Origin of the sequence: Robinsoniella peoriensis (genome assembly GCF_000797495.1) — a bacterium.
In the GTDB taxonomy this organism is placed as follows: domain Bacteria; phylum Bacillota; class Clostridia; order Lachnospirales; family Lachnospiraceae; genus Robinsoniella; species Robinsoniella peoriensis.
In genome coordinates this window covers 173015-230685 of record NZ_JTGN01000006.1, presented here as the reverse complement: position 1 = coordinate 230685, position 57671 = coordinate 173015, and the positions used below count along the sequence as shown (strand labels likewise).

The window sequence follows — 57671 nt, the reverse complement described above, 5'->3', positions numbered from 1 at the left end:
GCAAAATCAGATATTGCACTTGGTATTTCATTTGGGCAGAACGTACATCCATTTTTTAAGGCAATGCAAAAAGGTGCGGAAGATGCGGCAAAAGAATTGGGTGTGGAACTAGTTGTACAGTCAGCAGACAGCAGTGTAGAAAAACAGACAACACAGATAGAAAACCTGGTACAAAGCGGTGTAAAAGCAATTTTATTAAACCCATATGATTCTGCAGCAGTGGCACCAGCTTGTCAGGCTGCACTGGATAAAAACATAGGCATATTTACGATGGACATCACAGTAGACGGGGCGGAAGCAACTTCCTTTATTGCTTCTGATAATGTGAAAATCGGTGAAATGCTGGCTCAGTATATAGATGAACAACTGGGTGGTAAGGGAAAAATTGCATTGTTAGTTGACCCTTCTGTTTCTTCATTAAAAGACCGTGAAAAAGGATTTACCGACTATATTAAGGCAAAAACCCAGATTGAAATGGTAGCAACCCAGAACGGTGCTATTGAGCGAACAAAATCTTTGGAATCAGCAGAAACTATTCTCCAGGCACATCCCGATATACAGGCATTTCCGGGAATAAATGAGAACTCCGCATTGGGAATAGCAAGCGCTGTTAAGGCTTCCGGATTAAAGGATATTATCCTTACCGGAGTTGATGCTACGGAAGATGTTATGAATGGAATCAAAGACGAAACGCTGGCGATTGGCGTTGCCCAGGATCCATATCAGATGGGATATGAATCCGTAAAAAATGCAGTAAAGTGGATCAACGGCGAAACAGTAGATAAAGAAATTAAACTGGAATGTGAATACATGACAAAAGACAATATCCAGGAATACATAGACAGAGAAGCTCAGTATCTAAAATAATCGCAAAAATTATGAGGTGAAGCTGTGGGAAAAACAATAGTAAAGATGGAAAATATAACAAAATCATTTGCAGGTATCAAGGCACTTAATAATGTACAGCTGGATCTCAGAGAAGGCGAAGTACATGCTCTGATGGGGGAAAACGGGGCAGGAAAGTCAACCCTGATGAAGATTCTTACCGGAGTATATACAAAGACAGAAGGGAAGACTATGATCGCCAATGCTGCAGGACAATTGGAAGAGATAGACATCAAGACGCCTTTGCAGGCACAGCAGTTAGGGATCAGTATGGTGTTTCAGGAATTTAATCTTCTGGAAAATATGAATATAGCAGAAAATATATTCCTGGGTAGAGAGCATTTAGACAAAAAGCACTGTATCGATAAAGCTGCCATGTATGCGGATGCGGCAATGGAATTGGGAAAAGTCAATTTAAAGCTGGATCCAAAGACAACGATCAGTTCTCTGAGCTGCGGACATAAACAGTTAATTGAAATTGCAAAATGCTTATCTTTCCATGCAAAGGTAATCATTTTAGATGAGCCCACAGCCAGTCTGACCGATAATGAATCACACATTCTATTCGAGATTATACGGGAACTGAAGTCTCGGGGAATCAGTATCGTCTACATTTCACACCGTATGGAAGAAGTTTTTGATCTGGCAGACAGAATTACAGTTTTTCGTGACGGGGCTTATATCAGCACGGTAGAACGGGATGATTTTGATGAAAAGGCAATCATTAAAATGATGATCGGACGGGAGCTGGAAGAAAAGATTCCAAAAGGGAATGTGACGGTGGATGAGAATAACGTTGTGCTGGAAGTCAGAAATGTAAAAATATATCCTGGATCCATACCTGTTAATTTTAAACTTTATAAGAAAGAAATTCTTGGATTTTTTGGACTTGTGGGAGCGGGCAGAACAGAGCTTTCCAGGATCATATTCGGAATTGACTCCATTGCAGACGGTGAAATTTATATAAAAGGGAAAAAAGTAAGTATTGGATGCCCAAGAGATGCAATTAATGCCGGAATCGGGCTTGTTCCGGAGGACAGAAAGGATTTGGGGCTGGTGCTTGGAATGAGTATAAAAGATAATATGCTGCTGTCGAAACTGGCTCAGTTTAAGCATGAGATTCTAAGAAAAGAAGAATTGCAGGATATCACGGGGACATATATTAAAGACCTGGCAATAGCCCTTGCCAATGAGAACCAGGCAGTGAAAGAATTGAGCGGAGGAAATCAACAGAAAGTGGTAATTGCGAAGTGGCTTTCCATGGCACCGGACGTACTGATTATGGATGAACCTACCAGAGGAATTGATATCGGTGCAAAGACAGAGATCTATAACCTTATGCGCAGGCTCACCGAACAGGGAATGAGCATTATTATGATTTCGTCTGAGATGGCTGAAATCATGAAAATAAGTGACCGTGTGGTAGTTATGCATGAGGGAAGTAAAACAGGGGAAATGAATTCCCAGGAAGTTACACAGGAGGCACTTATGAGCGCAGCTATCGGAGGAGGAAAGGGATTATGACTACTGCAAACAAGAAAAAATTGAGTTTTGATACAATGAGACAACTGGTGCTCGTTTTCATCCTTATATTTATCTGTCTGTTATGGACGGTGTTAACACCCACATTTCTGACATTTAACAATATTATTAATGTAATCCGCCAGGCATCTTATACAGCAATAGCATCTATTGGTATGACGATGGTTATTATCGTTGGGGAGATTGATTTGTCTGCCGGTTCTCTTGTTGCAGTAAGCGGTTTGGTTGCAACCTGGACATTTAAAATGACCAATTCTGTAATTCTCGCTGTTTTAGCAGCGATATTCATGGGAGTTGCCGTTGGATTATTTAATGGATTTCTTACGGCAAAAGGAGATCTGCCGGGGTTCATAGCAACTTTGGCAAGCATGACGATCTTAAGAGGAATGGCGTATATTGTAACGGGCGGTGATCCTATTTCAATTACAGATGACAGGTACCTAAATATTGGTACGGGATATGTGGGGTTTTTACCGATTCCGGTAATAATTATGGCAGTCTGCGTGATAGCCGGTTCATTTATCATGAATAAGTTACGTTTTGGGCGATATGTCTATGCAGTGGGTGGCAATGCAGAGGCCAGTAAGTGGTCAGGGCTGAATGTAGATAAAGTTAAAATTATTGTATACCTGATTATGGGCGTACTGACAGCGGTTGCAGGTCTTATAGTTTCAGCCAGACTTGGTTCAGGCCAGCCTTCCGCCGGGCAGAGTTTTGAAATGGATTGTATTACTGCTGCGGTTGTAGGCGGTACCAGTATGTCAGGCGGAAAAGGCAAGTTATTCGGAACAATTGTGGGTGTTTTACTGCTGAGTGTACTAAGTAACGGGATGACGCTGATCGACATTAACTCTTATTGGCAGCAGGTTATAAAAGGCGGAATTATCGTGGTAGCTGTATTAATTGATACAAAAACAAAGAAACGTTAAATATGTTTGGGACTTTAAGAAATTGTAGAATTAATTTTCAGAACACGTTTAACATCATAAAATATCACGTAATTCGTGAGAATAAGTGGAGGTAAGCATGCAGTTAATTTTAGATACGGCAAATCTGGATCAGATTAAATTGGCAAATGAATGGTTTCGCATATCCGGGGTCACTACAAATCCAACCATTATAGCAAGAGAAAACACTGATTTTCTCCAAAGGCTTTATGATATTAAGAATATTATTGGAAATAAGCAGCTTCATGTTCAGGTGGCGGGAACATCCTGGCAGGAAATGGTTGCAGATGGACTTGCTCTAGTGGAGAAAGTGGATAGAGATATCTTTGTAAAAATACCATCAAATTTTGAAGGCTACAGAGCAATGAAAGAGCTGAAGGAAAAGGATATTCATGTTACAGCTACGGTAGTATATTCACCAGAACAGGCATATATAGACGGTTTGGCAGGTGCAGATTACATAGCAGTATATTATAATAAAATGTATAACAGTAATATGGACCCTGCAAAAACTGTTCGGGAGATTACTCAGCTGTTTGAAATGAATCATATAAGCAGTAAAGTCCTTGGAGCAAGCTATCGCAATACAAGACAGGTAATCGATACTTTTCTGGCTGGAGCAAGGGCAGTCACATTACCGTATCCTATTCTGGAAGAGTTTTGCAAAAATGCATGTGTTTCTGCAGCGGTGGAGGGATTTGCAAATGATTGGAGAAAAGTCTATGGTAAAAAAACGGTAAAAGATCTGCTTGCCTAAAACGCTGATACAGGGAGGCAGCCGTGATGTGCCGGAAAAAGATGGGCTGGCAGATTTTTTGCAGAAAGAATGAATTTTCTTATAGCAATTATCTTGAGAATGAAATATACTGAAATAATATCGGTAGTTCATAAAGTTAAGATCGGGCTGCAGATCAGTAGTAGTTTATGGCAGCTGTTCTATGGAAATGAGGTATACATGATCAGGATATTACTTATAGAAGATAATGAGGATATTATAAAAAACCTAACAGAGTTGTTAAAGGAGGAAGGTTTTGCGGCTGTATCCGGCAGGACCAGAAGTGAGGCAATGGAAATACTGGAGCAGGAGCAGTTTGACCTGGTATTATTAGATTTAATGCTGCCGGATGGAAGTGGTTATTCTATCTGCAGGTATATTAAGCAGGAGTGGGAGCTGCCGGTTATCATGCTGACAGCATTGGGAGATGAAGCAAGTGTAGTCACAGGATTTGACCAGGGTGCAGACGATTATATTGCAAAACCATTCCGGCCGTTGGAATTAATATCGAGGGTTAAAAATGTATTGCGGCGGTGCGGAAAATCGCAGTCTGTATTTCGGATTTCTAATTTAAACGTAGATACGGTAAAAGCATATGTTTCTAAAGATGGGAGGGAAATCAACCTCTCTTCTTTAGAGTACAGGCTTTTATTGGTATTTTTGAATCATCAGGGAGAGGTGCTGTCCAGAAACCGCCTGCTGGAAGAAATCTGGGACATTGCCGGGGATTTTGTGAATGACAATACGCTTACGGTCTATATTAAACGGCTCAGGGAAAAGGTGGAGGATGATCCTGCGAATCCTGTGATCATCAGGACGATCCGGGGACAAGGCTATAAAATAGGAGATTAAGAGAGACTGCAAATCCGCCAAAGGCAATAAGGAGTGTCGATATGAATTTTCTAAGAAACTCAGAAGTAAAAAGACAATGTATACTTTATGCCGTTTTCTCAGTTCTGGCTGTTTTCGGCGGTGTTTGGATATCAGTACCTGGCGGTATTTATGCAGGGATGATCTGCGTCATTGGGGGTGTGATCTATTATTTATTTACCCGCAGGCGTTATAAAAAAATATCTGTCATGAATGAGGGGCTGGATCAGATACTGCATGGTGATTATAGCATGGATTTTATGCAGGATCAGGAAGGGGAGCTGGCGATTTTAAGCTGTGAGATCTATAAGATGACTGTCAGATTAAGGGAACAGGCAGAAATGCTGCAAAGAGACAAAGTCTATCTTAGCAATTCGATTGCAGATATCTCGCATCAGATTCGGACTCCTCTTACGTCCATACGTATGATTACGCAGCGGCTGCAGCGGGAACAAATTTCTGAAGAAGAACGGGTAAGAAAAGTACAGGAAGTGAACAGCCTGTTATCCCGTGTAGATTGGCTGATCGCCTCTCTGCTGAAGATTTCACAGCTGGAATCCGGTACGGTGAAATTCCATTTCGAATCTGTTCCTGTGAGCACACTGGTGAAAAAAGCAATGGAACCACTGGAAATTCCCCTGGAGTTAAAGGAACAGAGGTTCCTTATGGAAGTCGGAGATGAGATCAGCTTCAGAGGGGATGTTTTATGGAGTGTGGAAGCGATTGGTAATATCATAAAAAACTGTATGGAACATACTCCGGCAGGCGGAAGTCTATGTATAGCAGCAGAGGAAAACCCTGTATACACTAAAATAGTAATTTCAGACAACGGTGAGGGGATTGCGCCTGAGGATCTTCCGCATATTTTTGAAAGGTTCTATAAAGGAAAAGGATCCGGCCAAGGGAGTTTTGGAATCGGACTGGCGTTGTCTCAAATGATTATTAGCCGGCAGAATGGTACAGTGAAAGTTCAAAATGGAATAAATAGCGGTGCAGAATTTCAGATTTGCTTTTATAAGGGGGCTGTGTAAGGCCTTCTTTTTTTGCTTTCAAAACAGAGGCATTGTATAATAAACTTCAGTTGTTAATGACAATATTGTAATTTTAGAGTCACGGCAGAGTCACTTTATTTTGCTATAATAATTTCAGGGAGAGGTGCAGCATGGAAATTTTAAGGGTGGAAAATTTAAATAAGAAATATGGAAGCGGAAGTAATCAGGTTCATGCTTTACAGGATGTTTCTTTTTCGATAGAGAAGGGAGAGTTTGTTGTTATAACCGGACCGTCTGGTTCCGGAAAATCTACACTGCTTCATCTGCTTGGAGGTGTGGATACTCCATCCTCAGGCAGTATTTCTGTGGATGGAAGAAATATTCTGCAAAAAACAATTGACGAAATGGCAATCTACAGGCGCCGCCAGATTGGTCTGGTCTATCAGTTTTACAATCTGATTCCTACCCTTAATGTGGAAGATAACATCACACTTCCTCTAAAACTGGATGGACGCAAGGTTAATCAGGAACATTTATCCAGGCTTTTAGATATTCTGGATCTGAGTAAGGCAGTAAAACAATTGCCCCGGCAATTGTCCGGCGGCCAGCAGCAGAAAGTTGCTATTGGACGCGCCCTGATCCATGCGCCGGCATTTCTTCTGGCAGATGAACCAACTGGTAATCTGGACAGCGTAACCAGACAGGAAATAGTGGAACTGCTGAAATATTCAAATAAGTATTATAAACAAACGCTGATTGTTATTACACATGATGAAAGCATCGCTTTGCAGGCAGGCCATTTAATTGAAATCTGTGATGGTAAGGTAAAGACAGACAAAGTCATAAATGAATAGGCGAATAGGCCACTTGAAGTACGTATAGAAACAGGAGGTTTGATAAATGGACATAGTAAAATGTGTTGGTCTGACTAAAATTTATGGTTCAGACAGTAACCAGGTAACAGCTCTTAAAAATGTAGACCTAACCGTAGAAAAAGGGGAATTTGTAGCAGTGATCGGATCATCCGGATCCGGCAAATCCACATTGCTGCATCTGATTGGTGCGGTTGACCGTCCTACGAAAGGAAAGATTCATATAGAGGGTGTTGATATAACTGCTCTCGATGCGGTTAATGCAGCAATCCTGAGACGGAGGCGGGTAGGGCTAATTTACCAGTTTTATAATCTGCTACCTACTCTGACGGTGGAAAAGAATATCATGCTTCCGTTACTATTAGACAAGAAAAAACCGGATATGGAGTATTTTAATGAAATTGTGAATGCATTAGGGCTTGCAGATAAAAAGAAATTTTTGCCAAGCCAGTTATCCGGCGGTCAGCAGCAGAGAGTGGCAATTGCCCGATCTTTACTATACCGTCCGGCTATTCTGCTGGCAGATGAGCCCACCGGTAATCTGGACCAAAAAAATTCTAATGAAATTATGGACTTATTAAAATTTTCCAACCGTAATTATGAACAGACAATACTGATTATTACTCATGATCAGAAAGTAGCGCTGGAGACAGATCGGATCATAACAATTGGAGATGGGAGAATCCTGTCAGATGAACCAGTGGAAAGCTTGCGATAAATCGGGGGGAAGATGAAATGTGGAAAGTGTACTCAAAGAGTTATATTAAAAATAATAGAGCTGCAAGTATTTCAATTATAGTGGCGGTCCTGATATCCTCCGTATTTATATCAGCAATCAGTGCAATTTTTTATAATATGTGGACAGATAACATAGACCGCATTGTGGCTAAGGAGGGGGCATGGCATGGAAAGATCGTTGGAAATGCCACAATGGAAGAAATAAAGGCAATAGAAAACAGTCCCAAAGTTGAGAAAGTAATGCTCAGCCAGGATACAAATGGGGAAACCAGTATTGAAATTTATTTAAAAAATCCCAGAAGTATTTATAAGGAATTACCGGAGCTTATAAAGCTGGCAGGGATAGATATTCAGGGGGATGCAGAATTACAATACCACAATATGCTACTCTCCCAGTATTATATTTATTCTCCGGAGGAAAAGAAAAATCCTCCGCTGCTCATGACTTTTTATATATTTGTTATGATAGTTACCTGTTTTTCTCTGGCTATGATTATCTATAATGCATTTGGAATTACCATGAAGTCCAGACTGCATCAGCTCGGTATCCTGCAGAGCGTCGGTGCGACACCAAAACAGATACGTGCAGCGTTGATGCAGGAATCTTTTGCATTAAGCCTGCTGCCAATCCTGGCAGGGATGGTTTTTGGAATTGGGATTGATATTCTCTTCCTGAAGTTTGCCAATGTGATCGGAGACATTGATAATAGAGCAGATGCGCGGTTTTGCTATCACCCACTGGTATTTCTTGTTGCCTCTGCAGTTTGCGTGCTGACTGTTTATGCGGCATCTGCAAGAGCTGCCAGAAAATTAAGTAAAGTAATGCCTTTGGACGCTATTAGCGGAGGGGCTGAACCGCTGGTTAAGAACGTTAAAAAATACCGTCTGCTTTCTGCCATATTTGGGATAGAAGGAGAGCTTGCCAGAAAATCACTGTATACAAGAAGGAAAGCCTTTCGCACGGCCAGTATTTCACTTACACTGTCCATCCTGATGTTCAGCTTTTTCTTAAACTTTATGACCCTGTCCGATATGAGCACCCAGCAGACCTACTTTGAAAGGTATAAAGACGCCTGGGATTTTGTGGTTACGATAAATGGAACAGAAGAACAGGAGAATCGACTGTTAAATGAGTTCCGTAATATACCGGGAGTCTCTGATTGTACAGCTTACCAAAAGGCAGAAACCTATACATGGATAGATAAAAACATGCTGTCTGAGGAACTGAAAGACCTGGGGAGCATAGACAGCCTTGGTGATGTGGGTATTCTGAAAGAGGGAGAAAAATACCGGGTACCTGTTCCCATTGTAATACTGGATGATAAAAGTTTCCAGGCTTACTGCAAAGAGATTGGGATAGAGGATATGCTGTCTATAGGAAGCAGCGTGGTTACTGTAAACAGAATCTGGGATAACATTCACAGTGATTTCCGAAACAGAGAGTTTCTTCCTTTCATAAAAGAAGGGGAGGGGCAGATTCTGGAACTGGAGCCGAAGAAAGAAGGAATGAAGGAATCAAAAAAGGAAAAGAAACCGATACCCGTAAAAATAGGTGCTTATACAGATCAGACACCAAATCTTCGGGAAGAATATAATTATTTTTCGCTGCTTCAGATTATGTCAGCTAGTTTCGAGCAGAGATTTCCAGATCGCATTGTGGGAAATGAGCGGTACGTTCGAATACTGACTGATTCAGATAAGGAAATAGGACAAGTGGCAGTAAAGCTCACGGAAGTTCTGGATAAAAGTGGTTGTAACTACACTCTGGAAAACCGTAAATCAGAAGAAGCGTATAATACGTTGTCCAGAAAAGGAATGAATATTATAATGGGTATCTTGTGCGGAATGTTATCCTTTATTGGAATAGCCAATGTTTTTGCTAATACACTTGGGAGTATTTATCAACGCAAACGGGAGTTTGCACGGTACATATCGATTGGACTTACTCCGGGCGGGGTTAAGAAGATTCTATTTATGGAAGCCCTGATTATCAGCATGAAACCGATTTTAATCTGTCTGCCCCTGAATATTATGTTCGTGGTATTCTCTGTATATTTAAAATATGGGGATTTTGTGAAAATAATGCCGATTAAGCCCCTTTTCATAATGGCATTGTTTATTATAGTGACAGTAGGTTTTGCTTATTACATTTCTGGCAGGAAAATTTGCAGGGCGGATATAGTGGAAGCATTGAAAGATGAAACTATGCTTTAAATTTTGGAGTGCTGGTATGCGGCTGGAGTCAGTGGATCAGTGACCCTTGCTATGTGGATGCTGTGGCACTGGCTATGATCTGCACTGGAATGTACAGCCAGCCTGGGAATCAGGCAAACATTCAATGAGAATTTATCATATTTTTAGGACGCACTTAATAAAATGTGGAGATAGACAGCGTACCGGAACATTAGCTGATTACGGGATAATCATTGTGGGAAGCTAACGGAACAAATTCCCCAAAAAGTGTGATGAACAGCTGTCAGAAAGCAATTTTAAAACACGTTCCCGAGCAGCTGCATGTATAAGGAAATGGGGTATGAAATGAAAATTTATAAGCTCTCCTCACAAGATGATGTTTACCGTTATAAAAAATCAGTTGTAATATGCTTTAAAGGAAAACGCAAAGTATTGAGTACCGGGCCAAATAACGGCGGATACCGCACGGACCTGACTGCTGTATTTAACAATGACGGGAACCCGGGAGCCGGGATGGCATCTGCATTGCGGGCGGCTACCTATGAAGAACATATGCATATCATAGCAAAAGAAGATCTGGGAATTGATCCCAAAAGGGCTACCGGACTGAATACGGCGGCATATATGGAGAACCTTTCGATAAAATCATTGACGTTCCAAGATTTTACGGTTACGGCTTTAGTAACAGCGGGTATTCGTGTAAATGGAGGGAGGGTGGGAGATCCGGCAACATGGCATGAAAAGTCCGGTGTCTCTTATGAAGTAAAACCCGGTACCATTAATATTATCTTGTTTATTGATGCGGATCTTTCGCCGGATGCCCTTGCAAGGGCGCTGGTTACCTGTACGGAAGCTAAGACAGCAGTTTTGCAGGAACTTCTGGCACCCAGCCGATATTCTATGGGAATTGCCACTGGTTCAGGTACAGATGGAAGCATTATTGTGTGCAATGCAGAATCGGATACCCACCTGACGAATGCCGGTAAGCATTGCAAGCTGGGAGAGTATATTGGAAAAGTGGTAATGGATGCGGTAAGAGAAGCACTGTTTTTACAAAGCGGGATGAACCAGGAATCTCAGCACAATATCATTTGCCGCATGGACCGGTTTGGGATTACGGAAGATCTGATATGGGCGATTTATGATAAAATGAATATCCCCGATAAACTTAGCCGGGCTGAGTATACCCATCGTCTGCATGTATTATGCCGGGATGATAAAATGGTTACATATACCTCCCTTTACGCTCATCTGCTGGACCAACTTCTATGGGGGATGATTAGTGAAAAAGAGGCATGGATGGCGGGCAGGGAGCTGCTATATCTGATGGGGATGGAGCCGGAAGGGGATGAGGCAGATTTACAAAAAATGATTGGTCATTTCCGGGATGGGCTGGCAGAGCTGGCACAAAAGGATATTTCATCATTTGCAGCATGCAGCAGTAAAAATATTGATGCAAAAGAAGGGAGTATGGTCCAAGAAGAAAGTGGAGAGATTTCAAAAATATATGGACTGTAAAACAGAGGCATGAAAAATAAAAATGACCCTGTTCTACAGTCTTATAAAGGTGCAATTATTGTTTTTCCTGTCCTTTATACAAAAAGAAAGAATACATTACGGGTACAATTGCAAGAATTAGTACCACTGTGATGGTAAGAGGTACTCCATAAACCAGATTATTCGTAAGTAAAAATGCGGAAACAATGATAATGATGCCTCCGAATATCCACAAGATGCCTGCCAAACGGTGTGTTTTATTCCAATTGTCATCGCTGTGCAGTGTCCAGGGTAATTTCAGGCCTATCGTATAATTGCGTCTGCATTTTGGAAGATAGTTACCGCAGATAATCATAAGTCCGCCGGCTGTTACCAATGAAATCAGGGCAATTGGTATGTTCACTCCCATGCTGATAAACAGGGTTACCGGTACGACGATCAGGGACAGCAAAGGGATCAGCCATATGCTTAATAATCTTAACGCTTCGGAGTGTGCTGCTCTTTTGGGATCGCCAAATAAACGTATTTTGGAATATAGATTTACTGCCAAAAATAATATTGGAAGCCCTATGGCGGCAATGGACTTCGGCAGATATCCGTCCGCAGTTCCGGTATTATTCCAGTGGACTGCAATTTGAACCGGCAGATCCTGATAGATTACAACAGATAAAATAATCGGCAGTAAACAGATAAAGGATGTTATCCACATAATGATCGTATCTTTTTTTTCTATTCTTTTATTCATTTTTATTACCTCCATTGAATTGTGAAATCCATAGCATTAATTCTTCAAAGACGGATACATTCAGCTCGTAATAAATGTAGTTTTTATACTTGCTTTCATATATTAGTCCAGCCTTTTTTAACTGTGACAAATGATAGGAAACAGTAGCACCGGTCATCTCAAAGTTTTTAGCAATTTCTCCAGCAGACATTTTCCCTTCCTTAAGCATAATGAGAATATCACGTCTGACCGGATCAGAAAGTGCTTTGAATGTTTCTGCAAATCCCAATGGATCACCTCCTGACTATTTAGAAATATTTCTAAATAGATTCTAGTACAAACGAAATGAAAAGTCAACTCTATTTAGAAAAAATTCTAAATAGAAATATTTACCAGACAGAGGAAAACTCATTGATGTTATCCGGGACTGCATATATAATGTTAGAATACTGTTATCATATTTTGCAGATACCAGAATTTGTTTGAAAATTCATTTCCTTTATCTGCATGCCCCAGTTTGCGTGGAATTTACCCGCTGCACCTCCATATTTGGCGCATCCCTACCGGTTCGCATATATTGATATAAGCAATTTTAAACACGCTCTGGGACAATCAGGAGTCAGGAGAGATAAGGCTGAAAGAAAATTATGATATAGAAGGGAAGCCACGGTGTGATTCTTTCAACCTGTTTTATTGTGGCAGTATTGCAGACAAGTCTGCAATATGCATGGGTATAAAAATGGAGAAAACATATAACATACTGCTTGTGGAAGATGATTTAAGTCTTCTGGACGGACTGGTCTATTCGCTGGAGAAGCATCACTTTTCTGTAACGGTTGCCAGAACGGTCAGAGATGCAATAACGCTGTATGCAGCTGGATCTTATGATTTAATACTGCTGGATCTGACCCTCCCCGACGGCTTAGGGTTTGAAGTCTGCACCTATGTGCGGGAGCGTTCTGCAGTTCCGGTTATTTTTGTCACTGCTTCTGATGAAGAGGTGAACATTGTGAAAGGGCTGGATATAGGCGGGGATGATTACATTACCAAACCCTTTAAACTGAACGAGTTAATTTCCAGAATAAAAGCCCTCATGAGGCGTGCCGGGATGTCCGGGCAAAATAGCGGGGTGGTGCTGAAATCCAATGGGATTACCATTAAATTTCTGGAAAACCAGGTCATCTGTGATGGTGAAACACTGGATTTGATCGGAAATGAATACAAGCTTCTTTGCCTTTTTATGCAGAATCCCAATATTGTACTTACCCGGCAAATGATACTGGACAGGCTCTGGGATGACAAAGGAAACTTTGTGGATGATAATACCTTATCCGTTTATGTACGAAGGCTGAGAAATAAAATAGAAGAAAACCCTGACCGCCCGGCGAAGATTTTGACTGTACGGGGGGTTGGATATCAGTGGAAGGTCAGGTGAGTGACATGATTGTACTGCGTCAGAAAGAAATGAATAAGATGCTTACGGCAATAGCGGGCATTGTATTTGCAGCTGTTGTAATGGGGCAAATCACTGCCGGCTGGTTTTCCGGTCAGTATACCCGGTTTATCATTTTAGTTTTAACGCTGCTGCCGGGGATCACAATTCTGATAATTGTGCATGTTCATTTTCGCAAACAACTGCTGGAGGTTGAGCAGTCCATTAAGACCATCAATTCTTTTATCGATGGCAACAGTGAAGCCAGACTGGAAGATGACAGTGAAGGCAGCTTTTCAAAATTATATCATACAGTTAACCGAATGGCTACCGTGCTGGAAGCCCAGGCAGCCAGGCAGAAGAACACAAAAGATTTCTTAAAAGATACCATTTCCGATATTTCACATCAGCTGAAAACGCCTCTAGCAGCGCTTAATATGTACACCGAAATCATACAGGATAATCCCGAGGACAGCAGCACGGTCAAAAACTTTATGGTTAAGACTCAAAGGGAGCTGGACCGCATGGAGATGCTGATTCAAAATCTGTTAAAAATTACTAGACTGGATGCTGGTGCAGTAATAATGAATAAAAAGATAGAAAATGTATCCGAACTAATGAATGAAATAAAACAGCGTTTTGAAACCCGCACAATCAGGGAAGAAAAGCTGATGACCCTGTCAGGAGATACATCCCAGAACTTACTGTGTGACCAGGACTGGATTTTGGAGGCAGTGAGCAATATTGTTAAAAATGCGCTGGATCATACAAAAGCGGGAGATGAGATTCATATATGCTGGAAACAGCTTCCGGCAGTGAAACAGATTATCATAGAAGACAACGGGAGCGGCATCCATTCCGATGATATTCACCATGTCTTTAAAAGGTTTTACCGCAGCCGTTTTTCAAAGGATTCACAGGGAGTCGGACTTGGACTCCCCCTTGCAAAATCCATTGTGGATGCCCATGAAGGAGATATACTGGTTGAGAGTGAGTTGGGTAAAGGCTGCAAATTTACGCTTAGTTTTTTAAATCTTACATAAATATGTTTTCTTATTAGTACTTATAGATAAATAATCAAAACCATTCATTAAAAATTATTAACAATTTCTGAACTTAATGTCATTAGACACCATGCATGGTATAATAAATTTCGTGGGATGTTAGAGCGTGTTTGAAAATTCATTCCTGCCATCTGTACGCCCCACTTTGCGGCATATTTGCCCCGAATTCAGGTTACGTAGCCCGCTACGCGCCCTTCATCCGGGACAAATCACCCACAAACTGTGACGCACAGCTGCCAGAAAGCAATTTTAAAACACGCTCTAGGCAGATAGATACTAAAATAAGTTATGAAGGGGATGGTGAGTTTATGAATAATCCAATATCAAAAAAAGTAGTATTTGGCTTTATCGGTGTTGTTTTGGCTTTTTTTCTTGTGATTTTTGCACTAAGCTTTCCTTCGTATTCCAAACATCATCTTTTTGGCTCAGAATTGAGCAAAGTTGTAAAAGAATATGATAAGGATAAGCAGGTAGAATTATTTGGCGATAATGAGGCTTATGAAATGGGATTAAATGCGGAAGATCATCCTGTTTTTAAGGATAAATTTAAAGCGTTGGCTCAGCTTAAAAAAGATTGTCCGGAAGGTATAAAGTATATTAAAAAAGAACGTAAGCTGAGAAGAAACCTTTCCATATTTTATTGGGATTGGTATGCTACTTATTCTGGTTATATATATGAAGATGCGGATGAAGAGATTCAGCCACAATTAACAAAGATTCAAGAGTTCTTTTATATTTATGAGAATAGCTTTAAAGATCCGGAAAATGAGTTATAAAAAATAGGAGGGCAGACATTAATCTGTTCTCCTAATATATTTAAAAGAATTTTTAAATTTTAATTAATTCGAAGGAAATTATACTTCTAACCGAGCCATTCTAATAAAACATGTGACTATATTGAGAATGAAATAAACAAAAATTGCTATATTGAAAAGAATTCGATTATTTCTAAAATATGTTTTCCATTCTTTTATAAAATCCCGATTAAATTTCTTGCATGCAAAGATCAGTCCCCAGATTATTAAAAGGGTAATCCCTTATTAAAGCATACATTTTCATATCTGTCACTTTTCCGTTTTTGACGGCATTGCTATGTAAAGTGCCTTCAAATTGAAAGCCTGCATTTTCCAGAACGTGACAAGAAGCAGTATTATAAGCAAATGGTTCAGCAAAAATTCTTATAATATCAGTATGGTCAAATATATACTTACTTATTTGCTTAATGGCATTTGTTGCAAAACCTTTTCCCCAATATTGTTCGCCTATATAGTAGCCCATTTCTGCAGTCTGAAAATGAATATTGTCACAACGGAATACTCCGATGCTACCAATAACCATATCATTTAAAGTGATAGCAAAAGGGAAGGTTTTCGTTTTGTCTGCCGATAGCATTGATGTGATAAATTCTTCAGCATCTTTGACTTTATAAGGATATGGTAGTCCATCACGTAAATTGTTCAAGATGTTTTTATTATTCAATATTTCTGCCAAATTGTATTTATCTTCAATTCTCCATTCCCGTATATCGCAATCCATATATGTCACCTCACTTAAATTTAACTATTTAATAGTATATAATTTTTTAGAATAAATGTCATTAGGCTTAATTATTATTTTTTACTAATAGTGAACACATTTGCCAGTATCTTTAAGAATATACGCAAGTATTTAATGAATATATAATATATCTTCCAAGTTAGTTAGTCAATTAGTATTGACTAACTGGTTTGATATATTGATTACTTGGTAATAAATGCATTTATAAAACTTAAATTTATCGAGTATTTTAAGTTAACACCCGTATACAGCGTTTACAAGCAACAATCATAGGGCGAATGTTACACAATGTTGAATTCAAAGTCCCCGGCTTGTATATTTCTGCAAAAAGAAATATAATAGAGCAAAAAGAAATAAAACCAGTAAAGTAAAGGTTGGTGAATATAAATGAAACAGATATTTTTAGTTGAAGATGATAAGGAAATTGCAAAAAACCTTGGGCGTTTGCTTCGTTCGGAAGGATTTATAGTTACCCATGCCCCCACCCAGAAAGATGCCATTGCTATGCTGGCTGAAAATAAATTTGATTTGGCGCTGGTGGATATCTCTTTGCCGGATGGGAATGGATTTACCGTCTGCACAGAGATCAGGCAGAAGCAGGATATTCCCGTGATCTTTCTGACGGCTTCCGGTGATGAAGCGAGTGTCGTTACAGGGCTGAACATGGGGGCAGATGATTATGTCACGAAACCTTTCCGCCCACGGGAATTGATTGCGCGGATAGGAACAGCTCTTCGAAAATACGGCCGTTCTCCATCTGCATTTGAATTATTCGGACTCCAGGCCGATACGGCCAATGGCGTTGTGAAAAAAGATGGCAAAGAAGTTTTCCTGTCGGCATTAGAATATCGCCTGCTGTTGATATTTATTAACAACCCCAAAAGCATTATCACCCGGAACAGACTGTTGGACGAACTGTGGGATGCGGCAGGGGAGTTCGTCAATAACAATACCTTGACCGTCTACATCAAACGTCTGCGGGAGAAAATTGAGGATGAACCGGCTAACCCGAAAATCATTCTGACTGTTCATGGAACAGGGTATCGATTGGGAGGCAGCTATGTTTCGGAATAGAGAGATTCAACAGTTTTCAGCCTTGTTTGCCGCAATAACCGCCGTAGCTGCTGCGGTGGGATTTGTCATCCATCCGGCGGCTGGAATCCTGACCCTTATCTTTGCCGCCGCCGCTGGAGCGGCATTTTTAGCTTTTACCAAAGCCCGCTACCAAAGTCTGGCACAGCTCGCCAGCCAAATTGATCTTGTACTGCATAACGATGACCACCTGTATATTACCGAATTGGACGAGGGCGAACTTTCTATTTTGCAAAGCGAGATTACCAAGATGATGCTGCGTATTCGAGAGCAAAACGTCGCATTGAAAAAAGAGAAAAATCATCTTGCGGATTCTCTTGCCGATATTGCACATCAGCTTCGTACTCCGCTTACCTCTGCCAATCTGATTCTGACTTTGCTGCAAAATAACCCCGAAGAAAAAGAAAGGAAAGACCTGCTTCGGGAAACTGAGGAACTGTATATACAGATGGACTGGCTGATTACTTCTTTGCTGAAATTGTCCCGTTTGGATGCTGGCATTGTGGTTTTAAAAAAGGAGCCGGTAAATCTAAACTGTCTGATAAACACTGCAATTCACCCGTTTCTGATTTCAATGGAACTGCACAATGTACAGGTACAAATAGACGTACCCAAAGGAATTGAGATTACAGGCGATTCAGGCTGGCTATCCGAGGCAATCCGGAATATACTGAAAAACTGTATGGAGAGCGCAGGCGACAACGGGAAGATTGAAATTGTTTGCGAGGACACGCTGCTGTATACGAAGATTATGATTCACGACAGTGGCGCGGGTTTTGAAAAAGAAGATCTGCCCCATCTGTTTGACCGGTTTTATCGTGGAAAAAATACGGGAGCCGCGGGATATGGGATTGGACTGGCGCTTTGCAAAATGATTATAACCCGGCAGGGTGGGAGAATTACTGTTAAAAATCACCCCCAGGGTGGTGCGGTTTTTTCGATTCGCTTTTCAAAGTGACAAAATTCATATTAAAAAGTGACGGATCTCTCACAAAAAAGTCACTAAAATGTAAGTGAAAAGTTCTATTATTTGGGTATAGCACAAGACATGTTTGAAAAGGAGGCTCACATAATGGAGTTTTTGAAAGTTGAAGATTTATGTAAAGTTTACGGGAAGGAAGATAACCAGGTCACTGCGCTTGACCACGTTTCGCTTTCCATTCGAAAAGGAGATTTTACTGCAATCATAGGTTCCTCAGGTTCTGGTAAATCCACTTTGCTTCACGCGATTGCCGGCGTGGATGTGCCCACAAGCGGAAAAGTATATTTGGATGGTCAGGATGTATACGGCCAAAGCAATGAAAAACTTGCTATATTCCGCAGACGGCAAGTTGGACTGATCTATCAGTTCCACAATCTCATTCCCACTCTGAATGTAGTGGAAAACATGACTCTGCCAATCCTGATGGATAAACGGAAGGTCAATAGAGAACGGCTGAACGATCTGCTGGATCTTCTTGGACTGCAGGAACGAAAAACACATTTGCCAAACCAGCTGTCAGGCGGTCAGCAACAGCGTGTCGCCATCGGCCGCGCTTTAATGAATGCCCCGGCAGTCATGCTTGCAGATGAACCCACCGGAAGCCTGGACAGCCATAATGGACAGGAAATCATCCATCTGCTGAAAGAAAGTCACCGTAAATACCATCAGACGCTGATTATCGTCACTCATGATGAAAATATCGCCTTGCAGGCAGACCGCATTATTACCATTGCAGACGGAAAAGTGGTGCGGGACGAGAGGCAGGTGGCGTGGTCATGAACATTTTCCATAAAGTTGCCCTGCAAGGGCTTATAAAGAACCGGACAAGAACGTTAGTAACTATCATCGGAGTTGCCCTGTCTGCTGCCCTGATTACCGCAGTCGCAGCCTTTGCTGTTTCCCTGCAAACCTATATGGTAAATGGAGCCATTATGAAATACGGCGGCTGGCACGTTGAGTTTCCGTATGAAGATTCTGCTTTTGCACAGGAACAGGCGAAAGACAGCAGAGTTTCCAATACTGCAACTTTTGAAAATGTTGGCTACGCAAAGCTAGAAGGAGGACAAAATCCCGACAAACCATATTTATTCATCGCCGGGTTTAATAAGGAAACGTTTGATACTCTGCCCCTTGAACTTCTATCAGGCAGATTGCCGGAAAACAGCAATGAGATAGTTGCTCCGGCGCACATTTCATCAAACGGCGGTGTAAAGATTGCGGTTGGGGATACCCTCACCCTTGCAGTTGGAACCCGTCAGGCTGGAGAAGAAACACTCAGCCAGCATAATGTGTATCAATCCGGAGAAGAGACACTGACACCCTTGACAGAGAAAACTTACACGGTTGTTGGCATTTGCCAAAGACCCTCATTTGAGGAACGCTCTGCGCCCGGCTATACCATGATTACAACAGCCGGTCCCATGGATGCTGCAAAGAGCCTGAGCGTATTCGTCACACTGAAAAAGCCCTCCATGGTCCGCGCATATGCAGGAGAAGCTGCCGGAAACCCTGCTTATCTCCTGAACGATGATGTGCTGCGCTTCATGGGAATTTCGGATGATACAATATTCAATACCCTTCTCTATTCTATAGGGGGAGTTTTGGTGGCGCTGATTATGCTGGGGTCGGTATTTCTGATTTATAACTCTTTTCATATCTCCCTGGGCGAACGTACGCATCAGTTTGGCATTCTGATGTCGGTAGGTGCCACGGAAAAGCAGCTGCGTAATTCTGTATTGGTGGAGGGACTTTGTATCGGTGCAATCGGTATTCCGATTGGCATATTGATTAGTATCCCAAGCATCAGGCTCGTACTTGCTCTTGTGGCAAAGAATTTCGCCAATGTACTGTATGCCAATGTGCCGTTGACTTTAAAGGTGTCTGCTCCTTCACTTGTGGCGGCAGTCGTGATCAGTATGATCACCATTTTGATTTCGGCATATATTCCGGCAAAGAAAGCAGCCGGTATACCTGTGATGGAGTGCATTCGCCAGACCAATGAAATAAAGGTTGAAGCAAAAGCCATAAAAACATCGAAAATTATACGGCGTATTTATGGTTTGGAAGAAACGCTTGCTTTAAAAAACTTTAAGAGGAACAAGCGGCGTTACCGCAGCATTATTCTGTCGCTTACTTTAAGTGTTGTGCTGTTTGTCTCAGCCAGTGCCTTTCGAACAGGTTTGAATCAGGCAGCAGAGCAGGCAAAAGCAGTTACGGACTATGACATTGGTTTTGGCACACAGGATATGGATGAAGGCGAAATGCCTGCACTTTATGATAAACTGAAGACCACAGAAGGTGTTACCAAAAGCTCCAGTCAGATTGTTATGAAGTATACCTGCGCTGTTCAGGCAAGTGATCTGTCGGAGGATTACCTGAATGCTGCAGGAGAAACTTTGCCGGAAGAAACGGTGAAATTACCGATAGAGATTCAATTTCTGGATGACAACACCTATTACGAAATCATCAATGGTCTGGGCCTGCCTGCTGAAGAATATACCGGAGAAAATGCAAAGCTCACAGCGGTTGCCAAAATGGAGGATCAAAGTGGTCAGGCGGAGGATGTCAGCCAGCTTCGGGATGTATTCAGGAGTTCTTCGGCCAGTGTCACTGTCATACCACAGGAAAATGGCAAGCCTGTCATGGAACAGGGGCAAAACATAAATATTACCTGTGTGGAAACGGTACCGCCGGATACACCCCCATATTCAGGAACCAGCCGGCAGCAGCCATATTTCTTTCAGATCATGGCTCCCTGGTCGCTAAAGGAGAAGCTTGCGCCCCCGGATACCGCTGTGGATGTGAAGGTCAAAGGATTTACGTTTCAGTCAGAAAATCCCTCGCTGTCAACAGCCAGGATGCAGACTTTGATTGAAGGATCGGGGATTACCGCAAGCTACAGTTTATACAATGTTCATGCGATGATGGAGTTAAACCGTAATATTTTATTCATTGTTAATCTGTTTACGGTTGTTTTTATTCTGATGATTTCACTGATTGCAGTTGCAAATGTATTCAACACTATCGCTACCAATATCAAGCTGCGCAGGCGTGAGCTTGCCATGCTCCGCTCGGTAGGGATGTCCGACCGCGATTTCAATAAGATGATGCGTTTTGAGTGTGTTCTATACGGGGGAAGGACGTTGCTGTTCGGTCTTCCCATTTCAGGAATTTTATCATGGCTGATCTATAAGGGAATGGTGGCAGGCGGCGCAGCCATAGATTTTAAGTTCCCGTGGACCAGTATCGTGATTAGTATGCTTGGGGTGTTCTTTGTAATATTTATTACAATGCTGTACGCTGTGAGTAAAATCAGAAAAGAAAATATCATTGATGCTCTTCGGGATGATATGGCATAATAAAGATTGACGGCAGTGAGGATTCTGATCCTCATTGCCGTTTGTTCGATAAATAGGTGAAAACAGATAAAAATTTATGGTAATATTCAAAGCTTTATGATAATATATCCAATAGACAGGGAAAGGAGGGTGAAAACCGTTGTTAAAAAAATACAAATCCAAAAATTATTTAAACCAGATTGTAGTTTCTATGTTTATCTTTTTTACCCTGATTAGTATCCCGTTTTCCTATGCCGTATATCATCTGGCTGAAAAAACTTATCTTGAGACGACGAATAACACAAATAGAAAACTACTTCAGCAGATGCGTTTTAACTTTGATTATAACAGAGATACTGTCGGGAGTGTGATGCAGTCCATTTACCATCAGTCATCCGTTACCTCTCTTTTATATAATGAAGATATAGAAGGGTATCAGATCTACTCTACACTAGACGGGCTGAAAAAAAATGTGCTTAGTGCGAATCCGTCCTTACATTCCATCTACATATATAATCAAAACAGTGACAGTATGGTATCTGTGGAAGCTTCCGGCGATTTTAAAGACAGGCAGCTTATTGAGTTTATGGAAAAGAATAAGCCGCTTACCAGGATGCAGCCCTATTTGAGAAAGGTACAGCGATCCCCCGATGATCCGGATACTTACATCTATGTTTTTACTTATTTTATCTATGATTTTGAGGGCAGTGATTCACAGCCGCAAAGTTTTCTGGCAGTGAATCAAAGAACGAACTGGATTCTGGACAATTTGGTTACAATGAATAAGCCCAGCGGCGGCAGCAGTGAATTTTTACTGATTGACGGAGAGGGAAATATATGCAATAACAATGTGAAAATTGAAAATAATGAGGAATATCAGGCGATTATCCGGGAATTTCTTGCAAAGGAAAATCAATTAAAAGAACAAAATGAGGATGGTTTAGGTTTTTATACGGCAAAAATAAAGGAATCTAAATATCTGATATCTTACGTAAATATAGGTTCCTATAATAATCATATACTTTCCATACAGGAATATGATCAGGTATTTCATGCGCTGAATCAATTAAGAAGAAATTTTATTCTATGTACCTTGGTGTTATTTGGTTTCTCCATGATGTTATTGTGGATTCTGGCGAAAAGAATTTACAGGCCCATAAATAATTTAGTAAAAGATGTATCCAGTTTACTTCCGCCAGATACCAAAGAAGCGGTGAAAGAGAATGAATTTGATTATCTAAAAAATGCTTATGTAAAAATCAGTGAGAAATATGTGAGCATTGAAAATCAAACCCTGGCAAACCAGGATATTGTGGCTCAATATTACCTTGAAAATCTTCTTCTAAGCAGTCAGGAACAGCATATTGATAAATTGCGGAAGAAGTTTGCAGGTCATTGGATTTTTGAAGCTGGTATGCGTTTTTGTGTGCTGGTAATTCGGCTTGATGATGAAAAGTATATTTTGGAACATAATACAGTCAAAGAAAAGCAATTATTGGTTTTTGGAGTACAGAATATTCTGTTAGAATTACTGAAAACGAAGGTAGAATGTGAAGTGGCACGCGTTGAGGAAAATTCTTTTGTCGTACTTCTTGGAGGAAGGGATGCAGGTCGTATTTATGCCGGAGATTTAAAGGAGTCTGTTCTCGAATGCCAAAAATATGTGAAAGAATATTTTAATATCACATTTTCATTGGCTTTTAGCGAGGCAGATTCAGATAAATATAAGATATCGGCTATGTACCGGCAGGCAGAACAGGCCATGGATTACCGGTTTGCCTTAGGAAGAGCAGTGATCATAGACTGGAAGGAATGCACCCCGAACATTCAGAATGCAGAGCTTTTCGATCCAAAAGAGCTGGCATCTGAAATGGCGGCAAAGGCAGGTGACGCACAGGTAAGGGAAAGCGTTATTTTGCAGCTAAGCCATGAGATTCAAAAGTTAAATTATGATAATATGGTAATTGTATTACTGGACTTTTTGACGGCTTTAAAATATCAGATGGATCATATGAGAACATGTGCTGTCGATGTGGAAACATTTGATTTCAGATTCTTATTTAAAAGTGTAACCAATATGGAATATCTGGATGATATTATGGATCTGATACGGAAGCGGTTTGAAGAAGCCTTTTCATCTCAGAAAAAAGAGGCAGATACTAAAGAAGTAAATCTGGTGAAGACTGTGACTGAGTATATGAACAGAAACTATATGGACAGCAGTTTTTGCCTGAATATGATTGCGGATGAGCTTGGAATTTCATCGAAATACCTGGCATCTGTTTTTAAAAAGCATACCGGGATGTCTGTTGGAGAATATATGTTAAGCGCCAGAATGGTTAAAGCGGCGGAAATGATGGCGGACTCCAATCAGACAATCACCTCAATTGCAAACAAAGTCGGGATGGAAAATGAAAGTTACTTTTACCGTATGTTTAAAAAATATTATGGCTGTACACCAAGAGAATATGCGATCCAGTGTAAGATGGAAAAAATAGCAAAGGAATGACATGAAAGGCAGGATAACAGGACTTTTTAAGCCCGGTTATCCTGTTTTTTTCTCTTTTGTACAGGAAATTCCGATTTGTACATAGCCTTGTACAGTAAAATCTGATATGTACAGTAGCAATATAAAGGGAAAGAAGATAAGATAATCCCAGTAGAGCAAAAGCAAAACAAAAATTAAAATGAGGAGGGAATTATTAAGTGTGAAAGTGAGGGTTCGTGTAAAAGAATAACACTTTCATGGCTGAGAGAAAATTAAATAAGAAAGGAAGCCACGCGACGATTCTTTCAGCTTGTTTATTTGTGGCTGTATTGCAGGCGGGTCTGCGGTACACAATGGGTGGTTTAAAAATGAAGAAAGTAAAAAAGTTTAATTGGAAACTTTTTATCCTGGCAGTTCCGGGGTTAGCTTTTTTAATAGCATTTAATTATGTGCCCCTATTTGGTTTAATTATTCCATTTAAAAAGATGGACTATGCAAAAGGGATACTGGGGAGTGACTGGGTAGGATTGAAAAATTTCGAATTCTTCTTTCAATCACAGGATGCATTTCGGATAACCAGAAATACCATCTGCCTGAATCTTCTATTTATCAGTGTTACCATTTTCCTATCTGTTCTCTTGGCGGTACTGCTGTTTGAACGGTCGAAAAGGCAGGTAAAGGTGTTTCAGACAGCGATGTTTGTTCCTTACTTTATATCGTGGGTAGTAGGAGGATATATTCTATACGCTTTGATTAGCCCGCAGCTGGGCGTTGTGCCGAATATGATCAAGGATGCCGGAGGGGTTTCACCAAGCTTTTATTTTGAACCAAAATATTGGCCGGCAATCTTATTAATTGCTTATTTCTGGAAAAATGTGGGATACATGACTCTGATGTTTTACACGGCACTGATGAGTATCGACATTTCTTATTTAGAAGCAGCTTCTATAGATGGTGCCAACCGGATACAGCGAACGCTCAGAATTACAATTCCGTTTATTGCACCCACGATTGTAATGATTACTTTATTGCAAATTGGTAAGATATTCTATTCAGATTTTGGAATGTTCTATTTCTTAACAAAGGATTCCGGTGCATTATATCCGGTGGCAGATGTAATAGATACTTATGTATACAGGGCGCTGCGGGTCAGCGGTGATATTGGAATGGCATCAGCCGTGGGCTTATATCAATCATTGGTAGGATTTATTCTGGTATTGATCAGCAATTATACCGTAAAACGATTTGATAAAGATTATGGAATATTCTAAGGGGAGGTTACTATGGTTACAGAAAAAAGAAAGAAGTATTCGGCTTCAGACGTGGTCAGCATAATTATCTTCAGTATACTTTCTATCTGCTGTGTTGTTCCGATATTGTATATTGTGTCGGCGTCATTTACAAGTGAGGCATCATTGGCACAGCACGGATATTCGCTTATTCCCAGCGACTGGTCGCTGGATGCTTATGAGTTTGTACTGAAAAGCCCCGGACAGATTTTAAATTCATATGGAATTTCGATTCTGGTTACGATAGTAGGAGGGGGAACAAGTTTGCTTTTTACCGCAATGTTAGGTTATGTAATGTCAAGAAGGGATTTTTCGGGATCTAAGATTATTTCCTTTCTGGTAGTATTCACATTGCTGTTTAATGCGGGTATGGTTCCGGCATATATTACGATTACCCGGTATTACCATCTGAAAGATACGATATTCGCCTTAATACTGCCCTATATTATTGTTCCATGGCATGTGATGCTGATGAGGGGATTCTTAAATGACACGCCGGTGTCTCTGATTGAAGCAGCGAAATTGGATGGTTCCAGTGAGGTTGGCATTTTCTTTAAAATCATTATGCCCATATCAAAACCGGCACTGGCAACCGTTGGTTTATTTGGAGCTTTTATGTACTGGAATGATTGGTGGCTTGCAATGTTATACATAGATAATCAGAAGCTGATTCCGCTGCAGTATTACTTATATAGAATCATGAATAATATACAATTCCTGGCATCCTCCCTGCAGGCAGGAAATCTTGGAATTGACGTATCAAAGTTACCAAATGAGACAGCCAGAATGGCATTATGCGTTTTAGCAGTAGCGCCCATGTTATTTGTATTTCCTTTTTTCCAAAAACATTTTGTAAAAGGATTAACAGTTGGTGCGGTCAAGGGATGATTGTATAATGATATACAATATAGAAAGCAAAATAAGGAGGATTTAGAAATGAAAAGAAGAAGAGCAATGGCACTTTTATTGGCGGCGGCAATGAGTGTTACGGCGTTGGCAGGATGTTCTGCAAATACGTCAAATGAGGAGACGAAGGCAGGGACAGAAACGAAAGCGGAGACAGGAGAGACAAAAGCAGGTGAAGAATCAGCAGCGGCTGACGGCGAAGAATCCCAGTCGGCATCAGGAGATGTGGTAGAGATAAAATGGTATGCCCCTATGTCGGAGATTCAGGCAGATCAGGAATCTGTCCAGAATGCGGTTAATGAATATTTAAAGGATAAATTAAATGTACAGGTTAAATTTATATCCACAGATTTCGGAAGCTTTGATCAGAAAATGCAGATGGTGATCTCATCCCAGGAAGAATTTGATCTTTGCTTTACATCAAACTGGTGCAATAACTTCTATAATAATGTAAATAAAAATGCATTTTTAGATATCGGTGAAATCGTAGAGAAAGAAGCACCAAAATTAAAAGAAATTATGCCGGAGTCAGGATTTGCTGCGGCAACGGTTGGCGGGAAATTGTATGCAATTCCCAATTACCAGATCTGGGCAATGACTAATGGCGGTTACATCGTAAAGGATTATGTGGATAAAAGCGGCGTTGATATCAGCAGCGTAAAATCACTGAAAGATTTGGATCCTATTTTTGAAAGCATTAAAAAGGATAATCCGGATGTATTCCCGATGATTAATTCAAAACAAAGTATATATGGGTTCACAGCGGCAGCATTAGGACTTGACGAGTTATCCGGCATGAATGTTCCGGGAGCAGTTAAATATGATGACAAAGAATTAAAAGTGGTGAATCAGTTTGCGCTGCCGGAGGTTATGGAACATTTCAAATTGATGAGAGAATGGAATCAGAAAGGATATTTCAGACCGGATGCAGCTACGATTACCGATTATAAAGCAGAACAAAAAGCAGGTAAGTATGCAGCTATTATGGCTGGAACCCTTAAGCCCGGAGAAACGCCTGTACAAAAAGCAGATTTTGGTAATAAGGACGTGGAACAATTCCGTATATCGGATTCTATTTTAAAGACCAGCGGCATTAATGCAACTATGATCGCTGTGAGCAGAACATCCAAGCACCCGGTAGAAGCGGTTAAATTACTGGAATTAGTAAATACAGATCCGGTTCTCTATAACTTACTCTGCTTTGGTATTGAGGGAACACATTATACAAAAACAGAAGATGGACATGTAAAGCCAATCGAAAATTCAGGCTATAATCCTAACGTAGACTGGACCTTTGGAAATCAGTTTAACGGATATCTTAGAGAAGGTCAGGAAGATGGCGTCTGGGAAGAAACGAAAGCATTGAATGAAGCAGCAATTCCATCTGAAGCATTAGGATTTGTATTTGATCCGGAAAAGGTTCAGACAGAAATTGCAAGCACCAGTGCAATTGTTACGGAGTATCTGCTGATGCTGGATACCGGTGCAGTTGATCCGGAGGAAAAGATGCCTGAATTCCTGGACAAGTTAGAAAAAGCAGGATCCCAGAAAATTATTGATGAAATGCAGACACAGATTGATGCATGGAAAGCAGCGAAATAAAAAGGATATGAAGTTATCATAATAATGCCCATCTCTTTGGTGGGCATTATTCATAAAAAACAAAGAGGTGACATCATGACTTCAAAGGAGAGAGTGATAAAAGCAATAGAATTTTCATGTCCCGATCGAATTCCTTATAATTTTGATTCTAACCGGACCCCAGCAATACCGGAAAAGTACGGTGATGACTTTGAATGGGTATTTGTAGATCAATATCAACATGCTGCTGAATCTGCCTCTGGGAGAAAAAGCTGGAAAACGGAATGGGGTATAGTGTACGAGACGATACATACAGAGTTGGGAGAAGCGGTTGATTTTCCATTATCGGACATCTCAAAGGTATACGAATATCAGATTCCCGATTTTACAAAAGAAGAACGGTACGCGGAGCTTGAGAAGGCTGTAAACCAGAATGAAGAAAAATATATTCTGGGTATGTTTCCACATTTTCTGTTTCTGCAAATGCTGGATCTGGTTGGATTTGAAAATCTGATGTATGAGTTTATAGACAGCCCGGATGAGATTGAATACTTAATCGCAGAGCTGACCGGAAGCTGCCTTCGTGTGGTGGATTGTATGCATGATCGCGGTGTGGACGGAATGATTGCGATTGAGGATCTGGGTGTACAGGATCGACTGATCATCAGCCCGGTTTTATGGAGGCAGATCTTTAAGCCGGCATATAAAAAGATTATAGAAAAGCTACATCAGTATGGTATGCATTTCTTTATCCATTCCTGTGGATATATTATGGATCTCATTGAAGATTTTATTGAAATCGGAGTAGATGTGGTTCAAATAGACCAGCAGGACAATATGGGAATCGAAAACTTGAGTGAAAAATACAGAGGAAGAATCTGCTTTTTCTGCCCATGTGATATTCAGACGATATTGCCAAATGGTTCAAAGGAGCAAATCGAAGAGAGTGTGCAGAAATTAATCCATCTGCTGGGCAGCGAAAAAGGTGGATTTATGGCAAAAACTTATCCACAGCCGGAATCCATCTGTCTTCCAGAGGAAAGTGTAAAGTATATGTGTGAACTGTTCAAACGACATGGAGCAGGAGAGGAAGGAATCAAGGTTGAAAGAAAATTATGATTATAGAAAGGATGCCAGGGTGTGATTCTTTCAACCTGTTTTATTGTGGCAGTATTGCAGGCAAGCCTGCAATATGCGATGGGTATAAGGTTGAAAGAAAATTATAATATAGAAAGGATGCCATGGTGTGATTCTTTCAACCTGTTTTATTGTGGCAGTATTGCAGGCAAGCCTGCAATATGCATTGGGTATAAATATGAATAGCTATGAGCGGGTGAAAAATACCATTCTGCATCAGCCGGCAGACCGCGTGCCCTGTGATTTCATTGCGGAGGATATAGTCTGGGACCGGATGAAGGAATATTTCAAAGTGAATACCAGAGATGCAGTGCTGGATATTTTAGATATTGATTTACGTTCGGTCGGTCCCAGATACATTGGACCTGAGCTTTTAACTGATGAGCATGGATATGAAGAAATTATTGTAAGCGGAGGACCCAGAAACCGGAAGATCTATAATGATGCAGGAGACTATACGACAGCGATTGCATATCATCCCTGGGGTGATATCGAAGAGATCGGAGACCTGGAAGGAAGAACCGGATGGGATGGGAAAATGGAATGGTGGGATTTTTCCAATATCGAAGAGGACATTGACCGCATCAATGAAAACGGCCGGCGATGGATTAAGACTCACGGAGATCCATCAGGCCTGCAGCATCTCACTATGTGGGCAGGTGATGAGAAGTTTCTCTGTGACTTGATTGCAGATGAAGAACTTGCCGTGGCAATGATCGAAAAGCACAATGAAATCCGTCTGGAACATGCCCTGAAGACACTGGAAGCGGGAAAAGGAAAAATTCATGAGCTGGATGGGGGCGGGGACTATGGTTCTCAGGCGGGGCTGCTGATCTCCAAAGAGATGTTCCGTAAGTTTTTTAAAGATCTCTATGTAAAATTTTATAGAGAGATCAGGAAAAACTTCGATGTAGAGATTTTTTTCCATAGCTGCGGGAGTATCCAGGAATTAATTCCGGAACTGGTGGATGTTGGCGTAACCATCTTAGATCCCATTCAGGTGAGTGCAAAAAATATGGATATTGAAGTGATAAAAAGAAGATTTGGAAATCAATTAACCTTTCATGGCGGAATTGATGTACAGCAGGTACTTCCTTACTATACGATACCTGAGCTTCGGAAAAATGTGAGAAACAGCATAAAGGTGCTTGGGGAAAATGGCGGATACATCCTGGCACCTACACATAATATTCAATTTGATACAAAAATTGAGAATATTATTGCAATGTATGAAGAAGCACAAAACCGTGTCATTGCAAAATTATGATGATTTTCAGACTGCTTGGCGAAGAATTCAGAAAGGAAAAAGAAAATGTCCAGAATACAAATTAACATAGAAAACTGTACCGGTAAGGAATATGTACTTTTCCCCGCCTGTGCGTACAAAGGGAATCAATTTGACGTTCTGCCAAAAGAATATCCTCCGCTATTAGAGCCGGAAGAAATGGGGGTGAATCTAAATACCATAATCACGGATGTGCCGCGTTTGAATAAGGATGGAAGCGGCAGGATAGAAGTAACCACGGGAGATGTATCTGTGCCCTGCGTTGGAATCTTTGTGCAGGCGGAAAAAAAGGCTGTTTTTGTATTTACCATTCAGCAGATCAAAGGCAGAAATATAGGTCTTGCCTATGAAAAAGGGTGTGTCACTTTGACCTGGCCGGCATATCGCGAGATGATATACCGATGGCCGCATATGGTTAAAAATGATGAAAAATATATGGATGAAGAGGCTGAAATCCCATTTCAGAAATTAGAAGTGCCCTGCAAATCAATAGCAGAGTTCTACGAGATTTTCTTCCGGAACAGAAAGCTAATGAAACTGAATGATGAACTGCCGGACGAACCTTCCTGGGAAGAACTGAGACAGATTCAATTAGAAAAGCATAACAGCATGAACTGGTTTGAAGAAGGTCAGTTTTACGGGAGCACTACTACAGGAAGTGAAGGAAATGCCTGGGAGACAGGCTGGGTAGGCGGCGGTATCTCCAGTTACGCTCTCATGAAGCTTGGGGGAAAAACGGAATACGAAAGGAGTATCAAAACGCTCGCGCATTTATTTCGTCTGCAGGGAGAAAGCGGCATATTCTATTCCGGGAGTAATGCAAAGGGCGAAGTAATAAAGGAAAAAAAATACGAAGAAACAGACGGACTGAGGGAGTTCAGCTCAGTCCGGGACAGCGGTGATGCACTTTATTTTCTCTTTCAGCACTTTGCGCTTATGAAAGAGGTGCCGGAAAGTATGAGAAAAGGCACAAAGGGATGTGCTGATGCATTTGTAAAATTATGGAATACCTATGGGCAGTTGGGACAATTTGTAAATGCGGTGACAGGTGAAATCCTGGTGGGGGGATCCGCAGCAGGAGGCATTGTTCCGGCTGGTCTGGTGTCTGCATATGAATATTTTGGTGACCGGAAATATCTCGATGCGGCGGAAGAAATTGCAGCTTTTTTCTATCATAACTTTGTAGAAAGAGGATACACAACCGGAGGACCAAATGAGATTTTACAATGTCCCGACAGTGAGAGTGCCTTTGCGCTTCTGGAAAGTTATACAGAATTGTACCGGGTTACATTAAAGCCCGAATGGCTCTCTTATGCAAAGACAGCGGCGCATCTGTGCAGCAGCTGGGTAGCTGCTTATAATTATGAATTTCCGCCGGCCAGTGAATTTAACAGACTGGAGATGAAGACAATCGGCACAGTCTTTGCCAATGTACAGAATAAGCATTCTGCACCGGGAATCTGTACCTTATCGGGGGGCAGCCTTAAAAAGCTCTATGATTGGACAAAAGAAGAAGGCTATCGCCGGCTATATGAGGAAATTACCATTACAATCAGCCAGTATATGTCTACGGATAAAAGACCTATTTATTCCTGGGACGTTCCGAAAGATGCGACTTCCAAAGGGCTGAATCATGTAACGGTACCCCGGGAGAAACTTCCGGCAGGATTTATCTGCGAGCGTGTGAATCTGTCCGATTGGGAAACGGACAGATGTGTTGGGGGTGTCTTTAATGGGAGCTGTTGGAGTGAGGTGAGTAATTTATTGGTTTTAACGGAACGCTTAGCACAGTAAGTTACTAAGGTTCCGAAAGCAGTAAAACACTATATAATATGGAGGAAACCCAGGATGAAAAAGAGAGTGATAGCACTTGTATTATCAGTATTTATGGTTTTAAATCCGTTAACGTCTTATGCAGCAGCTCCGGAAAAGACGGAAGCTTCGGAAACGACGGAAGTCCCGGAAACGACAGAAGTCCCGGAAACTATAGAAGTCCCGGAAACGACGGCAGTTACGGAAACTACAGAAGTCCCGGAAACTATAGAAGTCCCGGAAACGACGGCAGTTACGGAAACTACAGAAGTCCCGGAAACGACGGCAGTTACGAATACAGCAGCAGCTTCGAATACAGCAGCGGTTACGAATACAGCAGCAGAATCTGTGGCTGTAGCAGACCGGTTCCTGCTAAATTATCAGGAAATCAGTATAAATATGGAAAGCGGTTATCCATTGCCTTTATATCTGACAACGGGATATTACACGGAACCCAGCGGTACCGGAAAGATTACGTGGAGCAGCTCTGATGAGTCCATTGTAGCTGTTGATGGAGAAGGCCGCGTAACCCCGGTCAAACCTGGTGAGGCAATTATAAAGGCAGTACATAAAGATTATGCCGGAAAAACGGCGCAATGCAAGGTAACAGTTTATCAAAGCAAAGAATGTGAGACATTTTATTATGTGTCACCACAAGGCTCTGACAACAATCCGGGTACGGAAGCACAGCCTTTTCAGACAATCCAGGCAGCCAGAGACACGATTCGTGGACTGGATCAACTTCCGGATGGCGGAATCACAGTCCTGTTAGAAGACGGGAAGTATTATGAACAGGAGACAATTGTATTCACACCACAGGACAGCGGTACACAGGAGAATCCGATTGTATATAAAGCCAGAAACGAAGGGAAAGCGGTCATTACCGGCGAGGTACCAATTACAGGCTGGGGAAAAGCTGAAGACGTGGAGGGCATGAATCTGGCGGCAGAAGGAAAGCTGTATGTGGCTGATGTAGATCAGGGCTGGCGTTTCCATGATTTGTATGTAAATGGAGAGCGTCAGCAGGTATCGCGCAGCTTCAATACGGATAAATGGCGGGACTGGCCTGTGTTTTACGGACGGGCACCACTTAGTTATGATCCTGAGAAAGGCGCGCGGGTTGTATTTGGGGACGGTGAGCTGGATGGCCTTGACGGAAATGAGGATGTAGAAGTGGTTCTGCTTCCTGTTATGTACTGGAATACGATTCCCCTTGTAAAACACATTGATTCCAGTAATAATACGGCATATCTCCAATCCCAGATCCCCTCCAATTTCTGGCCGGACCATTTTGGTACTGGTGAGGGCTATTATAATATCATCAATACTCTGAAATATCTGGATCAGCCCGGTGAGTGGTGTATCGACAGCCAGGCGGGAAAGGTCTATTATTGGCCTAAGAATGAGGAAACAATTAATACGGATGAAATTGCAGCTCCAAAACCCTATGAGCTTCTGCGTCTTCAGGGTGACGGCATTGATGAAGATTTCAAAAATATGGTAGAGTATCTGACCTTTGACGGAATTACGTTCCAGTATACAGACCGTCTGCCGGAGAATGAATTTCCAGAAGACTGGATCATCCGAAATGCAGAGAACCCGGATGCTGCCATTTACTTTGACGGAACCAGAAACTGCCGTTTAATCAATAATGAAATACGGCATTCAGGAAGCTATGGCGTTACCGTGAACCACTACGGTCAGAATAACGAAATCCTTCATAATCAGATGCACGATCTGGGAAGCGGCGGTGTGCAGCTCTATGGATACGGGGTAGGAACTGTTGATGTAAACTATAATAATATCGTGATGTACAACTCTATTTATAACATGGGTGTGGCGCCGTATCAGCATGCACCCGGATTAGGTGTTTTTGGAAGCGGCACGAACACGATGGCATTCAATTATATTGCAGGGGCTCCCTATGCGGGTATTTCCATTGTGGGAACTGATGAAAACTCAATCAGCAGGACAAAACCGGATACACGTGCAGCTTATGATATGTTCGGCAGACAGAGCAGCCAGTACGGCATTCGGTTTGAAGATCTGAACCAGCTGCCCCAAAGCGAGCTGGACGGTAGTAACGGAGAATATTTTTCCATTGGAAATCTGGCACAAAAATATCAGCATTCGGAAAGAAATGTGGCTGAATATAATATCTTAGAAGATTATTCACAGTCCATGGATGACGGAGGTGCATTATATTCCTGGTATTGCGGACTGGGGAATGTGTATGCCTATAATGTACTGAAGGAACAATTGGAGGGCTCCAGAACATGGGTATTCTGGCAGTACATGGATGACCGGGCAATCGGGTTTACGTTACAGAATAATCTCTGTACAGGCAACTTTAATGCAACGATTGATAAATCCTTTGCACCGTATTCAAACAGGCGCGTTGATAATGTCTACGCTAAATTCCCTCAGGTTCCCGCAGGATATGATGTGCAAAAGGAAAAAGTATTGGATAACGTGCAGGATGCTATGGGGGGATATAAGCTGGCAGAAACGAAAAAGCCTGCAATTCTCAGCCCGGAAAATGGCAGTGAAAATGCTAAAATTCCAACCACAATCGTTTTGAATCACTGTGAAAATGCTTCTCTCTATAAGATAGAAATCGCCACAGATGAAGCATTTAAAAATATTGCAGAGACAATCGAAACCCGCCTAAGCGTTGCGACTACGGATAAGCTGGAGTATGATTCTTCATACTATGTCCGTGTGACGACCAGAGAATATTTAGGCACTCCCCAGGTGAGTGATGCTGTGTCATTTAAGACGGCAAAACAATCAGCCCCGGATGAAGTGCTCCGTAATGCAAAGCTGACAAATGATATTGATGCCGTTCTTGTACAGTGGACTCCTGTGGCAAAGAACAGGGTAAATGTATATCGGAAAGCGGAGGGGGAAGCAGACTATACACTGATAGGAGAAAATGTGGAAGGCAAGGGCTTCCTTGACAGCCAGATAAAAGAGAAAACAACTTATACATATCAGATAGCGGGAGTAAATGCTTCCGGAGAAGGTCCGCGCAGTGAAGAATTGAAAATTAACACGCGGGAACTGAATATGCTGTTCAGTGATGATTTTGAAAATGAAACCATTAGTGACCGGTGGACGGATCAGTCCGGAAAGCAGACAAATTTAAATCCTGCAGATGCTGTTGTAAAGGATGGAAAATGGGAACCTTCCGGCAGCTGGCGTGAATATTATGTGGGACTTAATAATAAGGATTGGGACGATTATGCAGTAGAAGCGGACATTATATTCAAAGATCTGCAGCCGGGTGCAGAGAACTATTCAGCATTCGGGTTAATCACACGTGCATCCACGGAAAAGGGAAGAAAATTCTATCAATTTTTGATTCGTTCAAATGGACAAAAGCAGATGGAACTTCAGAAGGCGGATGGTAATTACTGGACGCAGCTTGCAGCTGTAAAAATGAAGGAAAATCCGGTACCAGGAACGCTTTACCGTATGCGGGCGGAAAGTGTGGGAAAATCACTTCGTATTTATCTGAACGGAAGCTTGTTTGCAGAAATTGAGGATGAATCTCTTACCTATGGAGGTATCGGATTCGGGTATGGCAAGGATTATATATCCGTTGATAATGTGAGAGTTTCTCAGCCAAAGCAATATAAGATCCATGTGGATGAATCTATGAAAGGCGGAACTGTTACTGCAGATCAAAGCCAGGCTGCCCAGGGAAAACCGATATTCCTTACCGTGAAGCCGGATAAAGGCTATACATATGAAGAGGGATCACTGAAAGTAAACGGTAAACAGCTTACAGATACCTTGTTCACTATGCCGGGTGAAGATGTAACGGTCACTGCTTCATTCCGATTAGCAGCAGCAGATGGAAACCGGATCTATGTATCACCGGATGGTTCCGATGACTCGGGCAATGGCTCTTTTGAAGCGCCTTATCAGTCATTGGCTATGGCACAGGAGGCTGTGCACAATCTGGTGGCAAAAGGATTGGACAGTGATGTGCAGGTAATCCTGAGAGGCGGAAACTATTATCTAAAGGATGCTGTTCATATCGGTCCGGAGGATTGTGATGATACTTATCGAATTACCTATAAAAATTATGAAGAGGAAGAAGTACGTGTTGTAGGAGGTTCTCCCGTTACTGGATGGACAGATAAAGACGGGGACGGCATTTATGAAGCTGATATTACCGGTCGGGAAGGATTTTATTCTCTGTTTGCAAATGGAGAACGCCTGCCAAATGCCAAAGAAGTGAAGTGGCAGAATGTTAAGGTTGAGGATCAGACACATATGCAGGCTGTATTAGGAGGTGCTACCAGCTGGTTTGGCGAAGTGCTGAAAGTAACTTCAGTAAATGGCAGCAATCTGGCAACCGATTTTCCAGGGGGGCAATTCTCCGGAGGAGTGCAGTATCTGCAGGGTGCAAAGGAATATATCAATGAGCCGGGTGAATGGGCGATTGCAGGCAGCACGCTTTACTACAAACCGTTAGATGGAACGTTGCCGGAAAACAGTGAAATCATTGCACCGTCCACAGACAGAATTTTTTATCTGCAGGGAACAAATGAAAATCTGGTCCGGAATATTACAATTGACGGATTGCAGCTGGAAATGAATGGATTCGGGGAAAATCTGCTGGCACATGCCGGTCGCAAAGGTGACAAGACGGAGGAATATGAGAGCAACCTGAAAGGTATTGTTGATTTGGACAATACATCCAACGTTACCGTAAGCAATTGTATTCTGAAGAATGCCGGATATATGGCGGTAGTGATGAACCATTACAGTCAGGAAAATACAATCTCCGGAAATGATATCCAGAATACCGGATATGCGGGAATTTTCATGATAGGAGAAAATCCCGGAAGCTTAAATTATATCAACAAGAACAATACGGTTACCAACAATAGAATTAAAGATGCAGGGAAATTCGTCAGCCATGGATCTGGGATTTATCTCATGAACAGCGGAGATAATACGATTACGCATAATAATATTTCAGAAGTTCCACGTTATGGAATTTCCATGAAGGGTGTAAGGTATGGTGTCTTTTCTGCAATCGGTGTAGATGTACCGTTTGAAGATCATTGGAAATATAACCAGACAATGAATAATTATATCGGGTACAATACCATATTCAATACCGGTATCCGTTCCGGTGACGGCGGGGGAATTGAAGGCTGGGGAACCGGACGGGACAACTGGATCGACCACAATATTATCTATAATGCATACCGTGGGGTAGCGACTACCGGCTGGAGGGGACATAGTATTTTTACGGACGATGCCACCCATCACACCATGGTAACCAACAATGTTATATACGATGAAAATGCAGTTTCAGTTAACGCGGGAACGATGATGAAGAGTATCTCCAACTATGTGGCAAATAATGTGTTTGATATTGGATATGCCTATAATGGTGCAGCAAATATCGGGCCGTATATTGAGCCGAGCGGAGGCATGGCATTCAAAAATAATATTGTTTATTCGAATACAGGCGGAACTTTGCATAATAACGGTACGTGGAGTGAAGACGGAGCGGGAGATCGTGTTCTTCTGAAATTTGATGATGGCTCCTATAATGTATCGGGTACAGCAGCGCTGGATTCTCTAAGCGTTATGGACAATAACCTCTACTTCAATGCAAAGGGCAAGGCGGAATTTGAGGTGCTGGGCAGCAAACTCAGCCTGTCAGACTGGAAGCAAAGCAGTAAAAATAAGCATAAATATGACCAAAACAGTATCATGGAAGATCCGCAGTTTGTGGATGCCCAAAATCGTGATTACCGCTTAAAAGCAGACTCACCGGCAATGGCAATTGGAATTTCTCCAATAGATACAAGCGGAATTGGATTATTGCCGGAATTCCGTTATGGTGATAAGAACGATACACCGAAAATATTATTTATATCGGCTGAAGATAACGGTCAGGCATCTGCGGCAGTCAATCCGGGTCAAACGATTCAGATGTCGGTATCAATGAGAACCGAAAAAGGCTATTCCGTGGAAAATCCGGAAGGGACAACCTTTGCCAGCAGTGACGAATCAATTGCCTCGGTAGGAGAAAATGGGCTGGTCACAGCAATTGCTCCGGGAACCGCAGTCATAACGGCAGAAGGAAAAGGTCTGAGAGACCAGTATACAATCTATGTAGGAGAGCAGGGAGCGGAATTGACTGCAGATGACGTGAACCTGGTACTGGAAAAGAATGACACCGCGTGGATTGATGTGAAGGCTAAGACCTCGGCAGGACATTTTGTATTACCGATAAATATCAGCTATGAATCCGGCAACGAAGAAGTAGTTACTGTTGATGACAGAGGATTTCTTAAGGCACAGGCAGAAGGTGAAGCTGAGATTCGGATACAGGCATCAGTTAATGGAGAAAATCTGACTAAGGATGTGAAGGTAAGTGTTCATAAGACGGCCATTCAAACGAGAGATCTGTATGAAAAGGCAGATGCAGTAACGGCAGATACTTATGGAAATGGTGCTGTTAACCAGGGAACCAAGGCCGGGATGGATAAAAACGGAAGCTACGTTGCATTTAAGAATGTGGACTTCAAAGAAGGGGCAAAAAGGTTCACAGCAGTCTATGAGACAGGAAATTTATCAAGGGTTGGAAGCATTGACCTGCGATTGGATTCCAGCACAGGTCCATTGATTGGCAGAGTAGATTGCGAAACTACAGGAGCATGGGGAATTTCCGGACAATCCTGGATTGATGTAAATCCGGAACAGGTGAAAGGACTCCATGACTTATACATTGTTGCAAATCCAGGAGCTTTAAATCTGGTTAATTTACAATTTTCACAAAAGGATGCAGGATCAAGTGTTCAGAGCCTGGAGCTGACCGGTGAGGATATTGTATGTGCACCTCAGGACGGGGAAACAGAATATACATTGACCGCATTAACATTGGATGATCTGGGTTACAGGACAGAAGAAAAGTCAGTTACCTGGGAACTGGATGGAAATGCTGCCAACATTTCCATAGATGAGACAACCGGAGTATTAACAGTTGGTATACCGGAAGAAAAGGAAACGAATCTTGTCATTAAGGCAGTATTAAATTCTGATCATTCTATAAAAGCTGAGAAACCGGTAATGGTTTATGACGGTACTATCGTTGAATTGAAAGGTGCCGAGGCTGATGAGAAGAGTTCTACAGCTGCTGATGGAGTCAGCGGGGTGGCATTTCAGGGAAAAGATGCCTATATCCTCTATAAGAACGTGGACTTTAAAAATGGTATAGAAAAATATCAGGTAAAATACAGCTATCCGAATGCCAGAAATATCCTGAAACTGCATACCGGATCTGCTGCAGGTGAAGTGTTCTCTTCTGTATCACTCAGCAGCGGAAGCTGGGCGAATTATGTAGTCACAGACCAGAGTATATCAGAAGGATGCCCTGTGGGAATACAAGATCTGGCAATTACACAGAGTGACTGGCTCAATTTTCACTGGATACGTATGTTCATGCCGAATAACAGAGTACCAGTACAATCTTATGAAATTACAATTGATACCAATATGACAAATGGAGAAATTGAGAGTGATAAGACGGAAGCGGTAGCAGGAGAAGAGGTAAACCTTACCGTTGAACCTGATGAAGGCTATATTCTGAAAGAGGGAAGCCTGAAGGTTAACAATGGTGATGTGGAAGTGACTGACAACAGGTTTATCATGCCGGAACAGGATGTAATGGTTACGGCGGAATTTGAACAGCAGCCTGCACAAATGCATACAGTCACCATAGATCCGGCAATGGAACACGGTAGAATTGAGGCAGATAAGACAGAGGCAGCAGCAGGAGATACAGTTACGCTGACGGTTACACCGGAAGAGGGATATCTGCTGACCGAGGGAAGTCTGCAAGTGAATGGCGGTGAAGTAGAAGTAACAGATAACAGCTTCCTTATGCCGGAACAGGATGTAATGATTACGGCAGAGTTTGAACAGCTGTCTGCAGAAACGCATACAGTTACGATTGACCCGTCTATGGAACACGGAAGAATTGAGGCAGATAAGACAGAGGCAGCAGAAGGAGAGACAGTTACACTGTCGATTATTCCGCAAGAAGGATATATGCTGACAGCGGGAAGCCTGAAAGTAAATGACGGCGCCGTAGAAGTGGCAAATAACAGCTTTGTTATGCCAGGGCAGGATGTTACGATTACGGCAGAGTTTGAACAGACGACAGGAGAGATGCATACAATTTCAATTGATCCTGCTATGGAACACGGAAACGTCGAAGCGGATAAATCAGAAGCAGCAGCGGGAGAAATGGTTGCGCTGACGATTGTACCGGAAGAAGGATATCAGCTGAAAGAAGGAAGCCTGAAGGTTAATGACGGCGCTGTGGAAGTGACAGATAACAGCTTCCTTATGCCGGAACAGGATGTAATGATTACCGCAGAGTTTGAACAGCTGGCAGCAGAAACGTTTAAAGTAATTATAGATCCGGCTATGGAACACGGAAACGTTGCAGCAGACAAACCGGAAGCGGCAGCTGGAGAATTAATTACGCTGACGGTTGTACCTAATGACGGATATTTCTTGAAAGCAGGAAGTCTGAAGGTCAATAATGGAAATGTGAAACTGACCGGCAGCAGCTTCGTTATGCCGGAACAGAACGTAAACGTCACCGCAGAGTTTGAGCAAAAGACAGTAATCACAACTTACAAGTTAGCATTTGACCCAAGAGGCGGAAAAGTAAGCCCTGCTTCGATTACGGTAACAAAGGAAGCAGCATATGGCAGGCTTCCGGTTCCGTCAAGAGAAGGCTATTCCTTCAAGGGCTGGTTTACCGCAGCATCGGGCGGAACCCAGATCAGGGAAGGCGAAGTATGCAGGTTAAACGCAAATACGACTGTCTATGCACAGTGGAGCAAGTTGATCCTGAAGAAACCAGGAAAGCCAACCGGATTAAAAGCATCCAGACATAAGTCAGGCAGCCTTCAGATCAGCTGGAAGAAAGCATCGAATGCCAAGGGCTATGTTGTATACCGATATAACAGCACTGCAAAGAAATGGACAAAAATAAAGACTACAACATCCACGAGTTATGTGGATACGGGACTGAAATCAGCATCAGACTACAAGTACAAGGTAAAGGCATACAGCCAGCTTGGAAAAGAAAAGAAGTATGGCTCCTGCTCATCCGTAATGACCACGGCAACGGCACCGAAAAAACCTCATCTGCTTAAAGTAAAGAAAGACGGAAAAGGAAAAGTCACCATTAACTGGAGCAGAAGGTCAGGAACGGACGGATATGTGATCTATATGAAGACAAATAAAGGTGATTATAAGAAGATAGCTACAAAATCATCCAAAGTTTCTTCCTATACCAAATCCGGATTGAAAAAGGGCAGAACCTACCGGTTTAAAGTAAGAGGATACAATAAGGCGGGAAGCAAGAGAATCTATAGTTCGTATTCTGACAGTAAGAAAATAAACTTTTAGTATTTAGTTCAGCTGCAGGCCCATGTGGCCTGCAGACACAGAAACAAGGAAAATGCCGGGAAAGAAGGAATTATAAATGAGCATACATTTCAGCAAAGAACGCTGGTCAGAGACAGAGAAAAATTACAGTGCATGGTGGAAAGGGGAATTAGGCAGGCCGCTGTTTAAGGTTACAGTAAAACATGCCTTTGAGCCAGAACGGGAGAAACCCCCGGTTCCATTGCTTTCCCAGAAAACATGCCATGATTTTCAATATAGTGCAGAAGAATTAATAGATGCCCTGGATTATGAATTATCCCAGAGTGAGTTTTTAGGGGATGCATTCCCATTTGTGAACATGGCGGCATTCGGACCGGGATCACTGGCGGGATTCTGCGGGGCCAGGATGGATAACAGTACAGGAAGCGTCTGGTATTTTCCGGAGGAAAGAAAAGAAATTCAGGATATCCATATACAATACGACAGGGAAAATAAATGGGTCAGGCGTATCAAGGATATTTACCGCGCAGGACAGAAAAAGTGGGGCGGGATGGTACTGATGTCCATGCCCGATCTGGGCGGGCCCCAGGATGTAGCCGCAATCTTCGCGGACAGTACGGAACTTATGTGTCAGCTGATGGATGAGCCGGAGGAAGTGCACCGCCTGCAGACGGAGGTCTACCAGGCATTTCAGGAAGCCTATGAGGATCTTAATTCCGTATTAAAGCCGTTAAATCCGGGATACAGCGACTGGGGAGGACTTTACAGCAAAGATCCGTCCTATATCCTGCAGGACGATTTTGCATATATGATCAGCCCTCAGATGTTTGCGGAGTTCGGGCTGCCGGATATTCGGAAATTTAGCAAATATTTTACCAATACCATATACCACTTAGATGGAATTGGAAATCTAAACCACCTGGACTATTTGTTAAAAGAAGATATCAATGCGGTCCAGTGGGTCTACGGCGCAGGACAGCCAAGCGCACGGCATTGGATGGAGATCTATGAAAAAATATATAATGCCGGGAAGGGAATTGAGGTAATCGGGGATTTAGATGATTTTCTTGCATTGTACGGGAAGTATCCGGAGCGTCTGTACTATCATGTGCTGGTAGATGATGAGGAAGGAAATGCAATGAAAACGATGGATGAAAAGGATTGTCTGAATGATTACTGTGTGGTATCCCGAGATAGAAAGGAAGAAGTGGTAAGATTATTAGACGAAGTTTTAAGGATTGAGGCTTGAACCCGGAAATCGATTCTTATGCTTCGGGTAAACGTGTGTCACACCCACATATAAAAATATCCGGAAATTCTTTATTATTTAAAGATTTCCCGGATATTTTTTCAGGTTATATTAATTAACACTCAGACATGAGAAAGATTTGCTTTGTAAGCAATTACCATGAGAAAGAACTGCCTCGCAAGTACTTACCCGAATATGTTTTTATGCGATCATTTATTATATGATATTTGTTTTGTAGGACAGAAATAATGGTTCCTATTTTATAGATCAAGATATCTCGAAGCTTATAATTCATTATTTCTGAATAATCTTATCTAACCGTTTCATCAAATTCTCTTCCTGCTTTTTCACAACCCCAACCATCGGAGCACCGACCATATTACCTTCGCTGTCCACGATATAAGTCATCGGATATCCGGATATTTCACCAATAAAATCCTGATAAAAGCTGCTTGCGTTATCGGGAATAAGGTTTGGATAGGTCACTCCTTTTTCCTTCAGAATTGTTTCTGCCGTCCCTTTCGATTCGTCCGACTCTCCGGCACTTGCAGCCACCCCGATCAGGTTAACGTTGATATCTTTGAAATCCTGAAAATAGGCTTCTAATTCCGGCATCTCCGCAATACAGCTGCCGCAGCCATTTGTCCAGAAATTAATGACGGTGGCATCGTAGTCTTTAAAGATATCATTGGTAATTTTATTTCCTTCAAAATCCACACCTTCAAATTCAGGAAATGGTTCTTTCGAAGCTTCTATATCCGAGTTGCCGCAGCCAGCTAAAGAAAGCATGCATACAGCACTTAATGTAATACACAATAATTTTTTTCTATTTATTTTCAAACCTTGTCCTCTTTTCTTAAATTGATACTTTTACATATTGCACTCCGGGGGCATGTGCGGATGCAGTCACCGCAGCGGATACATTCCGGGTGGTTTGGGGTCTTACAGACTTCCACATCCATTTTACAAACCTTTGTACAGGCGCCGCAGCTGTTACATTTATCCTGATCAATATGAAACTTATAGAAGGATATTTTATTAAACAGGGCATAGAATGCGCCAAGCGGACAGATCCATTTGCAGAATGGTCTGTAAAAAAAGATGGATAAAGTTATAATTCCAACCAGCAAACAGCTTTTCCATGTGAATAAGGCACCAAGTGCTGCCCGGATGCCGCTGTCTGCGAGAGAGAGAGGAATCGCACCTTCTAAGATTCCTGCCGGACAGATCCACTTGCAGAACCAGGGATCTCCCATACCGACTTCATTTAGGATAGTCATGGGCAGTATGATGACAAACAGCAGTAATATAACATATTTAAGCCAGGTTAGTGCTGCAAGTTTTTTTGTGCTGAATTTTTTAGAGGGAATCTTATGAAGCAGCTCCTGAAACCAGCCAAAAGGACATAGAAAGCCGCATACCAATCGTCCAAACAGCACACCGAACAAAATCAGCAGGCCTACAATGTAGTAGGAAAATTTGAATTTTGAGGAACCAATCACCGCCTGCAGGGAACCAATTGGGCAGGAACCTACTGCTCCGGGACAGGAATAGCAGTTAAGGCCGGGAACGCAGATCCCCTTTAAATTTCCTTTGTAGATTTTACCGGTAAAGAAGCCTGTAATGTGGGCATTCGTCAGCAGTGTGGCGCCTGCCTGTATCTTCCAGCGATTTTTATTCTTAGCCAATACCCACACACTCCAGACATAAGTTTATTCCCTTTGAGAGTACTTCGTAAGCTTCGCCACGGCAGGCACCAATACAGATAAGGACAATAGCCAGCAATAAGGTACCTACCGTATATTTACTCTTCATCTTTCAACTTCCTTGCAAATGACAGTAATTCGTCCCCTTCGGGATTACTGTTCCAGGCAGTATAAAAGCCACCTTGTTTTGTAAATATGGATACCAGATCAGAGTTAATAAGTTCTTCATAGCTCTTTAAAGATTGCTGCATGGAATCATTGTATACAATTATGGGGAACTTTATATCTGCCAGTTTCTCTTTTGCCGCGCCGAAGTCTTTGTCCGTGATAATACCAATAACAGGAACGCCGTCAGTCGTCATTTCATCAGAGATATCGTTGAAAACCTGCAGTTTTTCCAGCGTTTCCTCACCCTGGGTATTAAAAAAGACCAGGCATGTTTCTCCTTCAATGATATTGGAAGAAGCGGGTGTTCCATCCAGATATGTAGTTTCAAAGGGATCAAACAGGTAAATTTTTGATTTTGCTTCCACTGTTTCGTAATTCGCTTTTATCCAGTCATCATCAATCCATCCCTTCTCTTTTGCATCCTCTACGGTAATAGTACCTTCATCCAGAGCAGATTTTATTTTTTCTACCGAAGGCTTGGAACTGCAGCCGCCAAGAGAAAGAATCAATAGAGATGAAATTATAATGACAAATTTTTTTTTCATTTCGATACCTCACTTTTTCGTTGATGAGGCCATTGTAGCAAATCTAACATAAAATTTGTGTTAAGAGAAAATGTATTTCATGCAAAATATCTCTCCGTCTTATTTTGTTTCTTCGTTCACAGCAGCAAAGCATGAGGCTATAATTGGTTATTGCCGTACGGCAGCAAGATTTCAAAAATAGTTCCGCCGCCCTGATGATCTGATACAGAAATTGTGCCGTTGTGCTTTTCAATAATGGATTTCACAATGGAAAGACCAAGTCCCGCCCCGCCCATCTTCCTGGAACGGGATTTATCCACCCGGAAAAATGGTTCAAAAATAAGAGGCTGCATTTCAATTGGGATGCCGATACCATGATCTTTTATGGTGATTGCCGTATTTCCCTCCCGGGTGGAAATAGTAATTTCAACCATACCATTTTCAACGTTGTATTTTACAGCATTCTCAATGACATTATAAAATGCTCTGTGCAACAGGTTTTTGTTACCGGTTAGGATGGGGGCCTCACCGCTGACCGTAATATAGATATTTTTTTCCTTTGCCAGCGGAGACAATTCTTCTGCAGCATCAATCAGCAGTTCGTTTGCCTCAATTCTTTGATCACACACCAGAGCGTCCATATTTGTAAGATCTAAGAGCTCTTTTACCAGATCAGACATTCGATTTGTATGGGCAGATATGATGGATAATAATTTACTGTATTCCTCCGGAGTGTGGTCATTTTTCTTTTTAAATACGTCCACTTTTGTTTTGAGTACGGTGAGAGGCGTGCGAAGCTCGTGCGCCGCACTTTGGGAAAAGCGTTTTTGCATTGCAAAGGCATCATTTAATTTATTCGACATTTCATTAAAAGAGCAGGTTAAATCAGCGATCTCATCATGGGTTTCCGGTACCATTAAATCTTCGGAAAGGTTATGAACGGTACAATTTCGCATCTGTCTGCTTAGTATATGCAGTGGCTTTAAGGCTTTGCCGGAAATATAGTAGGTTAAAAATCCGCCAATAACCAGCAGCAATATCATATAAAAGATACTCTGGTATAAAAAAATCTGACGTGCTGCCTGTGAGTTCCGGGTTGAAGCAGAAGGCGTGGTACTATTAGCAGCAGTATCAGGATTGAGCTGCGTATTAAGTTCCGTATTTGCAGAATCCGTATCCTGCTCAACCTGAATTGCGGGAGTCACAACAGTAGCTTCGATTACATTTGCCATCCGGTTTGCCGAAAAGTTTAAAATGATGGTCAGGACGACGCAGCAGATGGTAAGCAGAATAACATTCAGGATCGTAAGGCGAAGACGGATAGATATTTTATTTAACATTATTTACTACCTCCGATTAAATAATACCCGGCACCAATTTTGGTTGCAATGGTGTCGTAAGACAGAGCGGCTTTTAATTTTTTTCTTAATGATGCAATATGTACGCGAACAGCATTACTCAGGCTGTCTGCTTCCATATTCCAGACATGTTCCATCATTTCTTCCTGGCTGATTACTTTGTCTGGATGAAGGAGAAAATATTCAAGCAGTGCCAGTTCCTTTTTTGTCAAGGCCAATTCTTCGCCATTTACGGATGCAGAACGTCTCACAGTATCCAAAGATATACTGTCCCAGACGAGTATAGTGTCTTCCTGTATAAAGGTGCGCCGCAGTAAACAGCGGATTCTGGCTTCTAATTCTTCAAAATCAAAGGGCTTAGCCAGGTAATCATTTGCTCCGGAATCCAGTCCGGTTACTTTATCAGAGACGGTGCTTCTTGCGGATAAGATCAGAATTTTTATATTTTTATCCTGACTGCGTACTTTTGAAAGTATATCAATGCCGTCCATTCCCGGCAGATTTAAATCAAGTACAACAAGATCATAGGTTTCCGTTGTGATAAGTTCATAGGCTTCCTCACCATCATAGCACGTGTCTACCGCATAACCATCTATCTGCAGCCCCTCAGCAATGGAGTCACATAAATCTGTTTCATCTTCTACAATTAAAATTCTCATTTGCCCACCTCCTGGATCTTACATTATTATACCACGTACACATAAAATCTTTGTTAAGAAAATCATTTACTGCCTTAACAAAGATTTTATGTCGGACGTGATAATATATTCGTATTAAAACCGAAACCGGGTAAAATCGTAAAGCAGAAATGAAATTACCTGGCAATTAGAGGAGATTACTATATGTTTGAAATTAAAAATGTATCAAAACAATTTGGAGATGAATTTGCCCTGCGGGGAATTTCAATGACCATAGGCAAAGGACTTCATTTTATTGTAGGATCCTCCGGAAGCGGAAAGACTACATTATTAAAAATTATCAGTGGAATGGAACAGTCTTTTGACGGGGAGGTTTTTTACCGGGGACAAGATATCAAAAAGCTAACAGAACGGGATAAGAGTTATTACTATAATAATATCTTTGGATTTGTATGGCAGGATTTTAACCTGCTGGATGACCTTACCGTTTTAGAAAATATCATGCTTCCCGGGTATCTGAAAATGAAACAGAATAAAAAAGAAGTCATGAAAGTCCTGGCGGATCTGAAAATTGACGGGCTGGCAATGCAAAAGACAGGCAGGCTGTCAGGCGGACAGAAACAGCGCGTGGCAATTGCCCGTGAACTGCTGAAAGACCCACAGGTAATCATAGCAGATGAACCAACAAGTGCATTAGATGAACAGTCTTCAAAAATTATTATGAAAATTTTGCGGGAAATTTCAAAGAAAAGAACCGTGATCATAGTAACCCATAATACTGCATTGATTGATCAAAAGGATAAAGTACATGAATTGGACAAAGGGGAACTGGTCAGCACAACTGATGAAACAGACAGAAAGGAGATTAAAACCAATCGATATGAAAACAAAGCCAGCCAAAACAAAGCCGATCAAAACAAAGCCGACCAAAACAAAGCACATAGCCTGGGCATATATCATGCAATAAGGCTGGCCTGGAGCAACCTGAAAAGCAAGTGGGGGAGATTTGCCATTCATGTGCTGTCGCTCATGGTGGGGGCGGTTTTATTACTTGTCACAGTGAGCGGCGGGATTACCGATACGGGCCAATCAGCCTTTGATGAACTGTTTCGTACATATGGTGACAGCATTTTGGATATCAGCGTTGTTAACAGTTTTATGAGTGCAGGAGGTACGGACGGAAAAGAAAATGATGAGCCTGATGCAAATGTATCACAGGATATTGACGGGCTGTACGAGAAGTATTTATCTGATGACCGGGTTTCACATATCGTTTTTACCCAGGCGTATAGCGATATCCAGGTAACCGTTGATGGTAATGACATAAAAATTGATACAAGTAATTCCGTACCCGTTATAAACAAGCTGACTGCAGGGGTAATGCCAATGGGAGACGAAAATGAAATTGTTGTTCCGCAGAGCTTCGTGAAGAAATTAGGGTGGGCTGACAAAGAGGCATTGGGTAAGACGGTTACTTTTACCGGTGCAGTCTATAATTGGGATAGCGGAGAACCTGTTTTGATGCCGGTTACATCGGATTGTAAAATTGTGGGAGTGATGGATACAACGGTAAAATATGATGCTGGTGAGGAGTTAATGGAATATTCTGTGGATGATGCCTTTTTCTTCAGCAAATCAGCCATTGATGAAATGAGAAACCAGGCGGGGATTAAGAACGAAGAAGTTAATTTTTCCATTCGGGCGAAAACTCCGGCAGATATGATAGCAATAAAAGACGAATTGAATGCAGACGGTATTGTGCCTTTAGGACGATTCGAGCTTGTGGAGGATATGGTACGTTTAAACCAGCAGACGAGCCAGCAGTCCGGGGCGGCAGTTGTTGTTATTGGGATTATGTCGGTAGTCATTATTCTGGCAGTGTCAATCATCACTGCCTTGATTCGGAAACGGGAATATGCGATTTATAAAGTCAGCGGTTATGCCGGAAGACATCTGGCACTGATGTCATTTACTGAGGCGTTTTTTTCCATAGTGGTGTCAGTTGTTTTATTCTTGTGTATGTCACCGATAGCTGATTTTGCAGCTACTGCATTCTGGAATGTGAATATTTTAAATGGTAAGATGCTTGGAGCGGGGGTATTACTTGTTCTTGCAATGGGTTTGCTTTCCGGAAGTGTAACAACACTGGTGAGTTTGTTAGCGAAAATTACGAATTCCCTTAAGACAGGAGACCGGTAAAGATGATCAGATTAAAAGATGTTACAAAAAAATATGGGAATAACGTTATACTGGAGCACAGCAGTTTTGATTTCCCCGATACCGGGATTGTATGTCTCATGGGACCTTCCGGAGGCGGTAAAACCACCTTACTAAATCTGCTTGCGGGATTTGATACCGATTACAGTGGTGAGATTTTAGCAGGAGGGGTTTCCATCAGTAAGATGAAGGCTGATTCTCTTTGTGAATACCGCAGGGATAACATAGGCTTTGTATTTCAAAACTATCATCTGCTTCCCGGATATACCGTTCTGGAAAATGTATTACTAGCCTGTGAATCGGAAAAGGAAGGGAAGGAATTTCAGAAAAAAGGAAAGGCCCTACTGAAAAGGCTGGGTCTGGAAGAAAAAGAAAATCAGATGTCAGAGACTCTTTCGGGCGGTCAGAAACAGCGGGTTGCCATAGCCAGAGCCCTGGTAAATGACCCGCAGATTATTTTTGCAGATGAACCTACCGGTGCACTGGATCGTGCAGCGTCTACAGAAATCATGAATTTGCTCAGGGAAATTTCCCGGGACAGACTGGTGGTTGTAATTACGCATGACCAAAAAATAAGCGCATTTGCAGATGAAGTTATTCAGATTAAGGAGAAAAAAATATTAGAAGACCCATCGGCAAATCGAAAAGAATTAAATGAAAATAAAAAAACATTTAAGAAAAGTAATCCGGATAAAAGATCCATGGTATCCAAAGCAGTTAAAAATTTTAAGGTTCACATAAAGCGTTATATCGCCGTTTCACTGGCAATATCCATCGGTATGCTGGCATTTTTATTTTCCCTTTCCTTTGGCAATGTGATGGATCAGTCTATTCAGGAGTTTGAGGCAAAGAACACGGCATTTAATAACGGATACATCAGAGGTGCTGATGATGGGACTATTTTATCCTATTTAAAATCGGACGAACGTATAGAAAATGTTTATTACCAATATAAATTAGAAAATATATCTTTGCATATCAATGGAAAAAGCGAGGTTCTGGCTGAAAAATTTCCAGTCCCAAAGGCAGCACAGGGGCTGTCGTATGGGATTATGCCAAGGAAAGGAATGAATGAGATTGCAATTACCCCAAGCCTTGCCAGGAAGATGGCAGCAGATATTAAAACATTGCCTGGCAGGGAGCTTGTTTTGGAATTGGATGGTCAAAGTTATACCGTTACAATTAGCGGTATCTATAATGCGGGTTATGACGATTTTACCATCAGCTCGGATATAGAACAGAAGTTCTATCAGAATCTAATTGACCAGGACAATTATTCCATCAGTTATGATGTGAAAAAATTCTCTGATATCGTGGCGGTCAGCAACCGGCTCAAACTGCAGGGACTGGATTCCACCAATGCTTCAGACGAAGTATACGCATTACAGAATACCTTTCAAAGTCTGGGTAAGCTGTTTCTGGTACTGTCTGTTCTGATTCTGGGGATCGGACTGTTTATCTGTGCCGTACTTCTGATTAAGCTGCAAAATACGCGATACCGGGAGGCAGGGTTATTGTCTGCGCTGGGTTATTACAGGCATCAGATCACAGGTATGATCCTCCGGGAGAATCTGTTTCTCTCCATACTCACAGCAGTGGTGGAACTGGGATTACTTGGGGGAAGTATGTTAATCAGCAGTCTGTTTGGGTTACCCCTTGTTGTGTCCGGTACACAGGCCGTTTTGACAATCATCGCTGCTTTTGCTGTTGTTATGGTTATAAGCGGTGGTGCAAGTCTGCCGTTAGTGCATACGGAGCCGGCGGCTGCATTGCGGAAATAATAATGCATCCGTGGCAAACGGGCAGCGACCAATGTTCAGGACCCGGATCCTGAACATTGGAAATATCATAATAAAATTCTAAATTCTAAAGAAAGTTCTAAAGCCTGACAGAAATCCCAAAATAGTGAAAAATACCAGGTAAATAGTCCTAAAAGATCTTAAAATCACCATGCTATAATAATTCCAGGAAAGTCCCATTCGATAGAGCGAGTTTGAAAATTCATTCCCGCCATCTGCACCACTTCGCGGTATATTAGCTCAACACGCTCAAGGGGACGGTAATTATGGAGGGTACATGATGAAGAGAAGAGGAATTACATGGGTTTTTGTTCTGATGATGGCAGTCGGCCTGGTGTTATCCCAGCGTATGATACTGTCTGCAAAAGATGACATTGTGCAGATAGAAGCGGAACAGGGACGGGAGAAGCTGCATTTTAACCAGGGATGGAAGTTTGTAAGGCGGAATATTCCGGAAGCAGTAAAGCCAGATTATGATATGGCGGAGCTGGAACGGTGGGAGAACGTAGATCTGCCCCATTCCGTAAGACTTGAGGAAGAAAATACCAGCGGAGGAAAAAACTATCAGGGGCCTGCCATGTACAGAAAACATTTTTATCTGTCAGATTCGTACAAAGATAAAAAGCTGTATATAGAATTTGAAGGTGTCATGGGTGTGACGGACGTATGGGTAAATGGCAAGCATCTCCAGGGACATATGGCGGAAAAAACAGGAGAAAATACCCAATACGGCGGATATCTGCCGTTTATTCTGGATATTACAGATGCTGTTCATTGTGACGGCGAGGCAAATGTAATCACCGTTTTAACCGATAACAGCGATAATGTAAATGTTCCCCCGGGTAAACCCCAGGGTCAGCTGGATTTCACTTATTTTGGAGGAATCTATAGAAATGTCTGGCTTCATTCCGTGAATAACGTTCATATTACAGATGAGCTTTTTGAGGATGAGACAGCAGGAGGCGGGATCTTGGTAGATTTTCCGGAGGTGTCCCCGGAACAAGCTATTGTGGATATTAAGACGCATATCAGAAATGAGGATAAAGAAGAAAAGCAGATTTCTCTGGTTACAAAAATTGTAAATCAAGATGGTACCGTGGTAGGTGAAGACAGGAAAACATTGTCCTTGCCGGGTGCTGGCGCCGGAGAGGTAAAACAATCGGTTACTGTTGAAAATCCTGAATTATGGGATCTGGATCATCCGTATATGCATACCATTGTGTCTGAAGTATATGCTGACGGTGCAGAGACAGACCGGACAGAGACTCCGGCAGGTATTCGGAAAATCGAGATGGACGCACAAAAAGGTATTTTGATAAACAATAAGCATGCCGGGTTTTTATCAGGTGTCAACAGGCATCAGGAATATCCCTATATCGGATATGCGGCATCTGATTCCCTCCAGAGGAGAGATGCCATAAAGTTTAAATCGGCCGGGTTTCATATTGTGAGAACAGCACATCATCCCCAGTCGGAAGAATTTTTAAAGGCCTGTGATGAACTGGGAATTTTAGTCATCGAGGCGATACCTGGATGGCAGCATTGGTCGGATGATAAAATTTTTGCACAGCGTGTGAAAAATGATATCAGGCAGATGGTTCGAAGAGACAGAAATCATCCCAGTATTCTTACTTTTGAGATATCACTAAATGAATCTCCCGGTGTACCAGAAGGATTTACAAATGAACTGGAGCAAGTGGCAAAAGAAGAGCATCCCTCACTGAAAACTTCTGCAGAAAATCCACATGGGGGAGCAAAAGGAGATATCTTATACGGGACTCCGGAAGAAGTAGAATCCTGGTCAGATACTGCACTGTCCCTTATTCGGGAATATGGAGATCACTGGGAAGAGCAGTTCGGTAATTTTATTAATGACTGCCGCGTTACCAGGGGAAAAGAGTCATTTTATCCCGGTGGTGAGGCAAGAATGGTGAAACAGGCTAATAACAGACTATGGAAGGGATACTCATTTGAAGGAACCGGAGCGGTCTCCCTGTCAGAAGGAATACAGAATTACAAGGATAGCGCACATCGTTTTGCAGGCATGACCATGTGGATTGGAATTGACCACAACAGAGGATATCATGAAACGATGTCTCCTTGCGGAATATGGGATTTAAAGAGAATACCGAAATATTCCTACTATGCTTTTGCAAGCCAGAGATCAACCGCAGAGGATGAATACCTGGAATCTCAGGATGTTGAGACAGGCCCAATGATTTTTATAGCCAGCAGTTGGGGGACGAAGGCGCCTGTGGTGGATAAGTCTAATCAGGAAACGGTGGGAACAGATAGCAAAAGAATGATCTATGTGTACAGTAATGCCGACAAAGTTAAACTTTGTGTTATGGGCAAGAATGATGAAATATTATGGGAACAGGAAAATGTCCCGCTGGATGAGGGAACATCTTCTAATCTGGAACACCCGCCCTATTATTTTGAAAATGTACCATATACGGAAGGTTCTTATTTAAAGGCGGAAGGTTATGATGCAGATGGAAATGTAATTGCCGGTCAGGAAGTACATACGGCAAAGGAACCGGCCAGACTCAGGCTGGAAGTGGATGATTCGGGTAATGGACTCACAGCGGATGGTTCTGACCAGGTTATGGTATATGCATATGTGCTGGATGAAGAAGGAAACGTATGCGCAGAAGCCGACAATAAATTAAAGTTTTCGGTAGAAGGACAGGGAAGTATTATCGGAAATGGTGATAAAAGAGTAGGTGCTAATCCTGTTAATGCAGAAGCAGGAGTTGCAGGAATCTTTATTCAGGCTGGTAAGAACCCGGGGAAAATCCAGGTAACGGTCAGTTCGCCCGGTATGGAGACGGAATCCGTTGAGCTTCAAACCAGGGAGATGACAGATAAAAGGGTTCCTTATGAAGAGATTGCACAGGGCACGCCTATGGACCAGGTGTCAATGTATCTGACGGACAAACAGGAAAGTGTTCCCGGAGAGGATCCTCCTGGGATTGTAAAAGACACGGTCTCTATAGATGGAGAGGATTATACCAAAAGCATGGAAGTGAAAAACATGGCTCCTGTTATGTTCGAACTGGACGGAGGTTATGAGAAGCTGACAGGGAAAGCCGCTGTTAAAAATCCGGAAAAGACAAAAAGCGGAGTGAAATTTAAGATATATGGAGACGGTGCGCTTTTGTATGTAAGTGACCCGGTAAAGTCAATAGCAGCCGAGATCGATGTGGATATTACAGGAGTAAAAACCCTGATGCTCTGTGCGGAAGATGAAAAAGGACTAAATGAAGTTATTCCATGCTGGCTGTCTCTTTATATAACAGAAGGAAAGGGAAATCCCGATGAAAGTGAATTGCAAGAGAATGTGGCTGTAAAAGCTGCAGTTACGGCAACAAGCAGTGATGTGGGTACCGTACCGGACAATGCGGTGGATGGCGACATTCTCACCCTGTGGCGAAGCGGAAATAAAGTAACAGAACAGAACAGTGAATCCCTGTATCTGGATTTGGGACAGGAATACGATATCCGGAATGCCAGACTGGCTGTGGAACATGATTATCTGAAGTGTACCTATACAATCTACACGTCTTCGGATAATGTAAATTGGGATAAAAAGTCTGAGTCTTCAAAAACTGCCCATGCAAATGGCGAACTGGACTATTTTACTGCATCTAAGATCCGTTATATTAAAATAGAATTTACGAAAGTAGAATCCACCCAGGGAGAAACAGGAGGCAGCCTGCCCCGTGCTTCCATAAAAGAATTGGAACTATTTAAAGATAAAGGTGTGGATACGGTTAAAGATTATAATCTGTCGGGACTTTCAGTGGCAGGTCATGACATTTTATTCCGGCAGAACCAGACAGCGTATGAGATAAGCTTAACCGGTAATGAAAAGGAAGTCTGGGTGAAAGCATTTCCGGCAAACACTGCTTCACAGATTACCATTAATGGAGAAAAAGTGGAAACCGGGCATGGGGATACTTTGATGGATATGGAGTATATCCGTATAGCGCCCGATGAAAATAATAATATTACGGCAGAGGTTGTCTCCCCAGACAAAAAGGGTGTGAAACAATACAAGATTCACATCAGGGAAGAAGAGCGCAAACAAAGGTATGGAGCCTGGGAAAGTTTTGTACCGGGTGAAAATGGTGTTAACGGATGGACATACCGGAAAATGGATAAAGAAAGCGGTGACATTTCCGATTTAGAAGGCAAAGGAGGTTATATAGCAGGTGAATATGCATGGGAAGGCGGTAACTGGCTGTATGCAGGTCCCAGATATATGCACCCCGCATCCAATGTAAATGCTGTCCGTACCTTTGAGGCACCACAGGCAGGACGGCTGTCCCTTCGGGCATCTGCACAGAAATATCTGAACCAGCCTGGGCAGGTTTCCCTTTCGGTATTAAAAAACGGGGAAAGAATATGGCCGGTAAATAAAGATAAGGAAGTACTGGAAGCCGGAAAGACACTGCAGATTCTTACCACCAGTCAAGTACTAAAGGGAGATCTGATCCAGATTGTACTTGATGCAGAAGGTGACAATGGAGGAGATGCCACTTATATTGAATCTTACGCAGAATACCAGCAGGATGCACAGGAGGAAAATGCCGTATATTTATCCGATCTTGAATGGAAAAGCGCAGAAGCAGGATATGGTTCGGTAAACAGGGATGTTTCCTCATCAGGGCAGCAGATCTGTCTAACGGATGAAGAACAGAATCCGGCAGTATATGAAAAGGGTCTGGGAACCCACGCAGAGTCCAGGATCGTATATGATATCAAGAATAAAGGTTACACGCGGTTCAGAAGTAATGTGGGAATAGATTATTCTCAGAACTCAGCAGGCAATCCCGCAAGTGTAAGGTTTAAAGTATATTTTAATGATGAAAAGCAGGATCCGGTATATGACAGCGGTGAAATGGTCAGTAATACACCCCAAAAAACGATTGATCTGGAAATCGGCGGCTTAACGGAGAAAATCATACTTGTTGCAGAGCAGGGAGAAAATAACTGGTCGGATCACGCGGACTGGGCAGATGCCAGATTTCTGTCAGAGTATCAGAGAGGAGATAAAACACTACTGGGTAAACTTTTGCAAGAGGCACAGGATATAGTACTGCAGGATTATACCGATCCTGACGGTGATGGATTCCGGAAATTCAAGGCATCACTGCTTCAGGCAGAAAATGTCTTCCAGGATGAAAGGGCCAGTCAGGAAGAGATCAATGCTGCACATGATGAGCTCGACCGGGAAATGAAGAGGCTGAAAGAAAAAGAACCGGAAAAGCCAGAGGATTATATCATTCACGTCACTGATTACGGAGCAGATCCCAAAGGAAGCAAGGACAGTGCCCAGGCCGTTATAAAAGCACTGGACAGAGCTGCATATCTGAGAAAGAAAAATCCGGAACAGGAAATTGTAATTGATTTTCCTCAGGGTAAATACCAGATTTATCCGGATAAGGCAGAAGAAAGAGAGCTTTATGTCTCGAATACAGTAGGTGCCGATTCGGCTTATAAAGATAAAAAAATAGGTATTCTGATAGAAGACCTCAATCACATTGTGATGGAAGGCAATGGTTCAGTCATTAATTTTCATGGGAAAATGACGGCTTTTGCGGCGATCCGTAGTGAAAATGTAAGATTTCAGAATTTTACCGTTGATTTCGAGGTACCCACCGTTGTAGATATAACCGTGGAATCTGTGGATGGAAATACAGCTACCGTATATATTCCGGAGTGCTACGAGTATTCCATAGAGAATGGCCAGATTAACTGGTTCAGTGACAAAAGCCCCTATACAGGCAAATACTACTGGACAGGTACAGACAAGTTTGAAAATAATTATGCCCAGAGCATAGACCTGAGGACAGGGATAACTACACGCAGCAATGAACTTTTTGATAACCGGGCAGGAATGGAAGACTTGGGCAATCGAAGAGTAAAAATTACCTACAATGGAAAGCCGGACAGTGTGACAACCGGCATGTGTTACCAGATGCGTCCTACCCGCAGAGATACACCGGGAGCTTTTTTCTGGCTCAGTAAGGATATTGAGATGGAAAATTTAGATATCCGGTATCTCCACGGATTTGGAATGGTGGGGCAGACTACGGATAATATTTCACTGCGGGATGTAGACTTCCGGTCACCGGAGGAAACCGGCCGAACTACGGCGGGATATGCGGATTTTCTCCAGATGTCAGGCTGTGGAGGAAAGATTCTGGTAGAGGACTGTTATTTTGCAAATCCTCATGATGATCCGATTAATATACACGGAACTTTCCAGCAGGTAGTGAGTATCAGCGGTGACAGAAGAGAAGTGACAGTAAGATATAATCACGATGAAACAGCAGGATTTCCAAGTTTCTTTGAAGGAGATCAGGTAGAGTTTACAAGGCAGAGCAACATGCTTCCCCTGGAGGATTCCATTTGTACAGTGGAGGAAATCATCAGCGGCCCTACCGGCAGCAGCAGTGAAGGAATCAGTCTTACGGATACCGTAATACGGTTTACAGAGCCGATTCCGGATGAGGTACAGGAATGGCAGTTTGTGGCAGAGAATATTACCGATACGCCGGAAGT

General features: G+C 42.1%; 39 protein-coding genes and 3 pseudogenes (2 of these 42 running past the window's edge). 31 read left to right on the top strand and 11 right to left on the bottom strand.

Features of this window, described 5'->3' with window-relative positions:
- The 11 genes and pseudogenes from QR40_RS13985 to QR40_RS13940 form a co-directional block, all read left to right on the top strand.
- Window positions 1–867: the 3' portion of a sugar ABC transporter substrate-binding protein gene (locus tag QR40_RS13985; RefSeq protein WP_052377653.1), read on the top strand. 135 nt of this gene lie to the left of the window's left edge; the window shows 867 of its 1002 coding nt (coding positions 136–1002); its start codon lies beyond the left edge, outside the window; the stop codon is at window positions 865–867.
- Window positions 868–891: 24 nt separating this feature from the next.
- The gene (locus QR40_RS13980; protein ID WP_027292516.1) at window positions 892–2409 is read left to right on the top strand and encodes a sugar ABC transporter ATP-binding protein; all 1518 of its coding nucleotides are present in this window, start codon (window positions 892–894) and stop codon (window positions 2407–2409) included.
- Complete coding sequence (locus QR40_RS13975) at window positions 2406–3356, top strand: ABC transporter permease (RefSeq protein ID WP_052377654.1); 951 nt, start codon at window positions 2406–2408, stop codon at window positions 3354–3356. Before QR40_RS13980 ends, QR40_RS13975 begins: the two co-directional genes overlap by 4 nt.
- A 97-nt stretch (window positions 3357–3453) precedes the next feature.
- Window positions 3454–4131: a transaldolase family protein gene (locus QR40_RS13970; RefSeq protein ID WP_027292518.1), complete on the top strand. Its 678-nt coding sequence runs from the start codon at window positions 3454–3456 to the stop codon at window positions 4129–4131.
- Window positions 4132–4329: 198 nt separating this feature from the next.
- Complete coding sequence (locus QR40_RS13965; protein WP_027292519.1) at window positions 4330–5001, top strand: response regulator transcription factor; 672 nt, start codon at window positions 4330–4332, stop codon at window positions 4999–5001.
- 41 nt (window positions 5002–5042) lie between these two features.
- Complete coding sequence (locus tag QR40_RS13960; protein WP_044295576.1) at window positions 5043–6050, top strand: sensor histidine kinase; 1008 nt, start codon at window positions 5043–5045, stop codon at window positions 6048–6050.
- Window positions 6051–6181: 131 nt separating this feature from the next.
- Window positions 6182–6865, top strand: coding sequence for an ABC transporter ATP-binding protein (locus tag QR40_RS13955; protein ID WP_027292521.1), 684 nt, complete (start codon window positions 6182–6184; stop codon window positions 6863–6865).
- Window positions 6866–6911: 46 nt separating this feature from the next.
- A complete protein-coding gene (locus tag QR40_RS13950) occupies window positions 6912–7601 on the top strand; it encodes an ABC transporter ATP-binding protein (RefSeq protein ID WP_044295574.1) in 690 nt (229 codons plus the stop codon).
- A gap of 17 nt (window positions 7602–7618) precedes the next feature.
- Entirely contained in the window at window positions 7619–9835 is a 2217-nt protein-coding gene (locus tag QR40_RS13945) for an ABC transporter permease (RefSeq protein WP_044295573.1), read from the top strand.
- Window positions 9836–10073: 238 nt separating this feature from the next.
- Window positions 10074–10163, top strand: a pseudogene (locus tag QR40_RS33715) (DUF6783 domain-containing protein); the annotation flags it as partial.
- A complete protein-coding gene (locus QR40_RS13940) occupies window positions 10160–11332 on the top strand; it encodes an adenosylcobinamide amidohydrolase (protein WP_160295813.1) in 1173 nt (390 codons plus the stop codon). The pseudogene QR40_RS33715 and the gene QR40_RS13940, both read left to right, overlap by 4 nt.
- Before the next feature lie 55 nt (window positions 11333–11387).
- Here the strand turns inward: QR40_RS13940 and QR40_RS13935 are convergent, their stop codons facing one another.
- The 3 genes and pseudogenes from QR40_RS13935 to QR40_RS33710 all read right to left on the bottom strand — a co-directional run.
- Window positions 11388–12056: an SdpI family protein gene (locus tag QR40_RS13935; RefSeq protein WP_044295571.1), complete on the bottom strand. Its 669-nt coding sequence runs from the start codon at window positions 12054–12056 to the stop codon at window positions 11388–11390.
- Window positions 12049–12324 (bottom strand): autorepressor SdpR family transcription factor, encoded by a 276-nt coding sequence (locus QR40_RS13930; RefSeq protein WP_027292525.1) that lies wholly within the window; start codon window positions 12322–12324, stop codon window positions 12049–12051. The genes QR40_RS13935 and QR40_RS13930 overlap by 8 nt, the downstream gene beginning before the upstream one ends.
- A gap of 166 nt (window positions 12325–12490) precedes the next feature.
- A pseudogene (locus QR40_RS33710) lies at window positions 12491–12559 on the bottom strand (DUF6783 domain-containing protein); the annotation flags it as partial.
- 203 nt (window positions 12560–12762) lie between these two features.
- On the opposite strand from QR40_RS33710, the gene QR40_RS13925 reads away from it, so the two are divergent.
- A complete protein-coding gene (locus tag QR40_RS13925; protein ID WP_242858531.1) occupies window positions 12763–13470 on the top strand; it encodes a response regulator transcription factor in 708 nt (235 codons plus the stop codon).
- Complete coding sequence (locus QR40_RS13920; protein ID WP_138002858.1) at window positions 13455–14510, top strand: sensor histidine kinase; 1056 nt, start codon at window positions 13455–13457, stop codon at window positions 14508–14510. The genes QR40_RS13925 and QR40_RS13920 overlap by 16 nt, the downstream gene beginning before the upstream one ends.
- Before the next feature lie 47 nt (window positions 14511–14557).
- Here the strand turns inward: QR40_RS13920 and QR40_RS33225 are convergent, their stop codons facing one another.
- Entirely contained in the window at window positions 14558–14698 is a 141-nt protein-coding gene (locus QR40_RS33225; protein WP_334291790.1) for a DUF6783 domain-containing protein, read from the bottom strand.
- Here QR40_RS33225 and QR40_RS33220 point away from each other — a divergent pair.
- Window positions 14642–14800: pseudogene (locus QR40_RS33220) on the top strand (DUF6783 domain-containing protein); the annotation flags it as partial. The gene QR40_RS33225 and the pseudogene QR40_RS33220 overlap by 57 nt on opposite strands.
- 39 nt (window positions 14801–14839) lie before the next feature.
- Window positions 14840–15307: a hypothetical protein gene (locus QR40_RS13915; protein ID WP_044295568.1), complete on the top strand. Its 468-nt coding sequence runs from the start codon at window positions 14840–14842 to the stop codon at window positions 15305–15307.
- 208 nt (window positions 15308–15515) lie between these two features.
- Here QR40_RS13915 and QR40_RS13910 read toward each other — a convergent pair whose 3' ends face one another.
- Window positions 15516–16067, bottom strand: a complete 552-nt coding sequence (locus tag QR40_RS13910; RefSeq protein ID WP_044295567.1) for a GNAT family N-acetyltransferase — start codon at window positions 16065–16067, stop codon at window positions 15516–15518.
- Between the two features lie 408 nt (window positions 16068–16475).
- On the opposite strand from QR40_RS13910, the gene QR40_RS13905 reads away from it, so the two are divergent.
- From QR40_RS13905 to QR40_RS13845, 13 genes are all read left to right on the top strand, one after another.
- Window positions 16476–17162, top strand: a complete 687-nt coding sequence (locus tag QR40_RS13905) for a response regulator transcription factor (protein WP_044295565.1) — start codon at window positions 16476–16478, stop codon at window positions 17160–17162.
- Complete coding sequence (locus tag QR40_RS13900) at window positions 17149–18138, top strand: sensor histidine kinase (RefSeq protein ID WP_027292531.1); 990 nt, start codon at window positions 17149–17151, stop codon at window positions 18136–18138. The genes QR40_RS13905 and QR40_RS13900 overlap by 14 nt, the downstream gene beginning before the upstream one ends.
- 114 nt (window positions 18139–18252) lie before the next feature.
- The gene (locus QR40_RS13895; protein WP_044295563.1) at window positions 18253–18942 is read left to right on the top strand and encodes an ABC transporter ATP-binding protein; all 690 of its coding nucleotides are present in this window, start codon (window positions 18253–18255) and stop codon (window positions 18940–18942) included.
- Window positions 18939–21521: an ABC transporter permease gene (locus tag QR40_RS13890; RefSeq protein ID WP_044295561.1), complete on the top strand. Its 2583-nt coding sequence runs from the start codon at window positions 18939–18941 to the stop codon at window positions 21519–21521. Before QR40_RS13895 ends, QR40_RS13890 begins: the two co-directional genes overlap by 4 nt.
- Before the next feature lie 139 nt (window positions 21522–21660).
- Window positions 21661–24009: a helix-turn-helix domain-containing protein gene (locus QR40_RS13885; protein ID WP_044295558.1), complete on the top strand. Its 2349-nt coding sequence runs from the start codon at window positions 21661–21663 to the stop codon at window positions 24007–24009.
- 236 nt (window positions 24010–24245) lie between these two features.
- The gene (locus QR40_RS13880) at window positions 24246–25259 is read left to right on the top strand and encodes an ABC transporter permease (RefSeq protein ID WP_242858530.1); all 1014 of its coding nucleotides are present in this window, start codon (window positions 24246–24248) and stop codon (window positions 25257–25259) included.
- Between the two features lie 12 nt (window positions 25260–25271).
- Entirely contained in the window at window positions 25272–26165 is an 894-nt protein-coding gene (locus QR40_RS13875; RefSeq protein WP_044295557.1) for a carbohydrate ABC transporter permease, read from the top strand.
- Window positions 26166–26213: 48 nt separating this feature from the next.
- The gene (locus QR40_RS13870; RefSeq protein ID WP_027292537.1) at window positions 26214–27785 is read left to right on the top strand and encodes an ABC transporter substrate-binding protein; all 1572 of its coding nucleotides are present in this window, start codon (window positions 26214–26216) and stop codon (window positions 27783–27785) included.
- Between the two features lie 75 nt (window positions 27786–27860).
- The gene (locus QR40_RS13865) at window positions 27861–28883 is read left to right on the top strand and encodes a uroporphyrinogen decarboxylase family protein (RefSeq protein ID WP_044295551.1); all 1023 of its coding nucleotides are present in this window, start codon (window positions 27861–27863) and stop codon (window positions 28881–28883) included.
- Between the two features lie 151 nt (window positions 28884–29034).
- Window positions 29035–30168 (top strand): uroporphyrinogen decarboxylase family protein, encoded by a 1134-nt coding sequence (locus QR40_RS30910; RefSeq protein WP_152614214.1) that lies wholly within the window; start codon window positions 29035–29037, stop codon window positions 30166–30168.
- 45 nt (window positions 30169–30213) lie between these two features.
- Window positions 30214–31980 carry a hypothetical protein gene (locus QR40_RS29865; protein ID WP_052430851.1) on the top strand — a complete coding sequence of 589 codons (1767 nt, stop codon included), beginning with the start codon at window positions 30214–30216 and terminating at the stop codon, window positions 31978–31980.
- Between the two features lie 54 nt (window positions 31981–32034).
- Window positions 32035–41460, top strand: a complete 9426-nt coding sequence (locus tag QR40_RS13850; RefSeq protein WP_044295547.1) for an InlB B-repeat-containing protein — start codon at window positions 32035–32037, stop codon at window positions 41458–41460.
- A gap of 76 nt (window positions 41461–41536) precedes the next feature.
- Window positions 41537–42688 carry a uroporphyrinogen decarboxylase/cobalamine-independent methonine synthase family protein gene (locus QR40_RS13845; RefSeq protein WP_044295546.1) on the top strand — a complete coding sequence of 384 codons (1152 nt, stop codon included), beginning with the start codon at window positions 41537–41539 and terminating at the stop codon, window positions 42686–42688.
- Between the two features lie 294 nt (window positions 42689–42982).
- Here QR40_RS13845 and QR40_RS13840 read toward each other — a convergent pair whose 3' ends face one another.
- The 6 genes from QR40_RS13840 to QR40_RS13820 all read right to left on the bottom strand — a co-directional run bounded on the left by QR40_RS13840 (window position 42983) and on the right by QR40_RS13820 (window position 47103).
- The gene (locus tag QR40_RS13840) at window positions 42983–43528 is read right to left on the bottom strand and encodes a TlpA family protein disulfide reductase (protein WP_242858528.1); all 546 of its coding nucleotides are present in this window, start codon (window positions 43526–43528) and stop codon (window positions 42983–42985) included.
- Window positions 43525–44376: a 4Fe-4S binding protein gene (locus QR40_RS13835; RefSeq protein WP_027292543.1), complete on the bottom strand. Its 852-nt coding sequence runs from the start codon at window positions 44374–44376 to the stop codon at window positions 43525–43527. The genes QR40_RS13840 and QR40_RS13835 overlap by 4 nt, the downstream gene beginning before the upstream one ends.
- Window positions 44369–44503: a CD1871A family CXXC motif-containing protein gene (locus QR40_RS32600; RefSeq protein ID WP_255348059.1), complete on the bottom strand. Its 135-nt coding sequence runs from the start codon at window positions 44501–44503 to the stop codon at window positions 44369–44371. The genes QR40_RS13835 and QR40_RS32600 overlap by 8 nt, the downstream gene beginning before the upstream one ends.
- The gene (locus QR40_RS13830) at window positions 44493–45107 is read right to left on the bottom strand and encodes a hypothetical protein (RefSeq protein ID WP_242858527.1); all 615 of its coding nucleotides are present in this window, start codon (window positions 45105–45107) and stop codon (window positions 44493–44495) included. The genes QR40_RS32600 and QR40_RS13830 overlap by 11 nt, the downstream gene beginning before the upstream one ends.
- Window positions 45108–45244: 137 nt before the next feature.
- Window positions 45245–46426 carry a sensor histidine kinase gene (locus tag QR40_RS13825; RefSeq protein ID WP_044295543.1) on the bottom strand — a complete coding sequence of 394 codons (1182 nt, stop codon included), beginning with the start codon at window positions 46424–46426 and terminating at the stop codon, window positions 45245–45247.
- A complete protein-coding gene (locus tag QR40_RS13820) occupies window positions 46426–47103 on the bottom strand; it encodes a response regulator transcription factor (RefSeq protein ID WP_027292546.1) in 678 nt (225 codons plus the stop codon). The genes QR40_RS13825 and QR40_RS13820 overlap by 1 nt, the downstream gene beginning before the upstream one ends.
- 183 nt (window positions 47104–47286) lie before the next feature.
- Here QR40_RS13820 and QR40_RS13815 point away from each other — a divergent pair, with 183 nt between their 5' ends.
- The 3 genes from QR40_RS13815 to QR40_RS13805 all read left to right on the top strand — a co-directional run.
- Complete coding sequence (locus QR40_RS13815; protein WP_044295541.1) at window positions 47287–49281, top strand: ABC transporter ATP-binding protein/permease; 1995 nt, start codon at window positions 47287–47289, stop codon at window positions 49279–49281.
- A gap of 2 nt (window positions 49282–49283) precedes the next feature.
- A complete protein-coding gene (locus QR40_RS13810) occupies window positions 49284–51080 on the top strand; it encodes an ABC transporter ATP-binding protein/permease (protein WP_044295539.1) in 1797 nt (598 codons plus the stop codon).
- 295 nt (window positions 51081–51375) lie between these two features.
- On the top strand, window positions 51376–57671 hold the 5' portion of the coding sequence (locus tag QR40_RS13805) for an NPCBM/NEW2 domain-containing protein (RefSeq protein WP_081998905.1). 3328 nt of this gene lie beyond the right edge of the window; 6296 of the gene's 9624 nt are visible here — the first part of the coding sequence; its start codon is at window positions 51376–51378; its stop codon lies beyond the right edge, outside the window.

Excerpts from the sequence above, each read along its gene's own strand:
- QR40_RS13815 (WP_044295541.1), top strand. The coding sequence starts at position 47,287 with ATGTTTGAAATTAAAAATGTATCAAAACAATTTGGAGATGAATTTGCC.
- QR40_RS13910 (WP_044295567.1), bottom strand. The coding sequence starts at position 16,067 with ATGGATTGCGATATACGGGAATGGAGAATTGAAGATAAATACAATTTG.
- QR40_RS13970 (WP_027292518.1), top strand. The coding sequence starts at position 3,454 with ATGCAGTTAATTTTAGATACGGCAAATCTGGATCAGATTAAATTGGCA.
- QR40_RS13965 (WP_027292519.1), top strand. The coding sequence starts at position 4,330 with ATGATCAGGATATTACTTATAGAAGATAATGAGGATATTATAAAAAAC.
- QR40_RS13825 (WP_044295543.1), bottom strand. The coding sequence starts at position 46,426 with ATGTTAAATAAAATATCTATCCGTCTTCGCCTTACGATCCTGAATGTT.
- QR40_RS29865 (WP_052430851.1), top strand. The coding sequence starts at position 30,214 with ATGTCCAGAATACAAATTAACATAGAAAACTGTACCGGTAAGGAATAT.
- QR40_RS13870 (WP_027292537.1), top strand. The coding sequence starts at position 26,214 with ATGAAAAGAAGAAGAGCAATGGCACTTTTATTGGCGGCGGCAATGAGT.
- QR40_RS32600 (WP_255348059.1), bottom strand. The coding sequence starts at position 44,503 with ATGAAGAGTAAATATACGGTAGGTACCTTATTGCTGGCTATTGTCCTT.
- QR40_RS13845 (WP_044295546.1), top strand. The coding sequence starts at position 41,537 with ATGAGCATACATTTCAGCAAAGAACGCTGGTCAGAGACAGAGAAAAAT.
- QR40_RS13810 (WP_044295539.1), top strand. The coding sequence starts at position 49,284 with ATGATCAGATTAAAAGATGTTACAAAAAAATATGGGAATAACGTTATA.
- QR40_RS13900 (WP_027292531.1), top strand. The coding sequence starts at position 17,149 with ATGTTTCGGAATAGAGAGATTCAACAGTTTTCAGCCTTGTTTGCCGCA.
- QR40_RS13925 (WP_242858531.1), top strand. The coding sequence starts at position 12,763 with ATGGGTATAAAAATGGAGAAAACATATAACATACTGCTTGTGGAAGAT.
- QR40_RS13895 (WP_044295563.1), top strand. The coding sequence starts at position 18,253 with ATGGAGTTTTTGAAAGTTGAAGATTTATGTAAAGTTTACGGGAAGGAA.
- QR40_RS13890 (WP_044295561.1), top strand. The coding sequence starts at position 18,939 with ATGAACATTTTCCATAAAGTTGCCCTGCAAGGGCTTATAAAGAACCGG.
- QR40_RS13880 (WP_242858530.1), top strand. The coding sequence starts at position 24,246 with ATGGCTGAGAGAAAATTAAATAAGAAAGGAAGCCACGCGACGATTCTT.
- QR40_RS13960 (WP_044295576.1), top strand. The coding sequence starts at position 5,043 with ATGAATTTTCTAAGAAACTCAGAAGTAAAAAGACAATGTATACTTTAT.
- QR40_RS13940 (WP_160295813.1), top strand. The coding sequence starts at position 10,160 with ATGAAAATTTATAAGCTCTCCTCACAAGATGATGTTTACCGTTATAAA.
- QR40_RS13875 (WP_044295557.1), top strand. The coding sequence starts at position 25,272 with ATGGTTACAGAAAAAAGAAAGAAGTATTCGGCTTCAGACGTGGTCAGC.
- QR40_RS13850 (WP_044295547.1), top strand. The coding sequence starts at position 32,035 with ATGAAAAAGAGAGTGATAGCACTTGTATTATCAGTATTTATGGTTTTA.
- QR40_RS13915 (WP_044295568.1), top strand. The coding sequence starts at position 14,840 with ATGAATAATCCAATATCAAAAAAAGTAGTATTTGGCTTTATCGGTGTT.
- QR40_RS13905 (WP_044295565.1), top strand. The coding sequence starts at position 16,476 with ATGAAACAGATATTTTTAGTTGAAGATGATAAGGAAATTGCAAAAAAC.
- QR40_RS13975 (WP_052377654.1), top strand. The coding sequence starts at position 2,406 with ATGACTACTGCAAACAAGAAAAAATTGAGTTTTGATACAATGAGACAA.
- QR40_RS13935 (WP_044295571.1), bottom strand. The coding sequence starts at position 12,056 with ATGAATAAAAGAATAGAAAAAAAAGATACGATCATTATGTGGATAACA.
- QR40_RS13955 (WP_027292521.1), top strand. The coding sequence starts at position 6,182 with ATGGAAATTTTAAGGGTGGAAAATTTAAATAAGAAATATGGAAGCGGA.
- QR40_RS13945 (WP_044295573.1), top strand. The coding sequence starts at position 7,619 with ATGTGGAAAGTGTACTCAAAGAGTTATATTAAAAATAATAGAGCTGCA.
- QR40_RS13830 (WP_242858527.1), bottom strand. The coding sequence starts at position 45,107 with ATGAAAAAAAAATTTGTCATTATAATTTCATCTCTATTGATTCTTTCT.
- QR40_RS13820 (WP_027292546.1), bottom strand. The coding sequence starts at position 47,103 with ATGAGAATTTTAATTGTAGAAGATGAAACAGATTTATGTGACTCCATT.
- QR40_RS13865 (WP_044295551.1), top strand. The coding sequence starts at position 27,861 with ATGACTTCAAAGGAGAGAGTGATAAAAGCAATAGAATTTTCATGTCCC.
- QR40_RS13950 (WP_044295574.1), top strand. The coding sequence starts at position 6,912 with ATGGACATAGTAAAATGTGTTGGTCTGACTAAAATTTATGGTTCAGAC.